This window comes from Tenacibaculum sp. FZY0031 (assembly GCF_036350695.1).
Classification (GTDB): domain Bacteria; phylum Bacteroidota; class Bacteroidia; order Flavobacteriales; family Flavobacteriaceae; genus Polaribacter.
The window spans coordinates 230,687-288,357 of the sequence record NZ_JAZDVY010000001.1 but is presented as its reverse complement, the minus strand read 5'-3'; the positions used below and the strand labels follow the sequence as shown (position 1 = coordinate 288,357).

Annotated in this window: 56 protein-coding genes (2 of these 56 running past the window's edge); 25 read left to right on the top strand and 31 right to left on the bottom strand. The window is 31.7% G+C overall.

Annotated features, from left to right (window positions below):
• Both prmC and V1T75_RS01345 read right to left on the bottom strand, forming a co-directional pair.
• Window positions 1–422: the 5' end (the start) of a peptide chain release factor N(5)-glutamine methyltransferase gene (gene prmC / locus V1T75_RS01350; RefSeq protein ID WP_330486758.1), read on the bottom strand. It extends 427 nt beyond the left edge of the window; only the first 422 of its 849 coding nucleotides appear in the window; its start codon is at window positions 420–422; the stop codon falls past the left edge of the window.
• Between the two features lie 28 nt (window positions 423–450).
• Entirely contained in the window at window positions 451–942 is a 492-nt protein-coding gene (locus V1T75_RS01345; RefSeq protein WP_330486957.1) for a GNAT family N-acetyltransferase, read from the bottom strand.
• A 52-nt stretch (window positions 943–994) separates the two neighbouring features.
• Here V1T75_RS01345 and V1T75_RS01340 point away from each other — a divergent pair, with 52 nt between their 5' ends.
• From V1T75_RS01340 to V1T75_RS01275, 14 genes are all read left to right on the top strand, one after another.
• Window positions 995–1,459, top strand: a complete 465-nt coding sequence (locus tag V1T75_RS01340; protein ID WP_330486757.1) for an LEA type 2 family protein — start codon at window positions 995–997, stop codon at window positions 1,457–1,459.
• Between the two features lies 1 nt (window position 1,460).
• Window positions 1,461–2,519 (top strand): bifunctional diaminohydroxyphosphoribosylaminopyrimidine deaminase/5-amino-6-(5-phosphoribosylamino)uracil reductase RibD, encoded by a 1,059-nt coding sequence (gene ribD / locus V1T75_RS01335; protein ID WP_330486956.1) that lies wholly within the window; start codon window positions 1,461–1,463, stop codon window positions 2,517–2,519.
• Complete coding sequence (locus V1T75_RS01330; RefSeq protein WP_330486756.1) at window positions 2,512–3,123, top strand: HAD-IA family hydrolase; 612 nt, start codon at window positions 2,512–2,514, stop codon at window positions 3,121–3,123. The genes ribD and V1T75_RS01330 overlap by 8 nt, the downstream gene beginning before the upstream one ends.
• Window positions 3,120–3,983 carry an EamA family transporter gene (locus tag V1T75_RS01325; protein WP_330486755.1) on the top strand — a complete coding sequence of 288 codons (864 nt, stop codon included), beginning with the start codon at window positions 3,120–3,122 and terminating at the stop codon, window positions 3,981–3,983. Before V1T75_RS01330 ends, V1T75_RS01325 begins: the two co-directional genes overlap by 4 nt.
• Entirely contained in the window at window positions 3,983–4,600 is a 618-nt protein-coding gene (locus tag V1T75_RS01320; protein ID WP_330486754.1) for an IMPACT family protein, read from the top strand. The genes V1T75_RS01325 and V1T75_RS01320 overlap by 1 nt, the downstream gene beginning before the upstream one ends.
• Window positions 4,601–4,664: 64 nt before the next feature.
• Window positions 4,665–5,981, top strand: coding sequence for a hypothetical protein (locus V1T75_RS01315; RefSeq protein ID WP_330486753.1), 1,317 nt, complete (start codon window positions 4,665–4,667; stop codon window positions 5,979–5,981).
• Window positions 5,982–6,137: 156 nt separating this feature from the next.
• Window positions 6,138–6,506, top strand: a complete 369-nt coding sequence (locus tag V1T75_RS01310; protein ID WP_330486752.1) for a hypothetical protein — start codon at window positions 6,138–6,140, stop codon at window positions 6,504–6,506.
• 186 nt (window positions 6,507–6,692) lie between these two features.
• The gene (locus V1T75_RS01305; RefSeq protein ID WP_330486751.1) at window positions 6,693–7,157 is read left to right on the top strand and encodes a helix-turn-helix domain-containing protein; all 465 of its coding nucleotides are present in this window, start codon (window positions 6,693–6,695) and stop codon (window positions 7,155–7,157) included.
• A 319-nt stretch (window positions 7,158–7,476) separates the two neighbouring features.
• Window positions 7,477–9,246, top strand: coding sequence for a 30S ribosomal protein S1 (rpsA, locus tag V1T75_RS01300; protein WP_330486750.1), 1,770 nt, complete (start codon window positions 7,477–7,479; stop codon window positions 9,244–9,246).
• A 1,031-nt stretch (window positions 9,247–10,277) separates the two neighbouring features.
• Window positions 10,278–11,672, top strand: a complete 1,395-nt coding sequence (gene glmM / locus V1T75_RS01295; RefSeq protein WP_330486749.1) for a phosphoglucosamine mutase — start codon at window positions 10,278–10,280, stop codon at window positions 11,670–11,672.
• Window positions 11,673–11,703: 31 nt separating this feature from the next.
• Complete coding sequence (locus V1T75_RS01290; protein ID WP_330486955.1) at window positions 11,704–12,522, top strand: hypothetical protein; 819 nt, start codon at window positions 11,704–11,706, stop codon at window positions 12,520–12,522.
• Between the two features lie 102 nt (window positions 12,523–12,624).
• Window positions 12,625–14,091: an aminotransferase class V-fold PLP-dependent enzyme gene (locus V1T75_RS01285; protein ID WP_330486748.1), complete on the top strand. Its 1,467-nt coding sequence runs from the start codon at window positions 12,625–12,627 to the stop codon at window positions 14,089–14,091.
• 7 nt (window positions 14,092–14,098) lie between these two features.
• Window positions 14,099–15,154: a M14 family zinc carboxypeptidase gene (locus tag V1T75_RS01280; RefSeq protein ID WP_330486747.1), complete on the top strand. Its 1,056-nt coding sequence runs from the start codon at window positions 14,099–14,101 to the stop codon at window positions 15,152–15,154.
• Window positions 15,155–15,236: 82 nt separating this feature from the next.
• Window positions 15,237–15,716, top strand: coding sequence for an Lrp/AsnC family transcriptional regulator (locus V1T75_RS01275; protein ID WP_047788824.1), 480 nt, complete (start codon window positions 15,237–15,239; stop codon window positions 15,714–15,716).
• A 109-nt stretch (window positions 15,717–15,825) separates the two neighbouring features.
• Here the strand turns inward: V1T75_RS01275 and V1T75_RS01270 are convergent, their stop codons facing one another.
• The 14 genes from V1T75_RS01270 to V1T75_RS01205 all read right to left on the bottom strand — a co-directional run bounded on the left by V1T75_RS01270 (window position 15,826) and on the right by V1T75_RS01205 (window position 30,389).
• The gene (locus V1T75_RS01270) at window positions 15,826–16,683 is read right to left on the bottom strand and encodes a metalloprotease (protein WP_330486746.1); all 858 of its coding nucleotides are present in this window, start codon (window positions 16,681–16,683) and stop codon (window positions 15,826–15,828) included.
• A 175-nt stretch (window positions 16,684–16,858) separates the two neighbouring features.
• Window positions 16,859–17,566, bottom strand: coding sequence for a pseudouridine synthase (locus V1T75_RS01265; protein WP_330486745.1), 708 nt, complete (start codon window positions 17,564–17,566; stop codon window positions 16,859–16,861).
• Complete coding sequence (locus V1T75_RS01260) at window positions 17,559–18,761, bottom strand: multidrug effflux MFS transporter (RefSeq protein ID WP_330486744.1); 1,203 nt, start codon at window positions 18,759–18,761, stop codon at window positions 17,559–17,561. Before V1T75_RS01260 ends, V1T75_RS01265 begins: the two co-directional genes overlap by 8 nt.
• Window positions 18,762–19,027: 266 nt before the next feature.
• Window positions 19,028–19,423, bottom strand: coding sequence for a DUF6438 domain-containing protein (locus V1T75_RS01255; RefSeq protein WP_330486743.1), 396 nt, complete (start codon window positions 19,421–19,423; stop codon window positions 19,028–19,030).
• A 62-nt stretch (window positions 19,424–19,485) separates the two neighbouring features.
• Window positions 19,486–20,469 (bottom strand): hypothetical protein, encoded by a 984-nt coding sequence (locus tag V1T75_RS01250; protein WP_330486742.1) that lies wholly within the window; start codon window positions 20,467–20,469, stop codon window positions 19,486–19,488.
• Between the two features lie 1,081 nt (window positions 20,470–21,550).
• On the bottom strand, window positions 21,551–21,757 hold the full coding sequence (locus tag V1T75_RS01245) for a helix-turn-helix transcriptional regulator (RefSeq protein ID WP_330486741.1): 207 nt from the start codon (window positions 21,755–21,757) through the stop codon (window positions 21,551–21,553).
• A 138-nt stretch (window positions 21,758–21,895) separates the two neighbouring features.
• Window positions 21,896–22,117: a helix-turn-helix domain-containing protein gene (locus V1T75_RS01240; RefSeq protein ID WP_330486740.1), complete on the bottom strand. Its 222-nt coding sequence runs from the start codon at window positions 22,115–22,117 to the stop codon at window positions 21,896–21,898.
• A 443-nt stretch (window positions 22,118–22,560) separates the two neighbouring features.
• Entirely contained in the window at window positions 22,561–23,661 is a 1,101-nt protein-coding gene (locus V1T75_RS01235; RefSeq protein WP_330486739.1) for a slipin family protein, read from the bottom strand.
• 800 nt (window positions 23,662–24,461) lie between these two features.
• Window positions 24,462–24,977: a tetratricopeptide repeat protein gene (locus V1T75_RS01230; protein ID WP_330486738.1), complete on the bottom strand. Its 516-nt coding sequence runs from the start codon at window positions 24,975–24,977 to the stop codon at window positions 24,462–24,464.
• A 1-nt stretch (window position 24,978) separates the two neighbouring features.
• Window positions 24,979–25,671, bottom strand: coding sequence for a peptide chain release factor H (gene prfH / locus V1T75_RS01225; protein WP_330486737.1), 693 nt, complete (start codon window positions 25,669–25,671; stop codon window positions 24,979–24,981).
• Between the two features lie 100 nt (window positions 25,672–25,771).
• The gene (locus tag V1T75_RS01220) at window positions 25,772–27,163 is read right to left on the bottom strand and encodes an RtcB family protein (protein WP_330486736.1); all 1,392 of its coding nucleotides are present in this window, start codon (window positions 27,161–27,163) and stop codon (window positions 25,772–25,774) included.
• A 707-nt stretch (window positions 27,164–27,870) separates the two neighbouring features.
• Window positions 27,871–28,167, bottom strand: a complete 297-nt coding sequence (locus tag V1T75_RS01215) for a S26 family signal peptidase (protein WP_208857159.1) — start codon at window positions 28,165–28,167, stop codon at window positions 27,871–27,873.
• Between the two features lie 161 nt (window positions 28,168–28,328).
• The gene (locus V1T75_RS01210; RefSeq protein ID WP_330486735.1) at window positions 28,329–28,700 is read right to left on the bottom strand and encodes a hypothetical protein; all 372 of its coding nucleotides are present in this window, start codon (window positions 28,698–28,700) and stop codon (window positions 28,329–28,331) included.
• Window positions 28,701–28,703: 3 nt separating this feature from the next.
• Complete coding sequence (locus V1T75_RS01205; RefSeq protein WP_330486734.1) at window positions 28,704–30,389, bottom strand: DUF6331 family protein; 1,686 nt, start codon at window positions 30,387–30,389, stop codon at window positions 28,704–28,706.
• Between the two features lie 151 nt (window positions 30,390–30,540).
• Here V1T75_RS01205 and V1T75_RS01200 point away from each other — a divergent pair, with 151 nt between their 5' ends.
• On the top strand, window positions 30,541–31,548 hold the full coding sequence (locus V1T75_RS01200) for a helix-turn-helix transcriptional regulator (RefSeq protein ID WP_330486733.1): 1,008 nt from the start codon (window positions 30,541–30,543) through the stop codon (window positions 31,546–31,548).
• Between the two features lie 68 nt (window positions 31,549–31,616).
• Here V1T75_RS01200 and V1T75_RS01195 read toward each other — a convergent pair whose 3' ends face one another.
• Window positions 31,617–31,772: a hypothetical protein gene (locus V1T75_RS01195; RefSeq protein WP_330486732.1), complete on the bottom strand. Its 156-nt coding sequence runs from the start codon at window positions 31,770–31,772 to the stop codon at window positions 31,617–31,619.
• A 316-nt stretch (window positions 31,773–32,088) separates the two neighbouring features.
• Here V1T75_RS01195 and V1T75_RS01190 point away from each other — a divergent pair, with 316 nt between their 5' ends.
• Window positions 32,089–32,832, top strand: coding sequence for a slipin family protein (locus V1T75_RS01190; RefSeq protein ID WP_330486731.1), 744 nt, complete (start codon window positions 32,089–32,091; stop codon window positions 32,830–32,832).
• A 35-nt stretch (window positions 32,833–32,867) separates the two neighbouring features.
• Here the strand turns inward: V1T75_RS01190 and V1T75_RS01185 are convergent, their stop codons facing one another.
• Both V1T75_RS01185 and V1T75_RS01180 read right to left on the bottom strand, forming a co-directional pair.
• Window positions 32,868–36,161: a M1 family aminopeptidase gene (locus V1T75_RS01185; protein WP_330486730.1), complete on the bottom strand. Its 3,294-nt coding sequence runs from the start codon at window positions 36,159–36,161 to the stop codon at window positions 32,868–32,870.
• 13 nt (window positions 36,162–36,174) lie between these two features.
• Window positions 36,175–37,047, bottom strand: a complete 873-nt coding sequence (locus tag V1T75_RS01180; RefSeq protein ID WP_330486729.1) for an ABC transporter ATP-binding protein — start codon at window positions 37,045–37,047, stop codon at window positions 36,175–36,177.
• A gap of 208 nt (window positions 37,048–37,255) precedes the next feature.
• Here V1T75_RS01180 and V1T75_RS01175 point away from each other — a divergent pair, with 208 nt between their 5' ends.
• The 5 genes from V1T75_RS01175 to V1T75_RS01155 all read left to right on the top strand — a co-directional run bounded on the left by V1T75_RS01175 (window position 37,256) and on the right by V1T75_RS01155 (window position 41,586).
• A complete protein-coding gene (locus V1T75_RS01175) occupies window positions 37,256–38,050 on the top strand; it encodes a sensor histidine kinase (RefSeq protein WP_330486728.1) in 795 nt (264 codons plus the stop codon).
• Window positions 38,047–38,748, top strand: a complete 702-nt coding sequence (locus V1T75_RS01170) for a LytR/AlgR family response regulator transcription factor (protein WP_330486727.1) — start codon at window positions 38,047–38,049, stop codon at window positions 38,746–38,748. Before V1T75_RS01175 ends, V1T75_RS01170 begins: the two co-directional genes overlap by 4 nt.
• Before the next feature lie 140 nt (window positions 38,749–38,888).
• Window positions 38,889–39,272, top strand: a complete 384-nt coding sequence (locus V1T75_RS01165) for a BlaI/MecI/CopY family transcriptional regulator (protein WP_330486726.1) — start codon at window positions 38,889–38,891, stop codon at window positions 39,270–39,272.
• Window positions 39,265–40,599, top strand: a complete 1,335-nt coding sequence (locus tag V1T75_RS01160) for a M23/M56 family metallopeptidase (RefSeq protein WP_330486725.1) — start codon at window positions 39,265–39,267, stop codon at window positions 40,597–40,599. The genes V1T75_RS01165 and V1T75_RS01160 overlap by 8 nt, the downstream gene beginning before the upstream one ends.
• Before the next feature lie 81 nt (window positions 40,600–40,680).
• Window positions 40,681–41,586 (top strand): polysaccharide deacetylase family protein, encoded by a 906-nt coding sequence (locus tag V1T75_RS01155; protein WP_330486724.1) that lies wholly within the window; start codon window positions 40,681–40,683, stop codon window positions 41,584–41,586.
• Window positions 41,587–41,657: 71 nt separating this feature from the next.
• On the opposite strand, the gene V1T75_RS01150 is transcribed toward V1T75_RS01155, so the two are convergent.
• From V1T75_RS01150 to V1T75_RS01115, 8 genes are all read right to left on the bottom strand, one after another.
• Entirely contained in the window at window positions 41,658–41,840 is a 183-nt protein-coding gene (locus V1T75_RS01150) for a hypothetical protein (RefSeq protein ID WP_330486723.1), read from the bottom strand.
• A gap of 395 nt (window positions 41,841–42,235) precedes the next feature.
• Window positions 42,236–43,126 (bottom strand): pirin family protein, encoded by an 891-nt coding sequence (locus tag V1T75_RS01145; RefSeq protein WP_330486722.1) that lies wholly within the window; start codon window positions 43,124–43,126, stop codon window positions 42,236–42,238.
• A 68-nt stretch (window positions 43,127–43,194) separates the two neighbouring features.
• Complete coding sequence (locus tag V1T75_RS01140; protein WP_330486721.1) at window positions 43,195–44,067, bottom strand: pirin family protein; 873 nt, start codon at window positions 44,065–44,067, stop codon at window positions 43,195–43,197.
• A gap of 22 nt (window positions 44,068–44,089) precedes the next feature.
• A complete protein-coding gene (locus tag V1T75_RS01135; RefSeq protein ID WP_330486720.1) occupies window positions 44,090–44,431 on the bottom strand; it encodes a hypothetical protein in 342 nt (113 codons plus the stop codon).
• A gap of 247 nt (window positions 44,432–44,678) precedes the next feature.
• Entirely contained in the window at window positions 44,679–45,278 is a 600-nt protein-coding gene (locus V1T75_RS01130) for a Crp/Fnr family transcriptional regulator (protein ID WP_330486719.1), read from the bottom strand.
• A gap of 44 nt (window positions 45,279–45,322) precedes the next feature.
• On the bottom strand, window positions 45,323–45,877 hold the full coding sequence (locus V1T75_RS01125) for a DUF4251 domain-containing protein (protein ID WP_330486718.1): 555 nt from the start codon (window positions 45,875–45,877) through the stop codon (window positions 45,323–45,325).
• Window positions 45,878–45,957: 80 nt separating this feature from the next.
• Window positions 45,958–46,509 carry a 1-acyl-sn-glycerol-3-phosphate acyltransferase gene (locus V1T75_RS01120; RefSeq protein WP_330486717.1) on the bottom strand — a complete coding sequence of 184 codons (552 nt, stop codon included), beginning with the start codon at window positions 46,507–46,509 and terminating at the stop codon, window positions 45,958–45,960.
• A gap of 74 nt (window positions 46,510–46,583) precedes the next feature.
• Window positions 46,584–47,297: a hypothetical protein gene (locus V1T75_RS01115; protein WP_330486716.1), complete on the bottom strand. Its 714-nt coding sequence runs from the start codon at window positions 47,295–47,297 to the stop codon at window positions 46,584–46,586.
• A 469-nt stretch (window positions 47,298–47,766) separates the two neighbouring features.
• Between V1T75_RS01115 and V1T75_RS01110 the strand changes: the two genes are divergently transcribed.
• Entirely contained in the window at window positions 47,767–49,251 is a 1,485-nt protein-coding gene (locus V1T75_RS01110; protein WP_330486715.1) for a reverse transcriptase domain-containing protein, read from the top strand.
• An 86-nt stretch (window positions 49,252–49,337) separates the two neighbouring features.
• Window positions 49,338–50,717 carry a DNA recombination protein RmuC gene (gene rmuC, locus V1T75_RS01105; protein ID WP_330486714.1) on the top strand — a complete coding sequence of 460 codons (1,380 nt, stop codon included), beginning with the start codon at window positions 49,338–49,340 and terminating at the stop codon, window positions 50,715–50,717.
• A 59-nt stretch (window positions 50,718–50,776) separates the two neighbouring features.
• Here rmuC and V1T75_RS01100 read toward each other — a convergent pair whose 3' ends face one another.
• On the bottom strand, window positions 50,777–51,550 hold the full coding sequence (locus tag V1T75_RS01100) for a LamG domain-containing protein (RefSeq protein ID WP_330486713.1): 774 nt from the start codon (window positions 51,548–51,550) through the stop codon (window positions 50,777–50,779).
• Window positions 51,551–51,725: 175 nt separating this feature from the next.
• Entirely contained in the window at window positions 51,726–53,000 is a 1,275-nt protein-coding gene (glyA, locus tag V1T75_RS01095) for a serine hydroxymethyltransferase (RefSeq protein WP_330486712.1), read from the bottom strand.
• A 168-nt stretch (window positions 53,001–53,168) separates the two neighbouring features.
• Between glyA and fahA the strand changes: the two genes are divergently transcribed.
• On the top strand, window positions 53,169–54,446 hold the full coding sequence (fahA, locus tag V1T75_RS01090) for a fumarylacetoacetase (RefSeq protein ID WP_330486711.1): 1,278 nt from the start codon (window positions 53,169–53,171) through the stop codon (window positions 54,444–54,446).
• A 67-nt stretch (window positions 54,447–54,513) separates the two neighbouring features.
• Here the strand turns inward: fahA and V1T75_RS01085 are convergent, their stop codons facing one another.
• Both V1T75_RS01085 and ytxJ read right to left on the bottom strand, forming a co-directional pair.
• Entirely contained in the window at window positions 54,514–56,070 is a 1,557-nt protein-coding gene (locus V1T75_RS01085; protein WP_330486710.1) for a DEAD/DEAH box helicase, read from the bottom strand.
• Between the two features lie 70 nt (window positions 56,071–56,140).
• On the bottom strand, window positions 56,141–56,533 hold the full coding sequence (ytxJ, locus tag V1T75_RS01080; RefSeq protein ID WP_330486709.1) for a bacillithiol system redox-active protein YtxJ: 393 nt from the start codon (window positions 56,531–56,533) through the stop codon (window positions 56,141–56,143).
• A gap of 155 nt (window positions 56,534–56,688) precedes the next feature.
• On the opposite strand from ytxJ, the gene clpB reads away from it, so the two are divergent.
• On the top strand, window positions 56,689–57,671 hold the 5' end (the start) of the coding sequence (clpB, locus tag V1T75_RS01075; RefSeq protein ID WP_330486708.1) for an ATP-dependent chaperone ClpB. The gene runs 1,621 nt beyond the window's last position; only the first 983 of its 2,604 coding nucleotides appear in the window; the start codon lies at window positions 56,689–56,691; its stop codon lies off the right edge, out of view.

Sequence of the window (57,671 nt, the reverse complement as noted above, 5' to 3'; positions counted from 1 at the left end):
ATATTTGCAGTGGGGATATGTTTTTTTAAGCAAATAGGAATACAGCCTGTTCCTGTGCCAATATCGAGAATAGATAATTGTTTATGGCTTTGTTCTGTTTTCTTAATAATCCATTCAACGAGTTCTTCTGTTTCTGGTCGAGGAATTAAGGTGTTTTTTGTTACTTTAAAAGGAAGTCCGTAGAATTCTGTTTCCCCTATGATATATTGAATAGGTTCTTCTTTTAATAGTCGTGTTAAAGCTTTATTTAACAGCATTTTTTTATCTGAAGAAATTTCAAGGTCAGGTTGCAATACTAAGTCTAAACGTTTTACGCCTAAATACGCCTCTAGTAATAAAAAGAAAAAAGTATCAATTTCTGTTTGAGGGTAAACTGGGGTTAATTGTTCCGAGAAATACGATTTGTATTGTTTTAAATGCATAGTGTAGGTTTGTTTTTATAGAATTATCTTACAAATCTTTTAACATCCATACATTACAAGAATAATGTCCTGTGTTTCCTAAGGGGCTCTTTAGGTCGATAAAACCATTTTTTCTATACAAAGCTGTAGCCGCTTTCATATAGGGTAAAGTTTCTAAGTAACATTGTTTAAAACCTTGTTTTTTTGCTTCATTCATACAAAAGTTTATTAATTTACTTCCTATACCTTTTCCTCTTGCTATTGGTAAAAAGTACATTTTTTGAAGCTCACACATATTTCCTTCAAAATTATCTAATTGAGCGAAACCTGCACCTCCAACTACAACACCATTATATTCAACAACAAAATATTCAGCTTTTTCTTTTTCGTAGGCTTCATACATTGCATCAGTAGCCTTATCTTCATAGGCGGTTCCTACTTTTGGAGCTCCAAGCTCGATTAATACATCACGAATAACTTTAGCCATTTGGGCATTATCTTGTGGTTTTATTTCTCTAATAATAAAATCAGATGGTGTCATAGGAATATAGTACTTTTGCAGGAGCAAAGTACCCAAAAAAACACGAGTTTTCATGAAGAAATTCATTTATTTTTTTCCTTTTTTATCGCTAATAATTAGTTGTTCGGTAACACAAAAACCGATTTTTTTAAAAGTTGATGATATAAAATTACTATCTGCTGCTACAGATACGATTAGAGTTGGTGCTAATGCTTATTTTGAAAACCCAAACGATATAGGCGGTACAATAACTACTGATGAAATTAAAGTATTAATAGATGAAGTAAAAGTAGCACAGGTTTTTTCTGAAGAGTTTAAAGTTCCAGCTCGTAAAGAATTTCATATTCCGTTAAAAGTGGTAATTCCTTCAAAAAGAGTATTTGAAAATAATAAAAACAGAATTTTAGGAGGGATTTTAAACTCGTTGATAAATCAACGTTTGAAAATTCATTTTAAAGGAGATTTAAAATATAAAGTTTTAGGGTTTTCACATGTATATCCTATAGATAAAGTAGCAACTGTAAAAATTAAATTCTAGCATTATGAATCATGAATTTTACATAGTACGCTGCCTGGAATTAGCTAAAAAAGGAATAGGAACAACAAGACCAAATCCATCTGTTGGAGCTGTAATCGTACATAATAACAAAATAATAGGAGAGGGGTTTACCTCCGCTTATGGAGGCCCTCATGCAGAAGTCAATGCTATAAACGCTGTTCGAGATCAAGAATTACTTAAAGAAGCAACTATTTATGTTACGTTAGAACCTTGTTCGCATCATGGAAAAACACCTCCTTGCGCAGATTTAATACTAGAGAAAGGAATACCTAATATTGTTATAGGATGTGTAGATACAAACAGTTTAGTAGCAGGTAAGGGGATTGCACGACTTAAAAAAGCGGGTAAAAATGTTACCGTAGGTGTTTGTGAAAAAGAATGTTTAGAACACCATAAACGTTTTTTTACTGTTCAAAATAAACAGCGTCCTTACATCATTTTAAAATGGGCTGAAACGAAAGACGGCTTCATAGCTCCGTTAATAAAAGATGAGCAAAAGCCAGTATGGATTTCCAACCAATATTCTCAACAATTAGTCCATAAATGGCGTAGTGAAGAACATGCTATTTTAGTTGGAACGAATACGGTAATTGCAGACAATCCGTCACTAACAGTTCGTAGTTGGAAAGGAAATAATCCGGTAAGAGTTGTTATTGATAAAAACTTGCGAATTCCGTTAGAGGTAACTGTTTTTGATAAAAACGTACAAACAATAATTATAACAGAAGAAAAACAATGTGTTATTTCGAACGATAGTGAGAAGTCTTATGCACTTACTTACGAGCACATCGATTTTTCTTCGCCAGTTGCAGAACAAATTTGCGGTATATTGTATAAACACCAAATTCAATCGGTTATTATTGAAGGAGGGAGGCAAACTTTAGAAACATTTATTACTGCAAATTTATGGGATGAAGCTAGGGTTTTTATAGGGGATGTAGTTTTTGGAGAAGGGGTAAAGCGTCCAAATTTTAACGCTGAGTTATCTTCCGAAGAAAAAGTAGCTAACGATATTTTAAGACTGTATAGGAATGATTAAAAACATCATTTTTGATTTTGGTGATGTGTTCATCAATTTAGACAAAGAAGCAACATATAAAGAGTTGACAAGTTTAGGTATAACTGAAATCTCAGAAGAGATGATGCAACAGTATCATCAGTATGAAATGGGATTGATCTCTACAGATGAATTTGTGTCCTTTTTTCAGGATAAATTCAATATTCCAAGAGAAGATTTAATTCGCTCGTGGAATGCTATTTTATTAGATTTCCCTAGACATCGATTGAATTTTTTAAAAGAATTAGCAGCGAGTAATCAGTATCGATTATTTTTACTAAGCAACACCAATGATATGCATATTTCTTGGATTCAAAATGATTGGGGCAAGGAGTTGTACAATGAGTTTAAAAGTTGTTTTGAACAGTTTTACTTATCACATGAAGTTCATTTTAGAAAACCCAATACTGATATTTTTGAGTTTGTGCTAAGAGAAAATGATTTGGAAGCTACAGAAACCTTTTTTATAGATGATACCAAAGAGAATACCGATATGGCACAAGCATTAGGAATTCATGTGTGGAATAATTGTCCTAAAACAGAAGATGTAGTTGATTTGCTAAAGAGAAAGGAGTTTACGGCGTGATATATTTAATTTGCAGTGTTGTTATTTCTAGTTTACTGTTTGTAATTTTTAAACTTTTTGATATTTATAAAGTACATACCTTACCTGCTATTGTTTTGAATTATGCAGTAGCACTGTCTTTTGGTTTTGTACATTCTGAGGCTTCAATAACGATAGCTGATATACCAGATCAACCATGGTTTTTAGGAGCCTTTATTTTAGGTTTTTTATTTATTACGGTATTTAATGTAATGGGAATTACGGCTCAAAAAAATGGACTTTCAGTAGCATCAGTAGCCGGTAAAATGTCGGTAGTAATTCCAGTACTTATCGGGATCTTTTTGTATAACGAAAGCATAGGGTTGGTGAAAGTTGTAGGAATAATATTAGCATTGATAGCAGTATATTTATCCTCAGCAAAGAGTGATACTTCTCCTGTGCAATTTAAAAACTTATTATTTCCATTATTACTTTTTTTAGGTTCAGGAAGTATAGATACCTTGTTGAAATATACGGAAACAACTTATGTTCCTAAAGAAGCGGTACCAATGTTTTTGTCAACTATTTTTGGGTGTGCTTTGCTTTTTGGTTTGTGCTATTTTGTAGCTAAGTTTGTACGCAAAAAGAACAGCTTTGAATGGAAAACACTATTCTGGGGGATTGCTTTAGGAATTCCTAACTATTACTCTATGGAGTTTTTATTAAAAGCGTTGCAAACAAAAGGACTTGAAAGTTCTATAGTTTTTACTATAAATAATGTGTCTATAGTGATCTTAACTACCGTATTTGCTCTTGCATTCTTTAAAGAAAAATTAATTAAAAAAAATTGGATTGGTATTGGGCTTGCTATAATTAGTATTTTATTAGTAGTTTCGGCGTAATGAATGAAGAGATAAAAGACACTTACAAAATGATTACAAAGCCTTCTGAGGAAACCTTATTTAAAGACCGAAATAGCAAGTTTTTTGGATATGCTTTTCCTGTTTTTTCAGAAGAAGATATCAAAGAACGATTAGAAGAACTTCGTAAACAACACCATACAGCGCGTCATCATTGCTATGCTTGGCAGTTAGGAACAGATAAGGTTCGTTTTCGTGCGAATGACGATGGAGAACCAAGTAATTCGGCTGGTCAACCAATTTATGGACAAATACAATCTTTTGATGTAACCAATATCTTAATTGTTTCGGTACGTTATTTTGGAGGAACTAAACTTGGAGTAGGAGGATTGATTAACGCCTATCGAACTTCTGCGCAATTAGCTTTAGAAGCTTCTGAGATTGTAGAGAAAACTATTGATATTCATTATAAGCTGAAATTTGGTTACGATATGATGAATAAAGTACAGCGTATTATTAAAGAACGAGACCTAGATATCATTAATCAAAAATTAGAATTAGACTGCGAGTACACTATCTCGGTACGAAAAAAAGAAGCTGAAAGTATTTTTGAGGTTTTTGATAACCTGTTTAAAGTAGAGATTAGGGAAATAGAGTAATTTTACATCTTTGAAAATCTATTTACTATAGAGAAAACACAAATTATTATAAATTTAAATCATTATGAAAGCAAAAATCAAAATTGCTATTATTATTTTAACAGGAATTATTTTAAAAGCAGAAGGACAAGAAATAAAAAAACAAGATTCATCAGCAAGTTACCCTTCTCAGACTGATAGGGGTAATATATTTCAACTGTATCAAAATCAAAACCAAACTCTTGAATTTGGAGTAGCAGGAGGGATAAATACTAGACGCTCTTGGATTTTATCTAGGCATTCAGATTTAAGTGGTAATTACGGTAAATACTACAGCACCCTTCATTTACAGCCAGATACAGGAGATAAATCTCAATATAGGGGATTAGCTATAGGTTTTAACCCTAATGCTGTAATAGGAGTAGGTACTCATTTAGCTGTAAATGGTAACATAGGAGTTGGAACTCTTACTCCAAGTGTTAAGTTACATGTTCAGCAAAAAAAATCAGGAATAGCTACTAGATACTCAACACAAATAATTGAAGACGTTGATGCACAACTTGATATTATATCAGACGCATCTGGTACTTGGGGTTCTTCAATTAATTTAGTGGAAGGAAATGGAGAATTAAATAATGATCTATGGTCCATTGTAAGACAAACTTCTAGTGATGGTGATTCAAGCTTAAGGATAAATTATGGAAATAGCAATCAACACGATAATCCTAGTGTTATAACTTTTAATACCGATAAAAACGTAGGTATAGGAACATCTGCACCAACAGAAAAGTTAGAAGTAAACGAAGGAAATATTAGAATATTTGGTTATAATACATCTAGATATATTCGTTTTGGAGAAGTTAATTATCAAGGAGCCTTTATTAATTATGACGGAACAAAGAACGTGTTGAATATAGGTGTCAACAATATAAACACTACAGATACCAGTAATGATTATAATGCCATTAGCATAGTTAGAAGTACTGGTAATGTAGGGGTAGGGACTACTACTACAGGTTCTCATAAGTTAGCAGTAGAAGGTTCAATAGGAGCACGAGAAATTAAGGTAGAAAGTAGTGGCTGGTCAGATTTTGTATTCTATAAAGATTATAAGCTACCCTCTCTTCTTGAAGTAGAAAATCATATTAAGAATAAAGGTCATTTAAAAGATATACCAAGTGCCAAAGAGGTTGAAAAAAATGGAATTTTTCTTGGAGAAATGGATGCTAAATTATTGCAAAAAATTGAAGAGTTAACGCTTTATGCTATTCAACAAGAGAAAAAAATAAAAACTTTAGAAATTAAATGCTCAAAGATTGATAAGTTAGAAAAAGAGAATAACTTATTAAAATCTTTACTGAAAAGAGTTTCTGTTTTGGAAAAGAAATCTGGAATTAAATAATTAAAGTGTTTTTTTGAGGTTTTTGATAACCTGTTTAAAGTAGAGATTAGGGAAGTAAATAAGTAATGTATTGTTAGGATTTCGGGTAGTGAAAAAATTATTATAATAAATTGAAATATATTATTTTAGCCTTGTAACAATTAAAAAAAACTGAATATGAAACTAAAAAACCTACTAATTATTGCATTTACTTTTTTCTCTTTTCAATTATTTTCTCAAAGCAATCCTCAAGCAATTCCTACTAAAGAAAATATTTGTAAGGGAGCAGCCATCAGTGTTGTAGCCAATGTGAAACCTTTTATGGATAATGGTTTTTCTAAATCTGAAATTATAGAAATGGGGAAGGAGCTTGTAAAAGATGTTATAAAAGATTCACCTACTAAAGCCTATGATTTATTAAAAGCTAAAAAATCAAAAAGCGAAGTCATTGAGATACTTTACAACGATTTTATGAAGTTGGATGAAAAAGTTGTACTAAAATTTTTATTAAAACCCGATGTGGATGAGGAAGAGGATGACTATTAACATCTTTATTACTAAGAGCAAAAGTCCAGTTGTCGGTTTTGATTTTATTGCGTTTAAGATGTTTTAAGCAACTCTTCGTAGTATAGCTCATTACTGTCATATTCTTGTCATACATTTGTCAGGTTGCTGTCAACACAAACATGTTTTTGAACCTTATTTTTGTCTAAAATCAAAAATCAATTAGTAATGAATTCAAACACAATGAATTTAAGAGACCTTAAAAAAATGAGAGTTGCTCGTCATTGGTCTCAAGAACAATTGGCGGAAATGAGTGGCTTAAGCATCCGAACTATTCAAAGAATAGAAAACGGAGAAAATGCGGGATTAGAATCGTTAAAATCTTTAGCAGCTGTTTTTGAAACAAATATTGAAGGTTCAAATAAGAAAGAAGCGTTAGGTCAGATTAGAAAAGAAGAAGCTTACATTCAAAAGTTACAAGGTTTTTATAAACTTTTAGCCATTGCTTTATTCAGTATTATTGTTCCAATAATACTTGCAGTTAACGATGCTTTTTTCTGGGGAATTACCTTGTGGATTTCATTAGGATGGTTTGTAATAATTGGTATCTATTCTCTTAATACTTTTGAGTTTTTTGGAGAAGAGTGGAGAAAAAAAGTGATTCAAAAGAAATTTAAAAACAAAAAAAAGTAACAGCTATCTCCATAATCAGGTATGAGTAATAATGGTTAACGGGTGAATTTACATCGCTTTACAATTATTATATAATGAGCCGTTAAGAAGATTTTGGATGAAGCACTGTAGAACGCTAAAGTAGCGTGAAAATCCTTTATAACCCGCTAAAAACCAAAACATTTTAGGTTACTTCAATAATTATTCGTAAATTTGCACGCCTTTTTACGAGTACAGATTTGGAAAAGGTAGAAAATAACATTTATTAAGTTTAATTTCTCTTGGCGTTAATATCGTTAAAAATCTGGTTAACAAAAAGATACAAATATTTATTTCAGACATGTCTGAAGAAACAAAAAACACAGCAGAAGCTGTAAATCCAGCAGAATTTTTAGCAACGTTTAACTGGCATAAATACGAAGAAGGTATTGATGAAGTTGATGAGTCTAAATTAAAAGAATTTGAAAAAGCCTTAGAAGGTACTGTAGGGTTCGTAAACGAGCGTGATGTTATCGAAGGTGAAGTAGTACGTATTACAGATCGTGATGCTATTATTGACATTAACTCTAAGTCGGAAGGTGTAATTTCGTTAAACGAATTCCGTTACAACCCAAATTTAGCTGTTGGAGACAAAGTAGAAGTATTGGTTGACAAAAGAGAAGATTCTTCTGGTCAATTAGTATTATCTCACAAAAAAGCACGTGTAATCAAAGCTTGGGATCGTGTTAACAATGCACACGAAACAGGTGAAATCGTTAACGGTTTTGTTAAGTGTAGAACTCGTGGAGGTATGATCGTTGATGTATTTGGTATTGAAGCATTCTTACCAGGTTCTCAAATTGACGTGAAGCCTATCCGTGACTACGATCAATATGTAGAAAAAACTATGGAGTTCAAAGTGGTGAAAATCAACCACGAATTTAAGAACGTAGTAGTATCTCATAAAGCGTTAATCGAAGCTGATTTAGAAGATCAAAAACGTGAAATTATCGGTCAATTAGAAAAAGGACAAGTATTAGAAGGTGTTGTTAAAAACATTACTTCTTATGGTGTATTTGTTGACTTAGGAGGTGTTGACGGATTAATTCACATTACTGATTTATCTTGGTCTCGTATCAACCACCCGAATGAAGTTGTTGAATTAGATCAAAGATTAAACGTTGTAATCTTAGACTTTGATGATAACAAGTCTAGAATTCAATTAGGATTAAAACAATTATCTGCTCACCCATGGGAAGCTTTAAATGCTGATTTAAAAGTTGGTGATAAAGTAAAAGGTAAAGTAGTTGTTTTAGCTGATTATGGTGCATTTGTAGAGGTTGAAGAAGGAGTAGAAGGATTGATCCACGTATCTGAAATGTCATGGTCAACTCACTTACGTTCTGCACAAGATTTCGTAAAAGTTGGTGATGAAGTAGAAGCTCAAATCTTAACATTAGACCGCGAAGAGCGTAAAATGTCTTTAGGTATGAAGCAATTACACCCAGATCCATGGACAGATATCACTACTAAATACCCAGTAGGTTCTAAACATACTGGTACTGTACGTAACTACACTAACTTTGGTGTATTCGTAGAGTTAGAAGAAGGTATTGATGGATTAGTATATATCTCTGATTTATCTTGGACTAAGAAAATTAAGCATCCATCAGATTTCGTAACTGTTGGTGATCAATTAGAAGTTCAAGTGTTAGAATTAGACGTAGAGAACCGTAAATTAAACTTAGGTCACAAGCAAACTCAAGATAACCCTTGGGATGCTCATGAGTCTACTTATACAATCGGATCTATCCACGAAGGTACTATTAAAGAGAAAAACGATAAAGGTGCTACTGTAGTATTTGCTGATGGTGTTGAAGCGTTTGCTCCAACTCGTTTCTTAGAAAAAGAAGACGGAGGTAAATTAGCTAAAGGCGACGAAACAAAGTTCCAAGTAACTGAGTTTAGTAAAGAGTACCGTAGAATTGTTGTTTCTCATACTTCTATCTTTAGAGAAGAAGAACAAAAGAACATCAAAGCTGCTGCTGCTAAAGCTCAAGAAGTAGAAAAAACTACTTTAGGAGACATCGGTGGATTAGCTGAATTAAAGAAGAAAATGGAAGGAAAATAATCCTAACAACTTCTTAAAAATTACAAACCGTTAAGCTGTAAAGCTTAGCGGTTTTTATTTTCTATTTAAAATCTTTGGAAGTTATTGTTATTATAATTATATTGATAATAAATAAATAAATGAAGTGAGTCACCTCATTTATTCTTTCCGAAAAAGAATGTTTATAAAATTGCGCACGTTCTTTTTAATTGGCTATTTACTAACAATTGTATTTGAATAAAACAAATGCAAATAATTAATTTAAAATGATAAAAAAGATTACATAAGTTTGCAAAAGGTATGTTTGCAATATTTACTATTAAATTATTGCTATTAGGGGTGGTAACTTTAAATCAAGCATGTCAAAAAGATGATAGCCATAATCTTTTAATAGATTCACAAAAAGAAAAGGTATTAAAAAAGTTTGAAAATTCTCTTAAGAACATAGCACCCAAAACGAATAAAATTACTTCAAAATTTTTTAAAAAAAAAGAGTTCCTATAAAACACTCCAGGAGAAAGGAATAATAGATAATACCAGGATTATTACAACTTTCAACTTATGATGTTGAGTTTTCGAGTGATATTACTGATAGACCTGTTACAGAAGAAGAATTAGATTGTGTTGTACAAAAAAATATAAATACTATAATCTCAAGTTCAATTGATATTAATAGTATTAGAGAGTTTAACAAATAAATATTGAATTATTATATGAGGTTAAATAAAATAAAAACACCAAAAATAGTACTGTATACCTTTTTAATTATAGCAATAATTATTCATTTTGTGATGCAAGGTGTTGGTGAAAAAAATATAATAGATTTTATTTTATCAAGTTTAATTATAATAATATTATCTATTTATATAATAAATTCTTTTATTAAAAAGTCAAATTAATGACTAAGACAAAATAAATAGACGAACCGTTAAGCTGTAAAGTTTAGCGGTTTTTTTAGTTCCTTATGTAACAAATGTTACAGTTAAAGCTCTTCCTTTATAAAGGATACTTTCTTAAATAGCTTTATATTTGCGCATCAATAAAAAATGAATATGACACTTATTAAATCGATATCAGGTATTAGAGGTACCATAGGCGGAAATACAGGTGATAATTTAACTCCAATAGATGCTGTAAAATTTGCAGCAGCATATGGAACTTTTATAAAAAAGAAAAACTCCGAAAAAGAAAAAATTACCATTGTAATTGGTAGAGATGCTCGTATATCGGGTAAAATGATTAGTAACTTGGTAGCTAACACTTTAGTTGGTTTAGGAATAGATGTAATCGATTTAGGCTTATCAACTACACCAACTGTTGAAGTAGCTGTTCCTCTTGAAAAAGCCGAGGGAGGTATTATTTTAACCGCATCGCACAACCCAAAGCAATGGAATGCTTTAAAACTCTTAAATGAAAAAGGAGAGTTTTTAAATGGTGAAGATGGAGCTGAAATCTTAAAAATTGCTGAAAACGATGCGACTATACAGTTTGCTGAAGTTGATGATTTAGGAACGTACAAGAAAAAGAAAGATTATATAAAAAAGCATATTAAAGAAGTTTTAAAACTAGACTTAGTTGATGCTGAGGCCATTAAAAAAGCTAATTTTAAAGTAGTAGTAGATGGAGTAAACTCTACTGGAGGAATTGCTATTCCTGCTTTATTAGAAGCATTGGACGTAAAGTGTGTAGAATTATATTGTGAACCAAACGGACATTTTCCACACAATCCCGAACCTTTAAAAGAACACTTAACCGATATTTCTGAATTAGTAGTGAAAGAAAGTGCGGATTTAGGTATTGTAGTTGATCCTGATGTAGATCGTTTAGCGCTAATATCTGAAGACGGTTCTATGTTTGGAGAAGAATACACTTTAGTAGCTTGTGCAGATTATGTTTTAGGTCAATTAGGAGGTGGTAACACTGTTTCTAACCTGTCATCTTCAAGAGCCTTACGTGATGTTACTGAAAAGCACGGAGGAACTTATACTGCAAGTGCAGTAGGAGAGGTGAACGTTGTTCAAATGATGAAAGATACCAATACAGTAATTGGAGGAGAAGGTAATGGAGGAATTATCTATCCAGAATCTCACTATGGACGTGATTCGTTAGTAGGTGTGGCACTGTTCTTATCACATTTAGCACACAAAAAAATGTCTTGTAAAGAATTAAGAGATTCATACCCAAGCTACTTTATGAGTAAAAATAAAATCCAATTAACACCACAAATTGATGTTGATACGATTTTAGAAACCATGGCCACCAACTACAAAAATGAACAGGTAAATACCATTGATGGTGTAAAAATTGATTTTGCTGAGGAATGGGTACACTTACGTAAATCGAATACTGAGCCAATCATCAGAATTTATACTGAAAGCACTAGTCAAGACAATGCAGATGCTTTAGCTAAAAGATTTATCACTGAAATACAACAAATAATACAATAGTTCTTTGAAATTAAAAATAGTAAGTTTATTAATGCTGATTGCTTCAGCATCGATAATAGCACAGGAGAAAAACGAAGAAATCGTTCAAAAGAAAAAAGTAACTAACAAAGGAAAGTTCTTCGTTTATTGGGGATGGAATTGGGCTAGTTATTCTAATTCAGATATTCGTTTTAAAGGAGCAAATTACGACTTTACATTACAAAATGTAAAAGCACAAGACAGACAAACAAAGTTTTCTTTTAATGATTATTTCAATCCGGGGAGAGTAACTATTCCGCAAACGAACTATCGAATAGGATATTTCTTTAAGGAAAACTATACTGTTTCTATTGGGGTAGACCATATGAAATATGTAATGATAGCGAATCAAGATGTGAAAATCAATGGAAACATCAATATAGGAAATGCGAAATACGATGGAACATATACTAATGAAACCATTAATTTAGCAGGTGATTTTTTACGTTTTGAGCATACTGATGGATTGAACTATCTAAATATGGAAGTAAAGCGTTTTGACGATGTAAGCCATTGGTTTGGATTAAATCTAGAAAACTTACAAATCAATTTAACAGAAGGAGTGGGGCTAGGTATTTTGTATCCTAGAACTAATACAACCTTATTAGGTATGGAACGCCACGACGATTTTCATTTATCAGGATACGGAGCTTCTATTGGCGGTGGTTTAAATATTACATTCTTAAAACACTTTTTTGTACAAGCAGATTTAAAAGGTGGATATATTTATATGCCAGATGTTAGAACGACTAAAAGTTCAATAGACTCTGCCTCACAAAGTTTTTACTTTTTTGAGAACACCATTTTAATAGGAGGTAAATTTAGGCTTTAATAACAAAGTGTTATAAATACGTTAATATTATAACTATTTTAGGCTAACTAGTAGTATACTGCTAATTTTACGCAACATAACAAACAACTAGAAATTTCAACTATGGATTTAGAACAGTATTTTGATACGTTTAGAAAAAATATTGTAGGTATAAATCAAACTTTTCAAACACCTTATGGCGAAAAGAAAATGATTTATACAGATTGGACTGCAAGTGGAAGATTATACCAACCTATAGAAGAACGACTTTTAAATAAGTTTGGTCCCTTTGTAGCCAATACACATACAGAAACTTCAACTTCAGGAGCTGCTATGACTTTAGCATATCACGAAGCACGAAATATCATAAAACGTCACGTAAATGCATCTTCTAATGATGTGTTAATTACGGAAGGCTCTGGTATGACAGGGGTTGTTAATAAATTTCAGCGTATTTTAGGATTAAAAGTAACTGAAAATTTAAAGGAAAACACGCAAGTTCCTGATGAAAAAAGACCAATTGTCTTTGTAAGTCATATGGAGCATCACTCAAACCAAACCTCTTGGATTGAAACAATAGCAGATGTTGAAGTTGTTCCTTGTAATGACGAAGGATTAGTGTGCATAGATAAGTTTGAAGAAACAATAAAAAAGTACTTAGACAGACCTATTAAAATTGCCTCTATAGTAGCAGGATCGAACGTAACGGGAATAAAGACTGACTACCATAAAGTAGCCTCTTTAATTCATAGATATGGCGGTTTGTGTTTTGTTGATTTTGCCTGTTCTGCGCCTTATGTTGATATTGATATGCATCCAGAAAAAGAAGATGAGTATTTAGATGCTATTTTCTTTTCACCACATAAATTTTTAGGAGGACCAGGAAGTTCTGGAGTCTTGATTTTTAATAAAAAATTGTATAAAAATATGGTTCCTGACAATCCTGGAGGTGGAACCGTTAGCTATACGAATCCTTGGGGACAGCATGATTATTTTGACGATGTAGAAACACGAGAAGATGGAGGTACTCCCGCTTTTTTACAAACGATTAAAATAGCTTTATGTATTCAGGTAAAAGACCAAATGGGGACCGATAAAATAAAGGAACGTGAAGATGAAATCAATCCAATTATCTTTCACTGTTTAGAGAATTTAGAAGGCGTTAAAATATTAGCTCCAGCTCATAAAGATCGGTTGAGTATTTTTTCTTTCTACTTTGAAAAATACCATTTCAATCTTGTCGTAAAATTATTAAACGATCGCTTTGGAATTCAAACTAGAGGCGGGTGTTCATGTGCAGGAACTTATGGCCATTTCTTATTAAATGTAGATCAAATAAGATCAAATGAAATTAAGGGACAAATTTTAGAAGGTTGCAATACAGAAAAACCAGGTTGGGTACGTTTATCGGTACATCCTACAATTACAAATGAAGAAGTACAATTTATTTGTAAATCGTTACAAGCGTTAGCAGATAATATAGAAGAATGGTCTAAAGACTATACGTACGACATTGCAAAAAATGATTATGTACATAAAACTATTGAACCAATAGAAAAACAACTGGTAACCGATTGGTTTTCGTTTTAATTACGATATGACACATATAAATAGTTCTTTTTTAGAAGACCATTATTCTAAAATTAAAGAAGATTCTATATCTGGAAGATGGATTACATTAACCGATATAGAACCTTTGTATTTAGGCTTACAAAACTCGGCAATTCAAACAAAAATTATTGGAGAATCTGAAGAAGGAAGAGCCATTTACCAAGTAAAACTAGGAAACGGTAAAAAGAAAATTCTTGTTTGGAGCCAAATGCATGGAAATGAAAGCACAGGAACCAAAGCAGTATTTGATTTTTTAAATTTCATTCAGCGTTATGCCAACCATGAAATAACGAAATCTATTTTAAATAATTGTAGTATTACTATAGTTCCCATGTTAAATCCAGACGGAGCACAAGCCTATACCCGTGTCAATGCTAACAATATAGATTTAAATAGAGATGCCGTTGCGTTAAAAGCTAGAGAAAGTAAGCTTTTACGCAGTATTTTAGAAGAAGTAAACCCTGAATTTTGTTTCAACCTTCATGATCAAAGAACCATTTTTGGTGTTGAAGGAACCAAAAATCCCGCAACAATTTCTTTTTTAGCACCCTCAGAAGAGGAAAAAAGAACAATTACTGAAGGGCGAAAAGAAACGATGAATGTAATTGTTGTTATGAACGATTTACTACAAGAAATTATACCCAATCACGTAGGGCGTTACACAGACGAATTTTATCCTACAGCCACTGGGGATAATTTTCAAAAATTAGGACATAATACCATATTAATTGAAGCGGGGCATTTTGCGAATGATTACGACAGGGAAGAGGTTAGGAAATTTAATTTTTACGCGCTATTACAGGGAATACACCACATTTCGCAGACAGAAAACTTTAAAGAGTTTGAAAAATATTTAGCTATTCCTAACAATATCAAGAACTTCTACGACGTGATTTATCGATCAAAAAATAATGAAAAAGATGTTGCTTATCAGTATGTAGAAAGTGTAGAAAATGATAAATTTGCACTCGTTTTAACAAAGGAAAAAGAAGGGGACTTATCTATGTATTTAGCCCATAAAGAATTCATAAAAATTAGTTAAAAATTCTTTTTCTTTCAAATAAAACTTATTTTTTTTAGAAAAAAACTATATTTTAGCAATATTACTTGAAGAAAACAAAAAAATGAAGAAGTTCATACTAGATGAAATTGATCATCAAATTTTAGACATTTTAATTGAGAATGCTCGTACGCCATTTACAGACATAGCCAAAAAGCTATTAGTATCGGCTGGAACAATACATGTACGTGTAAAGAAAATGGAAGACGAAGGAATAATTCAAGGATCTACCTTAACCTTGAATTATGAAAAAATGGGATATTCGTTTATTGCTCATGTTGGAATTTTTTTAGAAAAAACATCAATGACGCAACATGTGCTCGATAACTTGCGTTTAATCCCAAACGTAACTGTAGCATACGTAACTGCAGGAAAATATAATATTTTCTGTAAGGTTCGTGCTAAAAATACGAATGATGCTAAAGACATTATTTATAGAATAGATGATATTCATGGGGTGAATAGAACGGAAACAATGATTGCCCTTGAAGAAAGCATCAATGATAAAAAACGTTTAATGCACGCTATTTTTAAAGATATTTAAAAACTATTTTTATAAAAGAATAAAAAAGGGCTGCATAAAAAATATGCAGCCCTTTTTATTTGATGGTTTAATGAGTTAACTTTTTCTAAGATATTAGTTTTTGGTTAGTTTATTTTAAGTTTTCAAATTCTTCTTTAGAAATTTCTCCCGAGTTAATTTTTCTTAACTCTTCCATTTTAGATAAGATATACTCATGTAAGCCCGCATCAATATCGTCTGGTTTTTGTAAATCTTGACGTAATGCTCCTGGCAATACATAATTATCGTAGTAGTAAAAGAAATTATAATCAAAACTACTTACAGATAAATTATAATCTCCTAATAAGTATCCTAAACGGAAAGCCGAACGACGTTGAGCCGGAGTACCGTGATGTCCAGAACTAGTTGTGTTGTAATCACCAATAGAAGCTGCAAAATTATAGGCTGGAGCCGCTTGTGTCCAAGTAGCATTGTATCCATTCGGTTTTTTAATATAATATCCCGCAAAACCATCTGCTTCTAATTCTGTTGCTCTTGCAGTGCTTTCTCTTCTCGAAGGTAAGTTGTTTTGATATTGTAATTGGTGTCCTACCTCATGAGCTTGAACCATCGCACAAGAAATTCTTCCTCCTTGGCTTAATGCCATGTTATAAAGCTCTTCACCATAAATAATATAACCACTACCGTACGAAATAGCATTGGCAGTTCCTGAACCTTTTGCAAAGTATAAAGGTATGGTATTGATGTTAAAAACATCTGCGATTTTAACATTCTGGTTATTTAAGAAATTTGTTTCAGATTGATTTACAATAGTTGAACCAATGTAGGCGTTTTGACCCCAGTAGCTATCTATATAACTACAAACTTCATGAGAATGGGTGTCAAATAATTTAGCATTTTGATTTTCAACAGGGTTTGTGTCGTTATCACTACAGCTAACCATTAATACGGCTGCTGCTGCTAATATGAAGGGTTTTAAATTTTTCATTTTTCTTTGATTTAAATCATAATAAAAAGTTAATTCATTAAACAATCAATAACCTAAGCGTTAAAATGATAAAAATATTGCCCTTCACTTAAATAAAAATGAACTGTATTATATTGTTAATTGTTTCATGTTAAACTAATCAATTGATAATAAAGAGGTTATATGTATATTCTTTTTATAAACTCCAACCAAACTTTTCAAAAATAATTCTCCAATCTTTGGGGAAATCTGCTATCATTAACATTTTTTTAGTTGAATAGGGGTGAGTAAACTCCAGAGAATACGCATGTAAAAAAAGATTTTCACAATTAAAATTAGCAACGAACATTGTATTGTGATTTTTATCTCCATATTTGGGATCTCCAATTAATGGGTGGCTAATTTTGTTCATGTGAATTCGCAACTGATGTAACCTTCCTGTTTTAGGAGCTAATTTTACCAAACTATACCTAGATGTATCATAGGGCTTTACAGGAATATCTACTGTAACCGTATTTATTGTGTTTACATGTGTTTCTGCATCTCTATGCACATTGGCATCCCTTCCTTTTACAGGAGAATCTATAATCTTAGCTTCAGGAGCATGACCTCTTACAACTCCATAATACGTTTTTTGTATCTCATTATTGGTAAATAGCTCTTGAAACTTGGCGACAAAACTAGTTTCTTTTGCAAGCAGTATAATTCCAGATGTTTTTCTATCAAGACGATGAATTGGATACATTTTTTGATGGAATTGCTGCTGAATTATTTGTAATAAGGAAGCTTCTTCAGCAACATTTCTAGAATGATGCGCGTGGTGTACAACTACATTATTAGGTTTTGATACACAAAGTACATATTCATCTTCGTAAATAACATCTAACTTCATTATACTATTCATTTATTGGCGTTAGCTTAGTAAAATTTAATAAGACCAAAGATACGATACCACATATAAAAAAACCTATAAAAAGGGGTAGAGTAGTGGTTTTGATATAAGTACCTATAAACGTAGCAATTGGTACTGCCATAATGGTAGATACGAATCCGTTAATTGCAGCTCCAATCCCTGCTATATGTCCTACAGGTTGCATAGCCAAAGCTCTGAGGTTTCCAAATAAAAAACCAATTGAAAAAAATTGCAAGGCAAAGAATATTAGTAGTATAGCAATACTTGGATTTTCTTTTTGATAAAATAGCGTTACATAAATAATAGGAACTATTGAAAAAATTATTAGAAAGAACGATACGATTTTATGCATCCCAAACTTCATTACAAACGAGCCATTTAAAAAAGTAGCAAAGCCAACAGAAATAGACAAACCAGCAAATATGTAAGGAAATTCATCCACCAATAAATACTGTTCTTGAAAAATTTGTTGTGAAGCACTTAAATACACCATAAATGATCCTGTAATAAAACCAGATATTAATGTAAAAATAACAGCTTGTTTGTGTTTTATAAATTCTTTTGAACCGTCTAAAAATAAACGAAAAGCAAATTTAATTCTATTTTCTTCTCGAAGTGTTTCAGGTTGACGTTTCCACAGCCAAAACATAACGATTATACCAAATATTAATTGACTGTAAAATATCGATCTCCAACCGTAAGCATCTAACATTAATTTACCTATTGCTGGAGCGACTACCGGAACTAAAATGAAAATCACGACAATAAACGACATAATTTTAGCCATATAGTTACCACTAAAGCTATCACGAACCATCGCAATGCTTATAGTTCTTGGAGCAGAAAGTCCAATACCTTGTAAAATCCTACCTAAAACCATCATTTCTAAACTAGTAGCGCTAACACAAATAAAACTAGCGATTACAAAAAGTATAAAACCGCCGTAAATAACTGGTTTTCTGCCTAAACTATCGGAAATAGGACCAGAAATTAACTGACCAAAGCCCAAACCTAAAAAAATCATGGTGACTAATAATTGACTGTCATGTGATTCTTGTTGAACACGAATACTAATACCTATTTGTTCTAAAGCGGGAAGTAATGCATCTATAGATAAAGCAACTAACGACATTAGAGAGGCCATTAAAGCAATGAACTCTAATTTTGATTGATTGTTTTTTTGCATTGGGCAAAAATACTGCCTTTATTTTAGTTAGAAGTATGGAATAAAATAAAAAAGGCTGTTTATATAACAGCCTTAAACAAACAATATCATAACTTATAAGTCTAATAAAAAGACGCTGTTAAGAATAAAATTGTAGTGAAACAAAAAAATGTAAAAAGTGAAGGGGCTCTCTTTTATTCTATAAACAGCGTCGTATACTATATACATCTTACAGTGTATAGAACAGTTATATTTAAAATAACCCTACTTTTTTTGTTAATTTTTTTTTAAATTTTTATGTTTTCTAATAAAAATATTAGTTTTTGAACTTTGTCTTTTTGTTGAATAGTTAGCCTTTTCCCTTGAAACATAAGGGTTGTATTAGGAAGGTCTCTAGTTAATTTTTCTTTTGTAGTAAAATCAATTTTTTCTAATTCCTTTTTAATTTTTTCAACATCTTCAATTTTTATAGTATATACATGTACTCCTAATTTAGAAACATTTTTAAATCCTTGGTATAAAATTTTACCATCTTTAAATAAGTACATATCAAAAACGGGGCATTTACCTAAGCATTGAGTTTTTCCGTAGTATAAAAAAGCATTTTCTTTTTTGATGTTTTTTGAGCTTGAACATGTTACCAACATAACAGCCAACAGTAGTAAAAAAATAAATCTCATCATTTTATTTTAATAACAGTACTCTTAAAAATAAAGAACATTTTAAGAGTACTGAGTTGTTAAACTTAATGCCTTTTGCATTTTGTTTTCTGTGGATTTCCAAAAGAGTTGGCTTGTTTCCATGCTCCAGGTTTTGGTAGTTCAAAGGTAGCCGGACTTCCTTTTTTTCTAAGAGCCAGGTTTTTTCTTATATGATTTCTAAAACTAACTAGCTCCTCTCTGTGGTACATTAACAGTACTTTTTGCGCTGCTATAGTTTTTCCTTCAGGTTTTTCTTTTAATGTTGTAAAAGTGGCAAAAACTTCTGCAATATCTTCTCCTGGATTGGTAGAAGCATATTGAGTTACGTATCGCTCTTGATACTTTTCGTAGAATTTTTCTTGACTGGCTTCATCTTCCTTGGCTTCTTGATACTCACCCCAAACGTCATTCCAATACATAGAGTATAACTCGTTGATATACGATTTTTCAAAAGCACATCCTTCACCAGGGAAGTAGTTTTTACAATTTTCTTGAGTTACCGCTGCATCTAATTGGGTATTATTTAAAGTTAGTACATGTCCAAATTCATGAATAATAGTATAAGCTAATTCACCTCCAGCATTAAAACCTCCTTCATAAGCGTAGTTAATGGCAATTCCCATTTTCCAATCAGACAAATCTCTTTTAATTTCAATAACAAAACCAGCACTTCCGGTAACTTCGCCGTTGTAAATTAAAAATTCACTCATTTTTTTTAGTTGCTCTACAGGAACAATTTTTTTAACTAAGTCCCAAATTTCTTGATGCTTGGCAATATCTTTTTGATATTCTAAGTCTTTACCCGTTACTTTATAATCCTGAATTTTACTAATTTCATCTCCCGTTACTTTGTATAAAGTAATTTCACCCTCGCTACCTGTATCAGCAGCTTCATCTGAATCAGGAGTTTCATCTGATGCTTCGGTAGGATGGAATACAACTTCTTCGTCGTTACTACACGACAGATTTACCGCAAAAATTGATACAATAATCAAAGCAGGAACAACGAATTTTTTGATATTTCTCATATTTTTAATTTTTTAATAATTGATCATTTTTTTTTCCGCGGATATATTAGTTAAACAGAAATATTAAAAATTACCCTACCAAAATATCTTTCTAAAGAAGTAGAATGCTATCATATAATACTATCAAAACTTAGTAGTGATAAGGTATGAGTGAGAAGTGAAATTTGTTTTACTTTTTCAGGTTTAAAATACTCTATTTAACATAATATTAATTATAGTACACTTTTAATATTGGATTATCCAGTGGATAATTCAATATTAAAACAACATTTTGTTATAGATTTGTTATGTGTTACTACGTAGCTATAATTCCATATTATGTAGAATATCCCAGAAAGTCATACACCCACAATAAACTGTAGCACTTAAGTCATTAAACATTAGGCTTTTTAGTAATAATATAATTTTAATATTATGTACAATCCTTCAACATTTTTTAAATACGCGATTCTCAAGAAACTTTAGAACTACAAATTTGTAGCTATAATTAGCCATTATGTAAAATTGCCGCATCCAACTTTAAACACAATATTTTTTCGTTATCTTTTGACTATCATATAACTGTATTATAAGCTAGACTTTTTTAGAGCTTATTGTTCATTTTTTTGCTTGTCCAAAAAAACGAACCAAAAAAAGGACACTTCTTCAAGATATTTTTTAGCTAAAGCTAAAAACCGAATTATAATTCCTAAAATCTTTCCAAGGCTTCAAGATTTCTTGACGGAATTAAATTCTATATTGCGAAGAAGATTTAAAAAGCGCTGCTTTTAATCGCTAAATTGCCATCACTTCATTTGGATAAAAACGCAGACTCTATTTTACATAATATTATAAAACTAAACTTTTAGTTTAACAGTCATATTCTTTAAAGCATACTTTTCTAATTCTTCAATGAATTTGCTTGATATTTTAAAATCTTGTTTAGAGATTTTAATACTGCGTTGTGTGGTATCTAAATCGATGGATTATAGGTATAATTGATTGTTTCCTATTAAAAAATCAACCCCTTCCCTCCCATCGGTTTTGGGAGTTAATTCTATACTATGGCTTTTTAATTCTGATTTTAGAAACTTTAAAGCAATCATTTTGTAGAAACTAATAACTCTCTAATATCCACATCTAGGATTTCTGCAATTCTTTTTAAATCCTTTAGATGTGGTTGTGATTTATTATTGCAAAAAGCGGTTACAGACGTTGTACTTTTTCCCAATTCTTCCGCAAGCCAAACTTGCGATTTTCCTTGAATTGCTAATACTTCTTTTATTCTATTTATCCTCTCTATTACCATAATTATTTGATGTATTCCACCTTAAATATATAATACATACTTATTAAAATGCAAGTTTGAGTTAATTTTTAGCAATCCAATTAAAATCAGTCATTTAAGTATGGTTTTAAGAATGCTGTGTTATACTTAATGAAGGCATTAGTTTTCTATTTTTAATTTTAAGTCTTTACAAACTTCTTGGAATACCTTACAAGGCTCTACATCAATAGCTAATGCTATTAAATACAATTCATCAACTCTCAATTTAGTTTTCTTGTTATTCGCCAATTCACTAAGTCGAGTTTTACTTATCCCAGTCTTACGAGATACATCTGACCTGTTTACAGATTTCCTTGATAAATAAAGTCCTAAATCAGTCATTTTTGTCCGTTTTTATAAATATAAATTTACATAATCAGATAATTTATTCCGGTTTTCTAAACAATTAATTTTTATTTTATCCGAATTATGATATATTTGTTCTGAAAATCGGAATATTTAATCCTAAAACAAGAATAATGCCATACACGATTTACTACGTATTATGAAACTGCAAAATGAACTAATTGAAAATGCTAATAAAAAAATAAAAGAGGAGATTATTGATTTAAAAAAACGTATGCAGTATCAACCACTCAGAAGCAAAAAAACATAGGTTTCGTTATCAATTGTCTTGGCACACTAACAAGCTTAGAGAGTCTGGTAGTATATTGGAAAAACCTTCCTCAGGAAAATATAACTGTATTCAAAACAACCCGTTTGAAACGAGAAATAGATGAAGGAAATCTCAAAAAAACAAAAAAAGCCATTAGAAAACTAATGACTTATTTATTTACAAATATTTCCTTTAATTGTTTAATTACGTTTCCGTTTCCAGTAACTGTAATTTCTCCAATCTTATCAGCAATTTTTTCTACATACTCCATTTCTTTTAATTTAAACAACATTTCGTTGTCTTCCATTAATTTAGCAGTATTTAACAAGCTTCTTGTTGAAGCTGTTTCTTCTCTTCTAGTAATAATATTAGCTTGGGCTTTCTTTTGTGCTACCAATACCTGATTCATGATTTCTTTCATTTCTCCTGGTAAAATAACATCTCTGATTCCGCAACCTTGAATTACTACGCCTAATTTTTCAGCATTCACTTTTGTTTCTTCAAAAACTGCTGTAGAAACATCCTCTTTATTGGCTAATAATTCATCTAATGTGTAGTGTCCTACATATTTTCTCAATGCCAATTGCATGTTTACATACAATTGTTTTTCATAGTCTTTGTTAGCCAACAACGCTTTTTCAATAGCAGTTACATTGTATTGCGTATAAAAGTTAACTCTAACATTTGCTTTGTCTTTAGTTAATAATTCCTGTCCTGCAATTTCTAATTGTAATTGTCTGGTATCTACTTTTGCTATTTTAATAGTGGTTTCATTTTTCCAAAACCTATACGTCCCTCCTACCAATGTTTTTTGATAGGTATCATTCACTAACAACACCGCTTTTTCGTAGGCAGCAACTTCAAAAGTTCTAACATATTTGTTCACCTCATAATTATTGAATAAAGAAGCGTCAATTTTTTCAGTAATCTCAATCTTGCTTAGATCTATTTTTTGAAAGGTTCTAGTAATAAATCCTTTCCAAAAAACATGTCTTCCAGCAGTTAAAACTCTTTGAAAGTTGTTGTTTTCGTACATAAAAACTAACTCGTTGTCTTGTACATCAACAATTTCTAACATTGCTGCTAAAATTGTGTCTTGTAACAATACTTCTAAAGCTACTGATGTATAAAAATCTTTTGTTAAATCGTATACTGCCACTGTTTGATTAAATCCTAACCAATGTGTACCCGTTTTGATTACTTTTATGTAATCTCCTTTTTTAAATACCAATCCTACTTTTCCTTGATTAATTGTTATTCTTTTCATCATCTTTTTGTTTTTAATTGTTTATGCGTTGTTTTCTCACCCTAGAGAAATTTGTTTGTTTTTGTAAAAAGTACTGAATGTTAATGCTTATAAGCCCACGGAAATAATAAGATTGCATAGCTTTTGCATTGTTGTTTACTACATGGGTTATACTAATTAATACTATAACTGACATACTAAATTTCAATACATTGTTTATGTAATGGTTATCATTTCAAAGTACGTTTATAAGTGTTTATTTAAAAACTCATTAAACATTCAACACTTTTGGTTCATCAGTTTTACAAGGTGATGAGCTTCCTGATGACTTTTTTCAAGTCGTGAAGTCGGACTCGAACCGACATGCCGCTAGGCTTACCATAATTACTAGAACCGAAATCCAGTGCGTTTGACCACTCCGCCATATCCTTTCGGATAGTGGGATTCGAACCCACGAATTTTAAATATCTATTGTTCTATCCAGCTGAACTACATAACCTTTCAATTATGACGGGACTCGAACCCGCAACACATAGAGTGAGATTATTTTTTGGTGAATAATCAAAACCTTCAAGACCAGTTGCATATACAATTCTAATACAAATATTGTAAGAATGTATACAATGGTGCTATACAGAAACACGCAACAAGACTTGCTTGATATTTTTATCTATAATATGTAAATGAACTTTTATAACTACCTCATTAAACCCTTTGTTATCATGAGGCTTTTCATAGCAATTTTTATCTCACAGCAAACATCTTTTTCATAAGTACACTGCAAATATTACACTGTATTACGCAATGTTTTTGCGTACTAAAAATTATTCTTGCTTTTTCTTACTTTTTTTCTTCTTTTTCTTAGGAAGTTTATCCTCTACACGTTCTATATGTTCTCTTACAGTTCGCATATAGTCACTATTATACGTGTACTTTTTAGCAAGTTTTAAAGTTTGCAATGATTTTTTATACGCTTCTTTCTGTTCATATAATTGGGCTTTACCTGTATATAAAATTGCTTTATCGGAACCTTTTACGGTCAATGCGAAATCGATGAATCGTTCAGCTTCTTCATAGTCTTCATTCCATAATAACACATTAATATAATGCGGATATACGTTAAAAGCATACATGTTTTCTGCTAACGCCTCTGTATAATACAGTTTTGCTTTTTCAAAATCACCTAAGTGTTCTGCGTAAATGCGTCCCATTAAGCACAACGCTACTACATTTTTTTCTTCATAGGCCAAAGCATATGTCAATGCCTCCATGGTTTCTTCTAATTCATAAGGAAAAGCATCTAATGCTTTAAATATGTAATTGTTTGCTAATGTTTTCATCTTATTCTAATTGTTTACGCAAATCATTTTTTAATTGATTACGTGTTCTTTTAAATCTGTTTTTGTTGCTCTTAACTTTAAAATCAGTTCCAACAAATACTTGTACTGGATTTCCTCTTTCTAAATCTAAATGGTTTTCCCATTCTTGTTTTATGGTGCTTTGTAATTGATGTACATTATGATTTGCTATCAAGGTTTTTAAACGTTGTACAGCTATCTTTTTATTCTGATGCTGTGAACGACTTTCTGAAACCAATACTTGAATTCCTGTTGTGCTATGTTTTGCTCGTACAGCAGAGCTCACTTTGTTTACATGTTGCCCACCAGGTCCAGAACTTCTAATTGCCTGAAACTCGATGTCTTTTTCTTGTATGGTTAACTCATTATTATATTCCAATTCAAAACAACCTATAAACCAATTTTTACGTTTATGGTATTTTCTAAAGGTTGATTTTCCTACCCATTGAATAGTGCCCAACCAATCTTTTAAAAATAAAGACAGGTTATTTCCTTTGAGTTGAACACTTACTGATTGTATGGTGCCATTCTCTATTCCATTTTCTTTATGAAGAATGTCATACGTTATCTTATGTGCTACTACGGCTTTTATAAATGCTTTTAGCACTTTTGCTACTACCCAGCAACATTCCGAAGGTCCACGACCCGCTGTAAATTGTATTATTTTTATGTCCATTTTAATTTTCTATTCCTGTCATTAAGAGTGGAGCAAAGCAATCTGTCTATCGGTAAACAGATTGCTTCAGTTGTTATCTCTTTCAGAATGACGATTCTTTTTATTTATCCATTCGTACAATTTTCGGTGTAAAAGTCCCTAATACTTCAACTAACTCTTGTTGATTAGCCATTACTTTTTTGATATTTTTATACGCCATAGGTGCTTCATCTACTCCACCACCAATAAGCGTAACTTCATTCATTTTTAACTGATGTTTCATATCACTTTTAGTAAATTTTTCTTTACACGTTCTTCTTGAATGTTTTCTTCCTGCTCCGTGTGATGCCGATTGTAAACTCTCTTGGTTTCCTAAACCTCGAACAATGTATCCTGGTGCAGTCATAGACCCCGGAATTATACCCAATGCTCCTTTATTAGCGGGTGTTGCTCCTTTTCTATGTACAATACGCTCAATTCCGTTTACTTGTTCTTTCCACGCAAAATTGTGATGGTTTTCAATGATTGCTAAAGGTTTTACGCCTAGTAACTTCGCTATTCGTTTATGAATATTATCATGGCATGCCTTGGCGTAATCACCTGCCAAATTCATAGCTAGCCAATATTCTTGTCCGTCGTGCGTATCTAAATCTAACCATGCTAAATGTTGTACATTTTTAGGTAACGGACATTGTTTACTCGCTAAATAGGTATAGTGTTTTGCAATGTTTGCTCCCAATCCACGTGATCCACTATGTGTTAACAATCCCACATACTCTCCTACGGGCACATTAAATTCATTGTGTTCATCTGTTATGGTTACCATTCCGAACTCCACAAAGTGATTTCCACCTCCAGAAGTTCCTAATTGATTATATGCTTTTACTTTTAACCGTTTTAGTAAAGGGATGTCTTGGAATTCATTCCGTTCAAAAATTTCATGATCTTGTTTTTTATCATGTGTTTCATACATTCCAAACTTGGTATGTTCCTTCAAGATATTTTCTAATTGATGCTGCTTCCCTTTTAAATAAGAAGCGTTTATCGGAAAAATACTCAATGCCATTCTACAGCCAATGTCTACTCCTACCCCATACGGAATTACTGCATTTTCTGTAGCAAGCACGCTACCTATGGGTAATCCGTACCCAGAATGTGCATCAGGCATTAAAGCTCCTTGTACCGCAATTGGTAATTTTAAAGCATCGTACAACTGAAACTTAGCTTGTTCATCAATTTCATTTTCTCCATAAATTGAAAACGGAGCTCTTGTATTTCGCAATTCATGCATTTTAATTTCAACAGGCTTGGTTAAGCCCTCAGCAACTTTACCCCAAATAGCATTTCCTTGATATTTTTCTGGATAAAGCAATACATTTTTTGCTTCTTCTAAAATGCGTTCTTTCTTTTCTTTTTTTCTATATCGGTTGATTTGCCCTAAGGCAATATTTATACTATTATTTTTTGGAAAGCCTAATTTGATTAGATCTTTTCCTTTTAGTTTATTTCCCATGTTGAGACATTATAAGGTTGGGCACCAATGTTCTAATTAGTGCTTTGTATCAATATTTTTCTCTTTGCTTCGGAAATTGAAAACTATACGGAAATGTGTCGCATAAAAAAATCCGAAACGTTATTGAGGCTTCGAATTTTTCATATATAAGTTGTTGTTATTTCTATGTATGAAGAAAATCGCGAAGCATGTGTACACAAGAACCTGGTTCTTTTACTGTACTTATGTTTAATTGATATTTGAACATCGTTACTTCGTTTTTAAAAATTATTATTTTATTGTTGAGTATGTTTATACTTCAATTACTCTCGGTATAAAAATTACTGGTGCAAAGATGTGAGCCTTTTTTGAATTACACAAGTTTAAATCGATTTTATTTTACTGAAAATCAAGCCCTTATGTTAGCTTAGGCATATAGGTGTCCTGTCCGAATTTCTTCAGATTAGTAACCTATTGGTTGTAAGCTATGTAGCATTTTACATGTAACTTTCAAAGACTTGAAATTTTATATAAAAAAAGCGTCCAAATTATATAATTTGGACGCTTTTAGTGATTTTATACTACCATAACCTTATTGATAACTCCATAAAAATCGCTTTTGAGCGTCCGATATGTGTATGAATTGCATTAGCATAGGTTAAATTTCGTTTTATTAATTTATAAAATATGGAGAACCTTCATTCTCTTTTTTTTCTTTCTTAAAATGCCTATGGCATTGGTAATATCTCTACTACTATTCCATATACATTCTTAGTCCATCCGTTTATTCTTCCATGATTGTTTCCTATTTGTAACCCTCTTTTATTGTTTTTTCCTTTTACAAGGTGCGTAAAACAGTTTCCACGAACTTTGCAATACACAATATCGCCAACCTTACAATCTTCCCAGTTTATTGGTTTTAGTTTTACAGGTTGCTTAGATTTTAAAATAGGTAACATAGAATTACCTGGCTCTTTTGAAATAATGGTTTCTCCATTATTTAATTTTTGAATTTTCCAATTCATTAGTATTGTATTTTATAAATTATGTAAAACACTATTGCCTTACATATCTCATAAAATTTCTAAGCCATTTCAATGAACTACTGCAAATATGATATTTTTAGTTGATTTTACCTATTAGATTGATTTTAAATTAATGTTTCTATTTTAATTAACTCTTTACTTTATTGCCAAAGTGGTTTCAGAGAAACCTTGCTGATATCTATTCCTATAAAACGAGATGTCCAACAGTCTGCAACTAAAACTCCTATTTCGAAATTACACTTTGAACAAACTTGGTTTAATGTACTGAACTCACTTGGTCCACAACAGCCATTAAACCTTATTGATTCTTTATGGTCTTTAAGCAAAATACTCTTTGTATTAATCAAATAACCTATAGGTATTTCAAAATTATAATCAACCTTTGAGGCTTCTATATATTTACCATTAGGTAATAATTCTGATTCATCAACAAATTTAATCTCATCAAATTTTGATTTTTTTAGGGAATTGATAGTCAAAAGATTATTACAGTTTTTACAGTATAGTTTCATAACTTATCTTTTATTTCTATTCTTTATTTTCCAAGGAGCGTTTTTTTGCCAATCTCCTGCCATAATACATCCGTAAGGTAACACTTCATCTATTACTTCACCTAAACCAAATTCTTCCATTTGATTACGTACAGTTTCAGCATTTTTATATGCTGATGGTAATTCAGTAATATCTATTTCGTTAGAAAAGAAACGTACATCTAAGCCTTTGGTTTCTTCTTTAAGTATTTCTTCAAAGGTTCCTGTTTTATTTTTTCTATGTTGCGTTCTGCTTACATTTCTTCCTGCTCCATGTGGAGCAAACCCTAAATTAGTCTTAGTCGTTTTTCCCTCAACTATTAATACAGGTTCACTCATATTTAAAGGAATTAATCTTGGACCTGTAATATCTGGCATAAACTTAGGGTCTAATGGTGTAGCTCCTTTTGCATGATAAAACAAATCCCCTTCTTTAAACACAAAATTATGTTCGTTCCAAAATCGGTTTTCTTTTTCAATTCCTACTTTTTCTAAAGTAGCGTCATGTAATACCTCATGGTTCATTTTTGTCCACTTTCTTATAATTTGTAAGGCTTCCCAGTATTCTTTTCCTTCTTCAGTCTCATAAGGAATCCATGCATTTTGTTTTAGAGTCTGTGGTGATAATTCTTTTCTAAATCGTTCGGCAACTTTCATTCCTTTTGCATATAAGTTTGCTCCAAAACCTCTACTTCCATGATGGGTAACCAGCATTGTTTTTCCTGTCCTTTTTGATTTCCCTACAAATAGAAAATGGTTTCCATCTCCTTGTGTTCCTAAATGAGAACGTGCTGTTGAAATACTTTTTTGATTGTTTAAAAACATATTATTCTCAATTTCTTCTAATAAATTTATTGGAAACTTAAATTGATCTTCTCTTGAACGCCCTCCATAACCAAAATGTGTAACACTTTGTGCTGCATCTAATACTTCTTTAGGATTTGCTTTTCCAAAATCAGTTAGCATTACCGAACAACAAATATCTGCACTATGCATTCCTGGATGAATGGCGTTCTTAGCAACCACCACACCTCCTACTGGAATGGTTCCTGTTGATCCCGTTGGACAAGCATCAGGCATAATAGCACCATTTAGCAATGTTGGGGTTTTCATTAATACTTCCATAGAACCAATTACTGAACTCACATTTGTTTCTTCTAGCTCATTTTCTGCTTTAATGTTTATATTAAAGTTCGCTGGTTTTTCTAACAAAGGTATTTGAGGCGCTGGCCTATACTGTTCTAAATATTTCAGTATTTCTACTTCAGTCAACTCATTAGAATTGATATATTCCATCGCTTCAGGAAACCATTTCCCTGATTTAAATCCCATCTCGATTAAATCTTTTCCTGTAATTTTTCTTGCATCAAGAATATTGTTTTTTATTTCCATAATTAATTTTTTAAAATCTTCTTTTTTCCAATGAACATTGAAAATTTCACTACTCACATTTTTATCCTTTGAGTTATCTAATTCAACGGTTAATTCATCTAGTGATTTTAAAACATTATTGAATTCATAGTGACTAATTACTTTTTTTAACTCTTCAACTTCAAAATCAAATGCATCAATACCACAACATTCTGCAACACAATGTATTTCCATATCATTCCAAAACTCTTTATTTAAAATTAAATAAATATCTGCGTTGTAACTTTCTCTAGTTTTCATTCTTTTCTGTTTTAAATTGTTCTGTTTTTTCATAGCATTTCCCCACTTAAACGACCTTTTTTTCTGAATCACACTGCAAATATTTTACTGTATTACGCAATCTTTTTGCGTACTAAAAAAGAATTCATCATTTTTACTAAAAAATTATACAATGGCTTCTAATAAAAACGCCCTAATTCGATATAAAACAATTGATCAATGCCTCCGAAACACCATGCGTACTTGGACTTTGAATGATTTAATTGATGCTTGTTCTGATGCTTTGTACGAATACGAAGGAAAAGATATTTATGTGAGTAAAAGAACCGTTCAGTTAGATATTCAATTGATGCGTAGTGATAAATTAGGGTACAATGCTCCGATTGAAGTCTATCAACGAAAATATTACCGTTATGCTGAAGAAGGGTATTCTATTATGAATATTCCTGTGACTGAAAACGATGTAAAAGTGATGAATGATGCTATTCAAGTATTACGTCAGTTTAAAGACTTTTCTTTATTCAAAGAAATGGATGGCGTACTACAACGTTTAGAAGATTCGGTATATTCTTCTCAAAAACACAATAGAGCTATTATTCATTTAGATAAAAACGAACAGCTAAAAGGCTTGTCATTTATAGATCCTTTATACAATGCCATACAGGAAAAAAAGGTATTAAAGGTAAATTATCAGTCGTTTAAAGCAGAAAAAGCTAGTACAATAACCTTGCACCCACAATTATTAAAGGAGTTTAATAATCGATGGTTTTTATTAGCCCTTGTAAAAGGTAAAGAGACAACCTTAGCTTTAGATCGTATAAATTCTGTAGCAGAAGTTGAAAACACAACCTATATAGACAAAGCGATTAATGGTGATGTTTATTACAAAGATGTTGTTGGTGTAACAGTTTCAAATACGAGACCACAGCGTATTGCTTTTTGGGTAGATAAATCTAATACTCCTTATGTACTCACGAAACCTTTTCATAAATCTCAACGATTGATAAAATATACAGATGACGGGGCTATCTTTAATATTTTAGTAATTCCGAATTATGAATTAGAGCGTTTAATTTTGGGCTTTGGTGATAGTATAGAAGTGTTAAAACCTGAAAGGCTTAGAAAAAGAATGCTTCAGAAACTAGCAAACTCTCTAAACAGATATACTGTTAAAAAGTAGATATCGTTTTTATTCTTTTCACACAACAAAAAAGCGGACTTTTAATCCGCTTATATTATTTAGTATTGTTAATTACCAGAAGGACAGCCACCTGGTAAATGACAGCACCAATCGGTACTAGGATCTCCACTAAATTCACATTCTCTAATACCACCCCCTCCATTGATAGCTTTTTGTTCTGTTTTGTTTAGGGAAGTACCTAAATTTGTAATCTTTTGTAACATCATATAAAGTTTTAAGTTCTTCAAATTTAGATAATTACAAATAACATGAAGAGTTAAAAACCATAATAGAGTTACGGTAAAACCATAAATTTTTAATTATAGAGCTTATAACATTACTTAGTTAATGAGTTGATTCACAAAACATAAAAGCAATTGTATTTTTATTTACTCTTAAAAATTCGTAAATTTATAAGGCTCCTATTCTTACGCTTACTTAAGTAAGTGTAATTTGAAATAACAAAAGTAATAACTCTACCCTCTTTGTTTTATTGACTTTTTCTTTAAGCATAACCGTAACATTTATAATACCATGGCCATGAACAGATTTACCATCCTTTTCGGTATTTTAGTGATGTTCTTACTTGCTGGAATCCGTATAATCTTTGAATATAAAAGAGCTATTAAATTTAGGTTTGGTAAATACATCAAAACCTTAAATCCTGGCTTTAGATGGATTATTCCATTTATTGAAACCATTCAGATTGTTGACATTCGGATGATTACTTTTAATATAGATTCTCAGGAAGTAATGACTGAAGATAATGTGCCTTGTAGTATCGATGGGGTTGTTTTCTTTAAAATTTATGACCCTGAGCGTGCCGTTTTAGAGGTAGAAGAATATAAGTTTGCCATTACACAATTGGCACAAGCAGCACTTAGGGATGTTTGCGGTAAAGTTGAATTGGACACCATACTCTCCAAACGAGAAGAAATGGGAAAAAACATCAAGGAGATTGTAGAGTTGGAAACTAAAGAATGGGGAATTGAAATAAATGATGTTAAAATAAAAGACATCCAATTACCTGAAAATATGCGTCGTATGATGGCTAATCAGGCAGAAGCAGAACGTTCTAGAAGAGCGCGTATTATTCTTGCCTTGGCAGAAGAACAGGCTGCTTCTAAACTTTTAGAGGCAGGTAAACTTATAGATCAATCTCCTTCGGCTATCAAGCTACGTTTGTATCAAACACTATCGAATATTGCAGTAGAGAAAAACTCAACAATCCTGTTCCCTTTTCCTGAGGAAGTATTACCAACTAAAAAAAAGAAGTCTAAATAGACTCAGAAGTTTGGTCTATTTAGACTTTATTTATGTTACTTATTTATAGTTGTATCTAGAATAATCTCTTTGCTATCTACGGTTTCAAATAAATCGTGAAGAAGGTATTGCAACGAACTAGGAGTTACTTCTTTTAAATAGTGTAATAAATCCTTCGTTGTAGCATATCTGTTTGTAGTTGTTTTTATTTTTCCGCTGTAGGTATTCCAGTCTTCAATAAATCGTTGTAATGCCAAGTTTACCTTAACCTCTCCTATTTTATCTTGTAATATGTACATTGCCAAAGCACCTTTGTTGTAATACACATAGTCTTGATTTTCTACCAATGCTAAAGAAGGTTCTGGGATTTTAGTTTTCTTTCGTTCTCTATGATAGGTTTCTTCTTGATAGGCTAAAAACTGGGTTATTTTTTCCTTCGGATAATTGTTTTTTAACACCATTAAGGCGCCGTATTGTGCTAAGGTTTCTAAAATCATGTGTTTTCCTTGTACGTTAGCTGCTTCTACCTGCATTCCCCACCATTGATGCGCCACTTCATGCGCTGTTACATAAAAAGCCATATCTACATCTTTCTCGTCATCAATATCCAACACAAAACCAATCGCTTCAGAAAACGGAATCGTACCCGGAAAAGACTGCGAAAACTCTGCATACCTAGGAAACTCCATAATGCGTAGTTGTTTATACTGATACGGACTGAAATGCGTACTAAAATAATCGAGCGATTTTTTCATAGAAAGCATCATTCTATCTAGATTGTAATTGTGTTTTTTGTGGTAATAAATTTCTAAATCTACCGCATTGTTTTTATACAGCCATTTATCTTTTACAGTAGTATATTTAGCAGAAACAACGCTGTAAAAATTAATCATCGGCTGGTTCATTTTATAATGAAAATAGTTGCGTTCTCCTTCTTTCCATTGCTTGATTAAATTTCCAGGAACCACCGCTGTTTGATCTGATGCGGTTCCAATCACCATTTCGAAGTGTATTCCGTCAGAATCGCTTCCTGAACGTGCGTTTACAAGTTCATTCGTGTCTTCTCTCCTAAGCTTATTCAATCTTGGCGCTAACTGAAATTTCGCTCGTTCGTCGGCATCTCGAAGTTCATATTTTCTGTTGTAACCTATTGTTGGAAATTCCTCATTGTTGAAAAACGTTCCGTTGTGTACTATATGCGTTTTTGGGCTTTCATCACTAAACCCTTTTGGTGTGTAGGTTTGCTTAAAACTCATCTTTATAGAGTCATTAGGTTGTAGCTCTTTGGATAAATTGTAAACGGTATACTCAAATGGGTCGTACGGAGTACTTTCTGTCGTAGCACCATCAAAGGTTACGGAAGCTAATTGTACATGTGATGCGATTAGCTTTTGAATATGAATTTCATTGATAGGCTTATCAAACGTATTTTTCAGTACATAATAACCTTCAACGTTATAAGCTCTTGTTTTAGGATACAATTCTACTTTTAAGTTTACTGTAGTGATTTTTGGTTGCGGAAGGTATTCAAACGATTTTAACGTCTTTTCGTAGTTAACTCTAAAGGCTGTTTCTTCAGTATTGGTCCAATAATCGTTAAGAATATTGGTATTGTAAAATATATAGCTTCCTATACCAAAAAAAAGCATTCCTGCAACAATTAAATATTGTTTCAATGGCTTTGTGATTCGGTATTTTAAAGCTTTTAAGCGTTTTATAAGATGCGTTTCTGTACCTCTTGTTATTAATAACGCACTAATGAGTAACAACATGATACAAAATACCAACCAGTAGGCTTTAACCCATAAATAAGGTTGTAAAAAATGTCCATAACCATTCATTGCTGAATACGTACCTAACGTTTTACCTCCAAACTTGTATAAACTGTGTTGAAATCCAAGATATTCTGAAGCAATATTTGTGATGAAGAACAGGAGTACTAAAAAGATACCCACAAATTTATGATTACTAATTGCTTGGAAGAAAAAGGCTACAAAGGTGTATAATAGTAAGAATGGTAGAATTTCTACAAAAAATCCGTAAAAATAAATAGTTAACTCAAATTGATAGTATCCATTAGCCACCTGAAATAAGATTCCTGTAGCAATCAAACTCAACATCAACACTATATACATAACGATAAGTGCCATAAATTTACTGGTAAAAACAACCACATCTGAAATGGACGTTGCATCGTATATCAGATTCAGTTTAACAGTACGTTCTTTCCAGATAAGTTCTCCTGAATAAAATATAAGAATGATGATAAAAAAGTACATCGACATTTCTTGTAACTCTTCTACTATAAAGTAGGTTGCTGGATAACTATCTACCTCATAAACAGTTCCTAGATTCACAGAATTAATTAAAATGATGATGATTCCACAAATCACAATTGCCCAAAACGATGTTTCTTTCAATAGTGATTTTACATAAAATTGAGAAAGCCTTAGTAACTGCAAACACTGAGTTTTAAAGTTATACTTAATGTTTGTGGTAGGAATTGAGTAAGTTGTATTTGTAGGGTTCTTTGACTTCTTCCTTAATTCTAGTCTTTTTCGTTTAGGTGTTTTAGCCAATAAACTAAACGAAAATTTACGGTAACCAATTAGTAAGATAACTATACCTAACAAACTCCAAAACAATTTGTTGTAAAGCACTACTCCACTAAATGATATTTCAAATGCATTGCGCTCTACAGCCGATAAATCCTTAGCTACCTGTGTTAAAGTAGTTAACGAAAAAGGATCTAAAATTGCTTGTGAAAACTCATTTGTTACCGCTTTGGTTAGTAAAAAGACCACAAATAAAATAATACCTTGTGTATAAACAACTAACAATTTTCTACTCAACATTCCAGACACAAAAAACAGGCTAGCTCCGAAGAACAGTATGGGTAAAACAATGATTATAAACGATCGTATATAGGTAACTGCATTAAAGGGTAACATCTCTTTATGCCAAGGCATGTGCTCGCCTACCATCATACCAAACAGTACTCCACTAAAAATGATAAGCAATACCGTAAAGGAACCTACAAATCGTCCTACTAAATAATCGCGCTTTTTAATGGGGTTTGTAAATAGCAATGCTTCTATATTGTACTGATAATCGCGAAGTATAGGAACTCCCATAATCATAGATGCCATTATCATAAAAATGCCTGTAATGGCTCCCATGGTTTTCGCTATGATTAGCGGACTATTTTTCTTCATCAACCCTATTTCTACTCCTTGAAAAACAAAGTCGACACCAACGATTGAAAACAAAAAGAGAAATACAAAAAATACATACGTTTCTGGGCGTTTAGCTCTATACTTTAGTTCAAATTTGAATATTTCGTACCACATAATTTTAGCTGTATTAATAGTTATTAATTTGTGAGAAATACACATCTTCTAATCCAGCAGATACGGATGTAAATCCATTCTTTGGATCAGATTCACTTACAATATTTATGATGGGTTTTCCTAAAAATAACTTTTCATTAATAACCCTGTACTCTTGTTTATACTGCGCTAACTCTTGCTTTTTAATTGTTTTTTGGTATACTTTTCCTTCTAAGTTTTCTATTAGTTTTAAAGGACTTCCTTTTAATACCACTTGTCCTTGATTGATGATGGCCATATTGGTACACAATTCTTTAACATCCTCTACAATATGTGTTGATAAAATAACAATTGTATTTTCACCAACTTCGCTTAACAAGTTGTAAAACCTGTTGCGTTCAGCAGGATCTAATCCCGCAGTAGGCTCATCAACTATAAGTAATTTAGGACTGTTAAGTAATGCCTGTGCAATCCCAAAACGTTGCTTCATTCCTCCCGAATAACCATCTAAATTTCGTTTTCTTGCTTCGTACAAATTTGTTTTGTGTAATAATGCTTTTACCAGTTCATATCGCTCCTTTTTATTGGTTATTCCTTTTAATACTGCCAAATGATTTAATAAGGCTTCAGCAGATACTTTTGGATATACACCAAACTGCTGTGGTAAATACCCCAGTACTCTTCTCACCGCATTCTTATTGTTTGTAACATTTAGATCATCAAGTACTACAGATCCTTCATCAGCATCTTGTAAAGTGGCAATGGTTCGCATTAACGTTGATTTTCCTGCTCCGTTAGGGCCTAGTAAACCAAACATTCCTTTGGGAATTTCTAACGATACATTTTGTAGTGCTTTTACACCATTTGCATAGGTTTTACTTAAATTTTTAATGGTTAAACTGTTCATTTCTTAATTGTTTAATTGATATTGAACAAACCTAGCCTTACCCTTTATACTAGTAAAAGTTATGTGATGAACCTATAGTGTTATGTGATACAAATAGTACTATAGGCTATAAAAGTATTTTATCACAGTTAACCACATTTTTATCCACACAAAAGAGATGTTTGTCAACTAATTTGTGAGGCGTATTTTATTTGACTAATATTGACTTATGAATTTTAGAATTACGGATAAAAAGAAGGCTATTATAAAGCGTGTTTATAGCATAGTTCTTGTCTTAACAGGAGTTATCATTGTTGTTTTTAATGATACTTTTGGTAAGTTAGAAGGCTTTATAGAATTTATAACGCTCTACTTTTTAGTGGTATTTTCCACTTTCTTTTATTGGTTGTTTAAACAAATAAAGTCCATTATTCGATTGAAAAATGAAAAAACGAAAACGGAGTTGATGCATTTAAAAAGTCAAGTAAATCCTCATTTCTTTTTTAATACACTTAACAACCTTTATGGTTTGGTAGGTAAAGATGCTAAAAAAGCACAAGAGCTTATTTTAAAACTCTCCGATATGATGCGTTACAGTGTTTATGACGGTGAAAAAGATACGGTGTTACTCTCTGAAGAAGCAACGTATCTACAAAACTATATCGAACTTCATAAAATGCGTTATCATAAAGCTATTGATATACAATTCAAGATTGATATAACAGATAACGATTATAAAGTAATGCCCCTACTTTTTATTATTCTTTTAGAAAATGCCTTTAAACACGGTGTAGAAAACTTGAGAAAAAGCGCTTATGTACATTTGAGTTTAACAGCTCATCAAAATGCGATACATTTTGAAATTGAGAATAATTTTGACGCTACAGAAGAAAGTCAAGAAGAAGGCATCGGTTTGCAAAACTTAAAACGAAGATTAGAGTTAGTGTATCCTAAAAATCATACATTGACGACTTCTAAAACTGATGATATTTATTTAGCTAAACTAACTATTACAAACCTATGATTAAGTACATTATTGTAGACGATGAGCATATTGCCCACGATATTATTAAAGGCTATTGCGATTTATTACCCACTATGGAGTTTAAAAAGCATTGTTATGACGCTATTGAAGCTTTAGCATATCTAAACAAACATCAAGTAGATTTAATTTTCCTCGACCTAAATATGCCTAAACTAAAAGGATTTGAGTTTTTAAAAACATTAACTTCTCCTCCTAAGGTAATCGTTACTACAGCCTACCAAGAATTTGCCCTTGAAGGTTACGAGCTTAACATTGTTGATTATTTACTTAAGCCCTTTGGTTTTGAACGCTTTTTAAAAGCGGTTAATAAAGTAATTGGTACACCTCAAAATAGTCAAATACTAAACATTCCTAAAAGCAATACTGAAAACACCAACAGTATTTTTCTTCGTAGCAATAAAAAGTATATTCAAGTAACAATTAATACCATTCAGTATATTGAAGCAGCAGGGAATTACACCAAAATAGTGACCACCAATAATACGGTTACTATAAGAGAAAAGATATCCGATGTATTACAATCTCTACCAGAAAGTGATTTTTTACAAGTGCATAAATCGTTTGCTGTAACTAAAAAATATATTCACAGTATTGAAGGTAATAGAATTTTGATAGGAGATCATGTGATTCCTATTGGAAAAATGTACAAAATGAATATCGATAAATTATTGAGCTAATTACCTATCCTACTCCTAATACCCTCATTTTCAATAGACAAATTAATCTTATAGTCACTTAACAAAACTTTAACGACTATAAAAATAGTTTTATTACTATAACTATAGTTGTAGTAATAAAATAATACTATATTTGCTGCATGAATGAACTTACAAAAGCTGAAGAACAAATAATGCAATATGTATGGAAGCTCAACAAAGCTTTCTTAAAAGATATTGTAGAGCAATTTCCTGAACCCAAACCTGCCTATACTACCATATCAACAGTAGTACGTGTTTTGGTAAAAAAGGGGTTTCTCAATTTCGAAACCTTTGGTAAAGTACGACAATACTCACCTACTATTAGTAAAGAACAGTATTTTAAAAAGCATTTTAAAAATGTAATTGGTAGTTTTTTTAGTGGCTCTAAAAGCAAATTTGCTCTGTTTTTTGCAGAAAATGAAGACTTTAACTTAACCGAATTAGAAGAAATTAAGAGTCTTATTGAAGATAAAATAGAAACCTTAAAAGAAAAAAATGACTAGTTTTTTAATTTATCTCATTCAAAGCAGTCTGGTATTTTCTTGCTTATACCTGCTTTATATTATTATAGGTAGCCGGGTAACGTTTCATCAAACAAACCGATTCTTATTACTCTTACTACCTGTGGTAGCTTTGTTAGCTCCACTGTCTTACTTGCTAACGTTGGAAGCGCCATCAACCATCATACAAATTCCTCAATTCAATGAATTTGTCGCAAATAGCGAGACTGTCTTAGTAGATACTATTGAAGAAACAAGTACACAAACCTATAATTTTAAAACCATCCTTTTCGGTTTATATCTACTAGGTTGTTTATTGGTATTTTTACGTATGCTACATTCTATTTGGTTACTTTTTCAATTAAAACAGCAATCAAAAGTTACACATAACGGTAATGCTCAATTAATACGCACCAATCATCACAGTACTTTTTCTTTCTTTAATTGGATATTCATTTCTAAACATGTAAATCCTTCAGAAAATAGATTAATCATAGCACACGAAAAAGCACATGTAGCATTAAAGCACTCGATAGATGTGCTACTTGCTGAAATCTATATAGTATTCTTTTGGTTTAATCCGTTAGTATATATGTATCGAAAATCGTTGAAATCGATACACGAATACCAAGCAGATAGTTGGGTATTAAATGGAGCTACTAAAACATCTAACTACTTAGCAGTTCTTTTACAAAACATCGAAAAAGAAACAGCAACTTCAAATAGCTTGTACAGCTATTTTAATCAATCCGTAATCAAAAAGCGAATAGATATGATCACAAAGAAGCCTACGGCTAAGGTGTACAAGTTCACCTACTCAGTATTCATTATGGGTACTGTAAGTTTGTGTTTGGCATTTACGAAGCCAAACACAACTGAAAAATTGGTACCTGGTACTACTCCGCAATTAGCTAAGGAGTTGGTACTTGACCCTCCCACTCTTTTTCCTGTGCAAGGGAAAAGTAAGAAGGACATCAGTAGCTCTTATGGAAAGAGAAGAAACCCGTTGAAAAATGGAAAAAAAATGATGCATAACGGTATTGACATCAAAGCACCAATAGGAACGCCTATTGTTGCGACTGCCGATGGTGTTATTGCCAAAGCAGCTGACCAAAACAAATGGGGGAACCTAATTGTAATTGAACATAGCGATGGGTACCAAACCTGGTATGCACACTTGCAAAAGTTCAACGTTACCAAAAACCAAGCTGTTAAAAAAGGAGATGTTATTGGGTATGTTGGTAATACTGGTGCATCTTTAGGTGCGCACTTACATTACGAAGTACATTATAAAGAAGCACAGGTTAATCCTATAAACTTCATTAAATAATAATGTATAACTAAAGCAATTCTCCCATAAAACTAATGGGAGAATTTTGTTTGATAACCTTTCCAGAATAAGAATAACACAATGATTAAAAACATATTACGAATTATACTACTATCTGTTTTTTTCTATAGCTCTATATACGCACAGTCTATCAGTTTTACTTTCGATGATGGTACTTTAGGTGACAGACCTGGCTATTCTTTTGAAAAATGGAACGCTCTATTGCTTCAAAAACTAAAAGACAACAATGTAAAAGCTACCTTATTTGTTACAGGGAGAGGTAAAGACAGTGAACGAGGAAAATATTTATTAGAATCTTGGAATAATGACGGACACAGTATTGCCAACCACACGTATACACATCCTAATTACAATAATCCTAAAGTAACTTTTGAACAGTTTAAAAATGAATTGCTAAAAAATGATAGCCTCATTAAACAGTATTCTAATTATCAAAAATATTTTCGATTTCCATATCTTAAGGAAGGCAATACCAAAGAAAAAGTTGAAGCTTTTCGCAAGTTCTTAACAGAACAACATTATAAAAACGGATACGTAACTATTGATGCTTCTGATTGGTATATTGACAGTCGTTTAATCAAAAAGTTACGTACTGATCCTTTGTTCAATATAGGTAAATTCAGAAAATTTTACCTTGAACATCTATGGAGTCACGCTCAATTTTATGAAAAGTTGGCTTTTGAACTTACAGGGCGACATGTTAAGCACAACTTATTGCTTCATCATAACCTTGCCGCTGCCTTATTTATAGATGATGTAATTCAACTATTTAAAGAAAAAGGTTGGAAAGTACTTTCTGCACAAGAAGCATATACTGATCCTATTTATACGCAAATTCCTAATAATGCAGGAGAGAGTTTGATATATGCGTTAGCTAAAGATTCTAAAAAATACGAAGGTAAATTGCGTTATCCTGCTGAAGATAGCAGGTATGAAAAGCAAAAAATGGATGATTTAGGCTTGTGATAAAACACAAAAAACTGCTTAAGAAAAATACTTAAGCAGTTTTAAATTAAAAATCGTTCATTGAAGAAAGATTAACAAATATAGTTCATGGTAGTAGGTTGATAACAACATACTTTTACACCGTCTTGGTAAATGTACGAACCATCTCCTCCACACTCTTTAGGGAAAGGAAAAGGGCCTCCTCCTTTGATGTTTTTTAATGTTGTTTTTGTTAATTCTTGAGATCCTTCTACGTTTAAAATCACTTTTTTCATTATAAAGTTTTTTGGGGTTAAAAATATTATTTCACGTCCCTAAAATAATCTTTAAAAAAAAGGTTTACCATTAAAAAACCTTACTTTTGGTAAGGAAAAACCATACTTTTAATCAGACTTTGTCTTCCTCACAATCCTTACTATTTTTTTTCTGGAAGCAACCAAATAAAGGCAACCACTAAATAACACAATAGCGCACTCCAAGTGAACCTATAAGCAATGGTATAGTTGCTAAATACAGTAGAAAAGAAGCCTACTCTTTTAATTCATTATAGCACATAGCTGGGATAACGTATTATTATCTTCAGGACCCTCTTTATAAGATAAAATAGACCATCACATTCATTGATAAAACAACACACAGGCAAGGTTTTCACAGGCTTCTATCCAACTATTCATTTCCTTCCAAAACGTCGTTGCTCTGGCAAGGGAATGCGTGCTGTTTCGTTTGGTACAGCAGGAAATTTATGACTCTTCCAGTCTTCCTTCGCTTGTTCTATCAATTCTTTATTAGAAGCAACAAAATTCCATTCAATAAAACGTTCTTCATTAAATGGTTCTCCTCCAAAAATGTATATGGTTGAATTGGCAGCAATTTCAAAACTACACAAGGTACTATCTTTTGCTACCAATAATTGTTTGGATTTATAAGTATGTTCCTCACTAGTAATACTTCCTTCTAAAATATACAAAGCACTTTCACCAGACAAATACTCTCCAATAGTGATTGTTTTTGTTTCACTCGATTTAATTTCTATAAAAAATAATGGACTATATACTGGAACAGGCGATTGTTTACCAAAGGCTTTTCCTGCAATGAGCTTAAACTGTACTCCATCGTCTTCCCAACTAGGAATCTCATCCGCAGAAACGTGTGCAAAAGAAGGCTCACATTGCTCTTCTTCCAAAGGTAAGGCTACCCATATTTGTAACCCATGAAGCTTTTTAGTTGACTTCCTTAACCGTTCAGGAGTTCGTTCAGTATGTACTGCACCTTTTCCTGCTGTCATCCAGTTTACAGCTCCTGGAGTTATTTCTATTTCAGTACCTATACTATCCCGGTGTATAATAGCACCTTCAAACAAAAAGGTAAGTGTAGATATACCTATATGAGGATGCATTGCTACATCTAAATTATCTTTCTCACTCATTTTTACAGGCCCCATATGATCAATAAAAATAAAAGGACCTACCATGCGCTTTTGTCTAAATGGCAATAAACGACCTACCATAAAATTACCAATATTAGCTGCTCGCTCTTCAATTATGAGTTTCGTATTAGACATTTGATATGCTTAAAATATTATTTAAAAAAAAGCAACTCTAAATAAAGAGCTGCTTTCTAAAGTTATTGTTAATCTTCTAAATAACCAAACTTTCCCGTATTGAAATCTTGAAACGCTTCTATCAATTCTTGTTTCGTATTCATTACAAAAGGACCATGTGCGGCAATGGGTTCGTTTAAAGGCTCTCCGCTTAACACTAAAATTACCGCATCGTCTAAAGCTTCTAAAGTAAATGTATCTCCATCATTTTTAAACAATGCAAAGTGATCTTCTAAAACATTATTTGATTCATTCACCTTAACACTCCCTTCAATTGATAATATAGCAGTCGTATAATTTTCTGGAAAAGTTAACGATGTTGTCACTCCTTTTTTTAACTTCACATTAAACATATTAATTGGTGAAAATGTTGATGCAGGTCCTTTGTTTCCTTCGTATGCTCCCGCAATCACTTCTATTTCTCCTCCACCATCTGCTAATGGTATTTTAGCCATTTCAGCATTAGCTATTGCCTGATATTTTGGCGGACTCATTTTATCCTTAGCGGGTAAATTTACCCATAACTGTACCATTTGAAACTCGCCTCCTGTTTTGCTCCATTCAGTTTCGTGAAACTCTTTGTGTAAAACTCCTGAAGCAGCCGTCATCCATTGCACATCACCTTCGCCAATAATTCCTCCACCTCCAGCACTATCTCCGTGTTCAACACGCCCTTTATAGGCAATCGTTACCGTTTCAAATCCTCTATGTGGGTGCACTCCTACTCCTTTGGGTTTATCCGTTGGTGGAAAATTGTATTTCGAATTATAATCCAACATAATAAACGGATCCATTCGCTGCATTGTTGATGTTCCTGGTATAAAATTATGAACTCTAAATCCATCTCCTACAAAGTGTGGAGTTCCCGGTTTTACTATTTTTTCTATACTTCTTGTTTTCATTTTAAAAATCCTTTTTTAATTCTTATAAACTACTGGCTAATTCAATATCAAATGAATTGTCTATATAACTACGCTGTAATTGAGGTTTGTTTTTAGACCAATACCCCTTTTTTACATTTTCAGCAAGAGTAGACTCGCTACCAAACTCTACTAAAACTGTATTGGGAAACAGCACAGTAATAATTTTTTGTAATTTACTTTTATCTATTTCATTGGTTTCTTTTGAAACAGCTATAACCTTATATGCTTGCTGGTATAATTTTTCAATGGCTGTTTCGACATTAGGAACCGTTGAAACTTGCCAATTTAGAATTTTAGGCATTGCTGTGTTTGTGGTTACAACTAATGATTTTAAATGTCTCATAATAACTCCTTTTTTACCCATTAAATAGGGGTAATTACTCGATGGTTAACATCGAAATGAATTCAGTTTATTTTTTCTGAAATATTGAGTGAGTGGTACTCTACTTTTTATTTCACTGTAAAATTACGACAACTAAAAAAGGGATGCATTGACCTATGGTAAGAACCATTTATGATTGATGATTGATATTTCATTTTTTGAATTTTAAAGTCTGAAAAAAAATACTTTATAATTCTTAATTCAAAAATCAATTATTTGGTTTGAAGTTTTCTTCAGCTAGTGCTTTGCGAACGCGACTCAAACTTTCTGGGGTAATTCCTAAGTAAGAAGCAATCATCCATTGCGGAACTCGTAACATAATGTCTGGGTACATCTTTACAAAATCTAAATACCTTCTTTTTGCTGAGGCTCCTAGTAGTTGACTAATACGTTGGTATAATTGACGAATATGCTTTTGTAATAACTGCTCGTTTTTCCTTCTAAAATCTGTATTTATTTCTGATACATTGTTTATAAAACTTTCGTCTAACATTACAACAAACGTATCTTCAACAGCGTCTATATAATATGTGGAAGGTTGTTGGAAATAGACACTTCCCCTATCACTTACAATCCAATTTTCAGTAGCAAATTGTAAAATATTTTCTTTTCCTTCTTCATTTAAGGCATATAAACGTAACAAACCTTTTTCTACAAAAAAGAAATGAGCACACACATCTCCTTCTTTTAATAAAAAATCACCTTTAGAAACGTTTTTTATAATAATTAATGGTTGAATTAAAAGGAAGTCAGCTTCTGAAAGCCCTCCTTTTTCAATAAGATACTTTTTAAAGTTAGGTAACTCCATACATCATTTTAAGAGCTACTAAAAATACGTTTTTATCTATAATTTTACTTTTCTTCTGAAATTTTAAGTACTTTACCTCTGTATCTAATTGAGTTTTTTTGCGAGCTGTTTACATAAATAGTACTTGATAAGCTAGGGTATACTCTAACTATTACATTATAATTTTCAGTCGTTGTATTTTTGTCCTTTATCTTAAAACTAATTTTGTAACTATTCTCTTTGTCTTCAGACACAACTAAATTTTTAGGAACTCCTTCAAATTCAATTCCAATATCTGTACCTCCATAAGAACCTCCCATTTGTCGTTCTCCAAAATAAGGTAAATAGGCAGCTACAGTATCTTTTTTCATTCTGAAAAAATTACGATTTCCTACTAAATTAATGTTTCCTACATTACTTCCTATAGGCAACAAACCAGCATTAGCTATTTGTGTCATTGCATTGGTAACCATAGGTTCTGCCCATTCAGCTTCTACCTCAAAGGACTTACTTTCTATAAGAGCTTTTAAATTATCTATCTCTGCTTGAGTTGCATTTTTAGAAGAGGCACAACTAAGCAGAATAAAAACCATACTAATTAAATAAACCAACCTTTTCATACCTTACTGTTTTTAAACCTTTTACAAGGTACTTAAATCTCGTAAAAATTTCAAGTAAATAAGAGTATTTAACGTTTGTTTTACTCTTTATCTGGTACTGAGAACAACTCTGGTTTTGCTCCTTTAATAGCTCTATAAAAATCATAAAAATGATTCATATCAGCATTCATGTCATCTGTTAAGTAATAAGGAGGTTCTATTATAATTTGTTTGTTTTCAAAATCGAAAGCAAACATTACCACAGGTACATTGGCTCCTTTAGCTATGTAATAAAACCCGGTTTTCCATGAGGTTACTTTAGCACGAGTTCCTTCAGGAGATAACGCTAAACGGAATTCATCATGCTGATTAAAAACTGATACTATTGCATCCACCTTATTTGTGCTTTTACTTCTATCAACAGGAGCGCCCCCTAAAGCTTTAAAAATAAAACCAAAAGGAGGTTTAAATAACGAAGCCTTACCTATAAAGTTAATTTTTACGCCAATAGTGTTTCTAGCCAAAATAGCGATTGGAAAATCTTTCCAACTGGTATGTGGAGCTCCAATAACAACGTATTTTTTTAAGTCTCTTGGAAAATCTCCAACTACCTTCCAGCCTAAAACTTTGTGAAATATAAATTTAGATATCATTTACTAGGTATAAAGTTCAATGATACGGTTTTCCCTACAAAAATCAAATAATTAAGCTTTTTAGTTATGTTCTTTTATTTAAACTTCATCTTGTCAGTGAAGAAAATTATTGGTAAGTATTCTTCACTAAACTTTTGTTTGTTAGAGTTAAACCATTGAACCTTTACTAAATCTTCGCAAACCACTCTTTTTACTGATCCATCTGGATAATATGTATTTAAAACTTCATTCTTTTTAAACCCGCTAATTATAAAATCAGGAGAAGCATAATTTACGACGTATTTTATTATCTTTTTTATTTTCTTTGATTCAACAACCTCCCCCCCTTTTTCTTTAATCACGGGTATTTCTTTTGAGGATCTTTTTTTATAAATTTCTATTTTTTTAGTCAGAAATCTAACTACTTTTCCAAACTCATACTTTAATGGGTTAGCATAATAAGAGTTAATTTCGTCAATTATTGTATTTGAATCATCTAGAATCTCTCCTTTTTCTGTAATTCTTTCTATCTTTAACTTATCAAACTTTTCTACAAATTTTTCATATATCATTAACTCTATAAATCCACATTGATTATCATCAAAATACACACACGTATATTTAATTCTATCTGCAATTTCATATCCTGTAACTTCCTCATATAACTTTTTTTTATCTCTCTCAATTAGCACTTCTTTGATAATCATTAGAGGTGGAACCAATTTTGTGTCACCTTGGATTCTAAAACTCTTAAAAAGAGGGTGAGTTTTTAACGTTACTATATCTCCAACAGTAAATTTACTTTTCATATTCATTTTTTAATTTAAACTTTCTAAAAATACTATATTTACATATAATATGGAGAAGTTCTTTAGTTATTTATTATAGACTTTTGTTTAGAGCTATTGTTAATTTTCAATTACAATTAATTCAGACCTAATTACTTTGGGGATTAAATAAAATATGTGAATTAGTAAAGTTGAATAATTTCTGAATTATCAAAGAAACAATTAATTTAATCTTCGCTAATTTCAGAAGCATGGTTATGTTCATCCCTGTATCAGCTGATACAGGAGATAAACCTCTTAATATTGGAATATTTATTTTCATTATTATAAGGCATTTAATTATGACCAACAACAAACTTACCTCCAAAGGTAAATGTACGTATAATAGCATCGGGAATCGAGAATTCGGTTAGCGGCTCAATCTATCAAAGATGTTATGTCTATATTACAAAAAACCGAGCGAGAACTTCTCTTTTTGTTTTACTTACATATGAATAAAAAAAGAGAAAAAGATTGGTTTAAAAACAGAGGATATATACACTTTACAAATAAAACTCCACTTGTAGATAAAAAGAAAATTTTAAACTATGTAAAGAATTCTAAAAAAGTAGCCTTACATTCCTTTTCACCTTTAATTTTTAAAGAAATAAAACAACGTAGATATAAGGAATCTGATTTTAATGGAGTTAAACGTCGTTCTCATAAAAAAATAAAAAAAGAACAAATTATTTCCAATACAAAAATTAGAGAGATATTATATGCTACACACATAGATGCTCATATTTACTCCTATTATTCACAAAAAATAATTACTCCAAAATATGAATCAACTCTTAAAACTAACCTAAAATTGTCAGAAGCGGTAACTGCTTACCGACAAATAGAAACAGAATGTGGTTTAAAGTTTAAAAACAATATCCATTTTGCAAAAGAAGTTTTTTCCGAAATAAAAAAAAGAGAAAATTGTGTTGCTTTAGTTTTAGACATAGAAAACTTCTTTCCTAGTTTAAATCATAAAAAATTAAAATTAGCTTGGGCTAAAATTTTAGGATGTAAAAGTTTACCTAAAGATCATTATAATATCTTTAAATCTGCTACTCGATTTTCATATGTGAAATTAAATAATCTAAAAATTAAAAACGGTCACTTTGATGAAAAAAGAATAGCTGAAAATCGTAAAAAAGGAAAAGATACATTCTTTGATAATATAAAAGAATTGATTGATTCTGATGTTATCATCCATAAGAATCAAAAGAAAGACAACAACAAAAAACTTCAAGGAATTCCACAAGGCTTGCCTATTAGTGCTTTGTTAGCGAATATTTACATGCTTTCTTTTGATGAAACAATTATTAATAAACTTACAGAAAAACATAATATTTTTTATAGAAGATATTCTGATGATATTGTTGTTTTATGTGAAGAAAATCAAATTGAGTTCGTAGAAGATTTTATCATCAATCAAGTTAAAAAAATACATTTAACTATCTCAAAAGAAAAAACAGAAAAAATTCTATTCAAGAAACACAATAATAGACTTCAATCATTTAAAATAAAGAAAGACAAAACGTTACAATTTAATTTTCCTTTGAATTATTTAGGGTTTGAATTTTATGGATACCAAACATTAATTAAATCCAAAAACTTAGCTCAGTTTTATAGAAACATGAAACAGTCTGTAAAAAGAAAACATAAAAGAGTAGAAAAAGTCAAAGAAAAATACTTGTTAGATGAAGCTCCGATATTTAAAAGAAAAGTTTATAGACTTTATAGCTTTAAAGGAATTAAATCTAGAAAATTACCTATTAAAGGAAAAGACTATGAGAAAAAATTTAGGGGAAATTATATTCGTTATGCATACAGAGCTTCTGAAGAACTAGAAGCTCCTGAAATAAAGAGACAACTACGCAATCATTGGAAAATACTTCAAAACACACTAAAAAAATATGAGTTTTCAAATGTTGATAAAGATTAAGTTCTACGGTTTTCCTTACAAAAATCAAATAATTTTAACCTATCTTGTCCTATATTTGTTCACTTAATAACCTTTTATTTATTCTAATGAATACCACTCTTTTACTTATTTTAATTGCTATTAGCGCCTTACTAATTGGATTTGTTATAGGGAACTTACTCTCTAAATTAAAGTTCAAACAACAAACATCTGATTTGGAAAAAGAGATTGTAACCCTACAAAACCATCAAGCTAATTTTGAAATTCAGAAAAGAGAAAAAGATACCGCTTTTTCTGAGCAAAAAGAAGACTTTCTAAAGCGGTTAGATGAAAAAACGAAAGAAAATAGTGAGCTACGTCGTGAAAAGGAGTTTTCTTCTATTGAATTGGCTAGAAAAAATGAAGAATTGAAAAATTTACAGTTAAAACTTCAAGAGAATAAAGAAGAAGTAGAAAAACTACAAGATAAGTTCACCAAAGAGTTTGAAAACTTAGCAAACAAAATTCTAGATGAGAAATCGAACAAGTTTACTGAGCAAAACAAGAAAAACATAAAGGATATTTTAAATCCGCTTCAAGAAAAAATTCAAACCTTTGAAAAGAAGGTTGAAGACACTCAAAAAGAAAGCATTTCAATGCATTCTGCTTTAAAAGAGCAGTTATTAGGATTAAAAGAGTTAAACGCTCAAATGAGTAAGGAAACATTAAACCTAACCAAAGCTTTAAAAGGTGATAGTAAAACCCAAGGAAATTGGGGGGAATTAGTCTTAGAACGTGTCTTAGAAAAATCTGGTTTAGAAAAAGACAGAGAGTACTTTGTACAACAATCTTTTACCAACGATGAAGGTAAACGTATCATGCCCGATGTTGTGATTCACTTACCAGATAACAAAAAAATGGTGGTCGATTCTAAAGTGTCTTTAACTGCTTATGAACAATATGTAAATAGTGAAGACGATATTGTAAAAGAGCGTTTTGCTAAAGAACATGTAAACTCATTAAAGCGACATGTTGAGCAACTTTCAGAAAAAAAATACGAAGATATTTATAAGATTGAGTCTCCAGACTTCGTACTGCTTTTTGTACCAATTGAACCTGCTTTTGCGGTAGCCTTAAATGAAGACAATACTTTATACAATAAAGCTTTTGAAAGAAATATTGTGATTGTTACTCCAACTACTTTATTAGCAACCTTACGTACTATTGACACGATGTGGAATAACGAAAAGCAACAACGCAATGCTTTGGAAATAGCACGACAAGCGGGTGCTTTGTATGATAAATTTCAAGGATTGTTAACAGACTTGGTTAATATAGGTAAGAAAATAGACGGTACCAAAGCCGATTATGCCGCAGCCATGAATAAGTTGGTAGAAGGTCGTGGAAATTTAATTACCAGTGTAGAAAAATTAAAGAAAATGGGAGCGAAAGCTAAAAAAGCACTTCCAGAAAAAATTCTCGAACGAGCTCAAGATAATGATGAATAAAAAACAGGTACTCTAATTAGAGTACCTGTTTTTTTTAACCTTTTCTTTTTTGCTCTTTTTTATTGATTTTTCAAAATACTTATTTCCTGAGGTGTAAGAGCTTTCTTTAATAAGATTAATTCGTCTATTGAGCCTATAAAGTTGTTAAGACCAGAAATGGCACATGGTGAATGCCCTACTTTAAACTTAGCAGTATTATCTATGCTCACAATTCCATTAGGAAGACTCCATGGAGTACTTACTTTTTCTTCTCCATTTACATAGATAGTCGTTTTTCTAGTAGAATTATCTTTTATGATTACCACATGAGTCCATTCAGTTGGGTTCACATTTTCTAAATCAGCTGTTGCAGAGCCATTTAAATCTGTCATAACGTTGTCTGATCTCATTTCAACAGTTAATTCATTCGAACCTTTTTTATATGCTACTTGAATAAAGTCTCCTTTTTTACAAGCTTCTCTTTTAGATAAAATAGTAAAAACAGCATCATGCAAGTTGGTAGGAACCTTGAACCAAAAACTCATAGAAAAGGATTCATTTTTAAAAGGAATAGCTGCAGGAAAACTAATTTCTGCTGAAGTTGTTGTACTTTTATAAGCACTAGAGTTGTTTCCTTTTCTGTCTTGAGTAGCATCAAAATCTTTTACAATTCCATCATACGAGTTTTTGTTATCGTTTGCTGAACCATTGAAAGGATAATAAGCCATTAGATTGTTGTCCTTTAATAAATTTTCAAAAGGAGTAACTTCTTTAACAGGTAAATTTTCTTCATCTTTTGAGCAAGCTCCAATAAGTACGCTTACACACACTAAAACTGTGTAAATTTTTTTCATTTTTTTATTGTTTAAATTAACTAAGTCGAATGTAGTTTACGACCTCTTAAAAAACAAAATGACTTTGTGAGCGGTAGAAAAAACTTTATAAAGAGTAAAAACAAAACTGAGTTAGGTATATAAAAAAAAGGTTGTCTTTCAAGACAACCTTTTTTTATATAAGGACATTGTTATATTACATAATAAACAAGCGTCTGTTATGCATTAAATCATATACCTTCTCTCCTACAGCTTCTAATACTTCATCTTTCTCAGCATTCATTAATGCTTCATCAATTAAGTCTACAATTACCTGCATATCTTCTTCTTTTAAACCACGTGTAGTAACTGCAGCAGTACCAACACGAATACCAGAAGTAACAAATGGTGATTCAGTATCAAACGGAACCATGTTTTTATTTACCGTAATTTCTGCCTTTCCTAAGGCTTCTTCAGCAGCTTTTCCAGTAATTTTTTTGTTACGTAAATCAATTAACATACAATGGTTGTCTGTACCTCCAGAAATAATTTCGTATCCTTTTGCTACAAATGCTTTGGCCATTGCTTGTGCATTTTCTTTTACTTGAATTTGATATTCTAAGAACTCATCTGTCAATGCTTCACCAAAAGCAACTGCTTTAGCCGCAATAACGTGTTCTAATGGTCCACCTTGATTTCCTGGGAAAACCGCAGAATTAATCAATGTAGACATTTTTTTTAATTTCCCTGATTTTAATTTCAATCCAAATGGATTTTCAAAATCTTTTCCAATCATAATCATTCCTCCACGAGGTCCACGCAAGGTTTTGTGAGTTGTTGTGGTAACAATATGACAATGTGGTAGTGGATCAGATAAAATTCCTTTTGCAATTAATCCGGCTGGATGTGAGATATCAGCCATTAAAATAGCGCCAACACTATCTGCAACCTCTCTAAACTTCTTAAAGTCAATATCACGAGAATACGCAGAAGCACCTGCAATAATTAATTTAGGTTTATGTTCTTTAGCCTGCTTTTCTAAATGATCATAATCAATATATCCAGTTTCTTTAACTACACCATAAAATACTGGATTGTATAATTTACCAGAAAAGTTTACTGGTGATCCATGAGTTAAATGACCTCCGTGAGATAAATCAAATCCTAAAATAGTATCACCTGGTTGTAAACAAGCAGCAAAAACTGCTGTGTTTGCCTGACTTCCAGAGTGTGGTTGTACGTTTACATACTCCGCTCCAAATAATTCTTTAGCTCTATCAATCGCAATTTGCTCAACGATATCTACTATTTCACACCCTCCGTAATAACGTTTACCTGGGTATCCTTCAGCATATTTATTGGTTAAAACTGATCCTTGAGCTTCCATTACTTGGTCGCTTACAAAATTTTCAGAAGCAATCAACTCTAAACCGTTTAGCTGACGTTCTTTTTCTTCTTGAATTAAATCAAATATTTGATGATCTTTTTGCATGTTGTGTGTTGTTACATAAAGTAGCCAAAAGTACTAATTTTATTATTCAATTTAAATGGATTTTACAAGAAGTATCTACAAAAATACTTTCACATTTTTTTTACTCATCTTTTTGGGGTAAATTGAAAAAAATATGTAGGTTTGATGAAAATATAACAAAAACGATAAATGGAAATAACTGCTAATAACCCGAATAGAAAATCTTGGTTAACTGTAGCTGAAAACTCAGATTTCCCTATTCAAAACATACCTTTTGGGGTTTTTCTAACTAAAGATGATATCATAACGATTGGTACAAGAATTGGTGATTATGCGATTGATTTAGGTGCCTTACATCAATTAGGATATTTTGATGGAATTCCGTTAACAGATGATATCTTTTTACAAGATACCTTAAATGATTTTATTGCAGACGGACGTAAAACATGGCGTTTAGTTCGTAATAGAATTGCTGATATTTTTGATGTAAAAAATAGTAAACTAAGAGATAATGCTGAGCACAAAGACAAGATCATCTTTAGAATGGATGAAGTTGAAATGCAACTTCCTGTCGCTGTAGGAGATTATACCGATTTTTATGCCAGTAAAGAACACGCAACGAATGTAGGAAGCTTATTTAGAGATCCTGAAAATGCCTTATTCCCAAACTGGTTACAAATACCTATTGGTTACCACGGAAGAAGTTCTTCTATCGTACCTTCAGGAACTCCAATTCGTCGTCCTGTAGGACAACAACGTCCTAGTGAGGGAGAAACTACACCTAACTTTGGACCTTCAAAATTATTAGATTTTGAATTAGAAATGGCGTTTATTACAACAGTAGCAAACGATTTAGGAGACAGAATTCCTATTGAAGAAGCAGAAGAATATATCTTTGGATTGGTATTATTTAATGACTGGTCTGCTCGTGATATTCAAGCTTGGGAATATGTTCCATTAGGACCTTTCTTAGGAAAGAATTTTGCTTCAACAATCTCTCCTTGGATTGTAACCTTAGATGCTTTAGAACCTTTTAGAGTAGACAACCCTAAACAAGTATACGAACCATTACCTTACCTAAAGAAAGAAGGAAAAGATAGTTACGACATCAATTTACAAATGGCTATTCAACCAGAGGGTAAAGAAGAAACTGTTGTATGTAACTCTAACTTTAAGTATATGTACTGGACAATGGTACAACAATTAGCGCATCACACGGTAAACGGATGTCCTGTAAATGCAGGTGATATGATGGGTAGTGGTACTATTTCTGGGCCTACTCAAGATAGCTTTGGATCTATGCTAGAATTAACTTGGAGAGGTCAAAATCCTATTAAAATGAATGATGGTAGTGAGCGTAAATTTATTAATGATAACGATACAGTTATTATGCGCGGTTACTGTAAAAATGAAAAAATCCGTATTGGTTTTGGTGAATGCTCAGGTAAAATTTTGCCTGCTAAATAAACACTTTAATCAAAATTGTATATAAAAAAATCCAGTTCTTTTGAACTGGATTTTTTTATTTTGCCTTTTACTCCTCCTCTGGTGGTGGGTGTCCGTGAATTTGCTCGTATACTTCATCAAAATTACTTCGTAAATAACTATTTAATTTTTTACGATAGTCATCTTGTAACCAATCAATGAAATTATGAGTACTCTTTGATATACATTTAGAGTATCTAAAAATTCGATCGTCAATATCTCCTCCCAACATTTTTGCTAATATCAGTGCGTCAAAAACATCTTCACTATTTTCAACACACATTTTAGCATGGTGCTCTATTGATTTTTCTAACACTCTTTTTGAAGACTCTCCTCCTTGAATAGTATCTCTGTATACTTTTTTAACATCGAAATACAGGTCTTCAGAATTGGCAAACTCTGCTTTAACATCTGCAGGTAATTCATATTTAAAGTCGCTTTCTATTTCTTCGTCAGATAATAAATTATCTAAATAAAAGTTTGGTGCTCTAAACATTTTTTGCCAGTCTAAATCGGCTCCCCAAGGTCCAAAACGATGGAAATTGTTCCCTAGATCGATTACATTAAATTCCGATTTTCCGGGTAAAATACGTGACCCACGACCAATCATCTGATAATACAATGTTAACGATTTTGTTGCTCTATTTAAAATAATCGACTGTACAGAGGGTTCATCAAATCCAGTTGTTAAAATACTTACCGAAGTAATGATTGCATTAGGTGTTTTATGAAACCATTTTAAGATAAAATCACGTTCCTTTTTAGTATTTGTGTTATCTAAATGTGCTATTGGATATCCTGCCCTTTTAAACGTATCATACACATGTAGTGATGTATTAATACCATTATTAAAAATGAGTGTTTTTGTTCCTTTAGCTCGTTCTTCATAAGCTTGTAAAAGCTTAGAAAGCATGTCTGTGTTGGTATATAAATCTTCAGATGACTTTACAGTATAATCACCATTAGCTCCAACTTCTAACGATGTTAATCCTACGTTGTAAGAATAAATATTGGCTTTTGCTAAATATTCGTTTTGAATTAAAGCCCCTATACTTTCCCCATCAATAAGTTCATCGTAATTATCCTTCATAGGAAGTTTAATATTTGAACTTAAAGGAGTGGCGGTTACACCTAATATAAAAGACCTATCAAAGAACTTAAATAATTTAGTAAAAGAATTGTAATGTGCCTCATCAATAATTACTAAACCTACATCTGAAATATCTAACATATCGTCATTTAAACGATTGTTTAAGGTTTCTACCATAGCTACAAAGCAATCAAACTCATCTTGATCGTCTAAACTTGCTTTACTATCTATAATTTTATTTACAACACCAAACTCTTTAAGCATTTTCGCTGTTTGCTTACACAATTCTATTCGGTGTGTCATTATCAATACTTTCTTTTGATAATGTTTCAAGTATTGACGTGTAATTTCAGAGAAAATAACGGTCTTTCCTCCTCCTGTAGGTAGTTGATAAAGTAAATGGTAATTTTCGGGGGCATTCTCAAAACTTTTGAAAATTTTGTGCAATGCTTCTTTTTGATAATCGTATAGATTTTTTCCTTTCTTTGGTTGTGAAGTTGCTGTTTCGTTACTCAAATCTCTATAATTTTGAAATATGCAAAAATACGAGGTATTTAAGGAAATCCCATTAAAAATGGCATCTTTTTTAGAATTTTTTCAAATCAATACGAGCAATATCATAATGAGAAGCATGTGAAATTACTTCTCCATTTTTAACTACCAACAACTGAGGAGATTGATGTAAAACCTGAAATGTATACCCTATTTCATTTGAAATATCTCTGTAACTAAGCAAGTCTAGATAATAGACTTTAAAATCTTTTAATTCCTCATCAAAACTGTTTACAAAACGCTTTATTACCATACTACTTATACCACACCTAGTTGAATGTTTAAAAATAGCTACAGGTTCTTTATTTGATATTTTTTTTAGTTCCTCTAGCTGTTCTAACGACGTTAAAGGAATCCAGTTTATAAACGATGCTGCTCCTTCATTATTTCTATTTTTTCTTCCAAAAATAGTATTTAATACTCCCATAAAATTCTTATTTTAATAACATATTTGTTCTTAATCACCTCTACACCAGTCAAAAAGACATAAAAAAACCATTTATACAGACAAAATGTCTTTTATTTCTAAAAAAAAGCAATTGGTACTGATTTTGACTTTCATAGAGAAAAATAAAAAACGATATGAATTTTAACAATTATACAATAAAATCACAAGAAACCATACAGCAAGCGCAACAATTGGCGCAAAGCTATGGTAACAACTTAATAGAAAATGAACATATTTTCAAAGCCTTATTTTTAGTCGATGAAAATGTGCTTCCTTTCATTTTAAAAAAACTTAATATTAATGTTAAGGTTATACAGCAAGTAGTAGATAAACAATTGGAGAGTTTTTCTAAAGTTACTGGTGCTGATTTAATGCTTTCTCGTGAAGCTAACAAAACATTAAATGAAGCAGCCATCATCGCCAAAAAGATGAACGATGAGTACGTGTCTATTGAACACCTAATTTTAGCTATTTTTAAGTCTAAAAGCCAAATAGCCCAAGTATTAAAAGATCAAGGAGTTACTGAAAAGAGTTTAAAGGCCGCAATTGACGAGCTTCGTAAAGGAAACCGCGTTACCTCACAAAGTGCTGAAGAAACCTATAATTCTTTAAGTAAATATGCTAAAAACTTAAATCAATTAGCACAAGACGGAAAACTAGACCCTGTAATTGGTCGTGATGAAGAAATTAGACGTTTATTACAAATTTTATCACGTAGAACTAAGAACAACCCTATTTTAGTGGGAGAACCGGGTACTGGTAAAACAGCTATTGCAGAAGGCTTAGCACACCGAATTATTCGAGGTGATGTTCCTGAAAACTTAAAGGATAAACAAATTTTTTCTTTAGACATGGGAGCGTTAATTGCAGGTGCTAAATACAAAGGTGAATTTGAAGAGCGCTTAAAATCTGTTGTAAAAGAAGTTACAAAATCTGAGGGAGACATCGTATTGTTTATTGATGAAATCCACACTTTAGTAGGTGCTGGAGGGGGACAAGGTGCAATGGATGCTGCGAATATTTTAAAACCAGCCTTAGCACGTGGAGAATTGAGAGCTATTGGAGCTACTACCCTAGATGAATATCAAAAGTACTTTGAAAAAGACAAAGCTTTAGA

Coding starts and splice junctions, on each gene's coding strand:
- V1T75_RS01345 (WP_330486957.1), bottom strand. CDS start 942: ATGACACCATCTGATTTTATTATTAGAGAAATAAAACCACAAGATAAT.
- V1T75_RS01340 (WP_330486757.1), top strand. CDS start 995: ATGAAGAAATTCATTTATTTTTTTCCTTTTTTATCGCTAATAATTAGT.
- V1T75_RS01330 (WP_330486756.1), top strand. CDS start 2,512: ATGATTAAAAACATCATTTTTGATTTTGGTGATGTGTTCATCAATTTA.
- V1T75_RS01320 (WP_330486754.1), top strand. CDS start 3,983: ATGAATGAAGAGATAAAAGACACTTACAAAATGATTACAAAGCCTTCT.
- V1T75_RS01315 (WP_330486753.1), top strand. CDS start 4,665: ATGAAAGCAAAAATCAAAATTGCTATTATTATTTTAACAGGAATTATT.
- V1T75_RS01310 (WP_330486752.1), top strand. CDS start 6,138: ATGAAACTAAAAAACCTACTAATTATTGCATTTACTTTTTTCTCTTTT.
- V1T75_RS01305 (WP_330486751.1), top strand. CDS start 6,693: ATGAATTCAAACACAATGAATTTAAGAGACCTTAAAAAAATGAGAGTT.
- rpsA (WP_330486750.1), top strand. CDS start 7,477: ATGTCTGAAGAAACAAAAAACACAGCAGAAGCTGTAAATCCAGCAGAA.
- glmM (WP_330486749.1), top strand. CDS start 10,278: ATGACACTTATTAAATCGATATCAGGTATTAGAGGTACCATAGGCGGA.
- V1T75_RS01290 (WP_330486955.1), top strand. CDS start 11,704: ATGCTGATTGCTTCAGCATCGATAATAGCACAGGAGAAAAACGAAGAA.
- V1T75_RS01285 (WP_330486748.1), top strand. CDS start 12,625: ATGGATTTAGAACAGTATTTTGATACGTTTAGAAAAAATATTGTAGGT.
- V1T75_RS01280 (WP_330486747.1), top strand. CDS start 14,099: ATGACACATATAAATAGTTCTTTTTTAGAAGACCATTATTCTAAAATT.
- V1T75_RS01275 (WP_047788824.1), top strand. CDS start 15,237: ATGAAGAAGTTCATACTAGATGAAATTGATCATCAAATTTTAGACATT.
- V1T75_RS01270 (WP_330486746.1), bottom strand. CDS start 16,683: ATGAAAAATTTAAAACCCTTCATATTAGCAGCAGCAGCCGTATTAATG.
- V1T75_RS01265 (WP_330486745.1), bottom strand. CDS start 17,566: ATGAATAGTATAATGAAGTTAGATGTTATTTACGAAGATGAATATGTA.
- V1T75_RS01260 (WP_330486744.1), bottom strand. CDS start 18,761: ATGCAAAAAAACAATCAATCAAAATTAGAGTTCATTGCTTTAATGGCC.
- V1T75_RS01255 (WP_330486743.1), bottom strand. CDS start 19,423: ATGATGAGATTTATTTTTTTACTACTGTTGGCTGTTATGTTGGTAACA.
- V1T75_RS01250 (WP_330486742.1), bottom strand. CDS start 20,469: ATGAGAAATATCAAAAAATTCGTTGTTCCTGCTTTGATTATTGTATCA.
- V1T75_RS01245 (WP_330486741.1), bottom strand. CDS start 21,757: ATGGTAATAGAGAGGATAAATAGAATAAAAGAAGTATTAGCAATTCAA.
- V1T75_RS01240 (WP_330486740.1), bottom strand. CDS start 22,117: ATGACTGATTTAGGACTTTATTTATCAAGGAAATCTGTAAACAGGTCA.
- V1T75_RS01235 (WP_330486739.1), bottom strand. CDS start 23,661: ATGATGAAAAGAATAACAATTAATCAAGGAAAAGTAGGATTGGTATTT.
- V1T75_RS01230 (WP_330486738.1), bottom strand. CDS start 24,977: ATGAAAACATTAGCAAACAATTACATATTTAAAGCATTAGATGCTTTT.
- prfH (WP_330486737.1), bottom strand. CDS start 25,671: ATGGACATAAAAATAATACAATTTACAGCGGGTCGTGGACCTTCGGAA.
- V1T75_RS01220 (WP_330486736.1), bottom strand. CDS start 27,163: ATGGGAAATAAACTAAAAGGAAAAGATCTAATCAAATTAGGCTTTCCA.
- V1T75_RS01215 (WP_208857159.1), bottom strand. CDS start 28,167: ATGAATTGGAAAATTCAAAAATTAAATAATGGAGAAACCATTATTTCA.
- V1T75_RS01210 (WP_330486735.1), bottom strand. CDS start 28,700: ATGAAACTATACTGTAAAAACTGTAATAATCTTTTGACTATCAATTCC.
- V1T75_RS01205 (WP_330486734.1), bottom strand. CDS start 30,389: ATGAAAACTAGAGAAAGTTACAACGCAGATATTTATTTAATTTTAAAT.
- V1T75_RS01200 (WP_330486733.1), top strand. CDS start 30,541: ATGGCTTCTAATAAAAACGCCCTAATTCGATATAAAACAATTGATCAA.
- V1T75_RS01195 (WP_330486732.1), bottom strand. CDS start 31,772: ATGTTACAAAAGATTACAAATTTAGGTACTTCCCTAAACAAAACAGAA.
- V1T75_RS01190 (WP_330486731.1), top strand. CDS start 32,089: ATGAACAGATTTACCATCCTTTTCGGTATTTTAGTGATGTTCTTACTT.
- V1T75_RS01185 (WP_330486730.1), bottom strand. CDS start 36,161: ATGTGGTACGAAATATTCAAATTTGAACTAAAGTATAGAGCTAAACGC.
- V1T75_RS01180 (WP_330486729.1), bottom strand. CDS start 37,047: ATGAACAGTTTAACCATTAAAAATTTAAGTAAAACCTATGCAAATGGT.
- V1T75_RS01175 (WP_330486728.1), top strand. CDS start 37,256: ATGAATTTTAGAATTACGGATAAAAAGAAGGCTATTATAAAGCGTGTT.
- V1T75_RS01170 (WP_330486727.1), top strand. CDS start 38,047: ATGATTAAGTACATTATTGTAGACGATGAGCATATTGCCCACGATATT.
- V1T75_RS01165 (WP_330486726.1), top strand. CDS start 38,889: ATGAATGAACTTACAAAAGCTGAAGAACAAATAATGCAATATGTATGG.
- V1T75_RS01160 (WP_330486725.1), top strand. CDS start 39,265: ATGACTAGTTTTTTAATTTATCTCATTCAAAGCAGTCTGGTATTTTCT.
- V1T75_RS01155 (WP_330486724.1), top strand. CDS start 40,681: ATGATTAAAAACATATTACGAATTATACTACTATCTGTTTTTTTCTAT.
- V1T75_RS01150 (WP_330486723.1), bottom strand. CDS start 41,840: ATGAAAAAAGTGATTTTAAACGTAGAAGGATCTCAAGAATTAACAAAA.
- V1T75_RS01145 (WP_330486722.1), bottom strand. CDS start 43,126: ATGTCTAATACGAAACTCATAATTGAAGAGCGAGCAGCTAATATTGGT.
- V1T75_RS01140 (WP_330486721.1), bottom strand. CDS start 44,067: ATGAAAACAAGAAGTATAGAAAAAATAGTAAAACCGGGAACTCCACAC.
- V1T75_RS01135 (WP_330486720.1), bottom strand. CDS start 44,431: ATGAGACATTTAAAATCATTAGTTGTAACCACAAACACAGCAATGCCT.
- V1T75_RS01130 (WP_330486719.1), bottom strand. CDS start 45,278: ATGGAGTTACCTAACTTTAAAAAGTATCTTATTGAAAAAGGAGGGCTT.
- V1T75_RS01125 (WP_330486718.1), bottom strand. CDS start 45,877: ATGAAAAGGTTGGTTTATTTAATTAGTATGGTTTTTATTCTGCTTAGT.
- V1T75_RS01120 (WP_330486717.1), bottom strand. CDS start 46,509: ATGATATCTAAATTTATATTTCACAAAGTTTTAGGCTGGAAGGTAGTT.
- V1T75_RS01115 (WP_330486716.1), bottom strand. CDS start 47,297: ATGAAAAGTAAATTTACTGTTGGAGATATAGTAACGTTAAAAACTCAC.
- V1T75_RS01110 (WP_330486715.1), top strand. CDS start 47,767: ATGAATAAAAAAAGAGAAAAAGATTGGTTTAAAAACAGAGGATATATA.
- rmuC (WP_330486714.1), top strand. CDS start 49,338: ATGAATACCACTCTTTTACTTATTTTAATTGCTATTAGCGCCTTACTA.
- V1T75_RS01100 (WP_330486713.1), bottom strand. CDS start 51,550: ATGAAAAAAATTTACACAGTTTTAGTGTGTGTAAGCGTACTTATTGGA.
- glyA (WP_330486712.1), bottom strand. CDS start 53,000: ATGCAAAAAGATCATCAAATATTTGATTTAATTCAAGAAGAAAAAGAA.
- fahA (WP_330486711.1), top strand. CDS start 53,169: ATGGAAATAACTGCTAATAACCCGAATAGAAAATCTTGGTTAACTGTA.
- ytxJ (WP_330486709.1), bottom strand. CDS start 56,533: ATGGGAGTATTAAATACTATTTTTGGAAGAAAAAATAGAAATAATGAA.